The 53,664-nt window shown below is 61.8% G+C and carries 69 protein-coding genes and 4 pseudogenes; 3 read left to right on the top strand and 70 right to left on the bottom strand.

Annotated elements, in window-relative coordinates:
- Positions 1-160: 160 nt before the first annotated feature.
- From IPK20_05310 to IPK20_05250, 13 genes are all read right to left on the bottom strand, one after another.
- Positions 161-484 carry a DUF1330 domain-containing protein gene (locus IPK20_05310; protein MBK8016184.1) on the bottom strand — a complete coding sequence of 108 codons (324 nt, stop codon included), beginning with the start codon at positions 482-484 and terminating at the stop codon, positions 161-163.
- 184 nt (positions 485-668) lie between these two features.
- A complete protein-coding gene (locus IPK20_05305) occupies positions 669-1,136 on the bottom strand; it encodes a YcxB family protein (GenBank protein MBK8016183.1) in 468 nt (155 codons plus the stop codon).
- A gap of 94 nt (positions 1,137-1,230) precedes the next feature.
- A complete protein-coding gene (locus IPK20_05300) occupies positions 1,231-1,890 on the bottom strand; it encodes a hypothetical protein (protein MBK8016182.1) in 660 nt (219 codons plus the stop codon).
- A 174-nt stretch (positions 1,891-2,064) separates the two neighbouring features.
- Positions 2,065-2,460 (bottom strand): cytochrome c, encoded by a 396-nt coding sequence (locus IPK20_05295; protein ID MBK8016181.1) that lies wholly within the window; start codon positions 2,458-2,460, stop codon positions 2,065-2,067.
- A gap of 241 nt (positions 2,461-2,701) precedes the next feature.
- On the bottom strand, positions 2,702-3,052 hold the full coding sequence (locus IPK20_05290; GenBank protein ID MBK8016180.1) for a hypothetical protein: 351 nt from the start codon (positions 3,050-3,052) through the stop codon (positions 2,702-2,704).
- Entirely contained in the window at positions 3,052-3,621 is a 570-nt protein-coding gene (locus IPK20_05285; GenBank protein ID MBK8016179.1) for a DUF4124 domain-containing protein, read from the bottom strand. The genes IPK20_05290 and IPK20_05285 overlap by 1 nt, the downstream gene beginning before the upstream one ends.
- A gap of 282 nt (positions 3,622-3,903) precedes the next feature.
- Entirely contained in the window at positions 3,904-4,503 is a 600-nt protein-coding gene (locus IPK20_05280) for a hypothetical protein (protein ID MBK8016178.1), read from the bottom strand.
- A gap of 97 nt (positions 4,504-4,600) precedes the next feature.
- On the bottom strand, positions 4,601-5,035 hold the full coding sequence (locus IPK20_05275; protein ID MBK8016177.1) for a PH domain-containing protein: 435 nt from the start codon (positions 5,033-5,035) through the stop codon (positions 4,601-4,603).
- Between the two features lie 12 nt (positions 5,036-5,047).
- Entirely contained in the window at positions 5,048-5,473 is a 426-nt protein-coding gene (locus IPK20_05270; protein ID MBK8016176.1) for a GFA family protein, read from the bottom strand.
- Between the two features lie 115 nt (positions 5,474-5,588).
- Entirely contained in the window at positions 5,589-5,900 is a 312-nt protein-coding gene (locus IPK20_05265; protein ID MBK8016175.1) for a YdhR family protein, read from the bottom strand.
- Between the two features lie 97 nt (positions 5,901-5,997).
- The gene (locus tag IPK20_05260; protein MBK8016174.1) at positions 5,998-6,486 is read right to left on the bottom strand and encodes a DUF2059 domain-containing protein; all 489 of its coding nucleotides are present in this window, start codon (positions 6,484-6,486) and stop codon (positions 5,998-6,000) included.
- A gap of 147 nt (positions 6,487-6,633) precedes the next feature.
- Positions 6,634-7,242, bottom strand: coding sequence for a hypothetical protein (locus IPK20_05255; protein MBK8016173.1), 609 nt, complete (start codon positions 7,240-7,242; stop codon positions 6,634-6,636).
- Between the two features lie 170 nt (positions 7,243-7,412).
- A complete protein-coding gene (locus IPK20_05250; GenBank protein ID MBK8016172.1) occupies positions 7,413-8,033 on the bottom strand; it encodes a hypothetical protein in 621 nt (206 codons plus the stop codon).
- A gap of 202 nt (positions 8,034-8,235) precedes the next feature.
- Here IPK20_05250 and IPK20_05245 point away from each other — a divergent pair, with 202 nt between their 5' ends.
- Positions 8,236-8,568 carry a transcription initiation protein gene (locus IPK20_05245; GenBank protein MBK8016171.1) on the top strand — a complete coding sequence of 111 codons (333 nt, stop codon included), beginning with the start codon at positions 8,236-8,238 and terminating at the stop codon, positions 8,566-8,568.
- Between the two features lie 55 nt (positions 8,569-8,623).
- Here IPK20_05245 and IPK20_05240 read toward each other — a convergent pair whose 3' ends face one another.
- From IPK20_05240 to IPK20_05190, 11 genes are all read right to left on the bottom strand, one after another.
- The gene (locus IPK20_05240; protein ID MBK8016170.1) at positions 8,624-9,148 is read right to left on the bottom strand and encodes a c-type cytochrome; all 525 of its coding nucleotides are present in this window, start codon (positions 9,146-9,148) and stop codon (positions 8,624-8,626) included.
- Positions 9,123-10,319: a sel1 repeat family protein gene (locus IPK20_05235; GenBank protein MBK8016169.1), complete on the bottom strand. Its 1,197-nt coding sequence runs from the start codon at positions 10,317-10,319 to the stop codon at positions 9,123-9,125. The genes IPK20_05240 and IPK20_05235 overlap by 26 nt, the downstream gene beginning before the upstream one ends.
- Positions 10,320-10,361: 42 nt before the next feature.
- A complete protein-coding gene (locus IPK20_05230; protein ID MBK8016168.1) occupies positions 10,362-11,078 on the bottom strand; it encodes a VOC family protein in 717 nt (238 codons plus the stop codon).
- Between the two features lie 80 nt (positions 11,079-11,158).
- Entirely contained in the window at positions 11,159-11,614 is a 456-nt protein-coding gene (locus IPK20_05225) for an SRPBCC domain-containing protein (GenBank protein ID MBK8016167.1), read from the bottom strand.
- 91 nt (positions 11,615-11,705) lie between these two features.
- Positions 11,706-12,329, bottom strand: coding sequence for a hypothetical protein (locus IPK20_05220; GenBank protein ID MBK8016166.1), 624 nt, complete (start codon positions 12,327-12,329; stop codon positions 11,706-11,708).
- 9 nt (positions 12,330-12,338) lie between these two features.
- Positions 12,339-12,698: a hypothetical protein gene (locus IPK20_05215; GenBank protein MBK8016165.1), complete on the bottom strand. Its 360-nt coding sequence runs from the start codon at positions 12,696-12,698 to the stop codon at positions 12,339-12,341.
- A 94-nt stretch (positions 12,699-12,792) separates the two neighbouring features.
- Complete coding sequence (locus tag IPK20_05210; protein ID MBK8016164.1) at positions 12,793-13,539, bottom strand: SDR family oxidoreductase; 747 nt, start codon at positions 13,537-13,539, stop codon at positions 12,793-12,795.
- 123 nt (positions 13,540-13,662) lie between these two features.
- Complete coding sequence (locus tag IPK20_05205) at positions 13,663-14,301, bottom strand: DUF4124 domain-containing protein (GenBank protein MBK8016163.1); 639 nt, start codon at positions 14,299-14,301, stop codon at positions 13,663-13,665.
- A gap of 102 nt (positions 14,302-14,403) precedes the next feature.
- The gene (locus tag IPK20_05200) at positions 14,404-14,832 is read right to left on the bottom strand and encodes a VOC family protein (protein MBK8016162.1); all 429 of its coding nucleotides are present in this window, start codon (positions 14,830-14,832) and stop codon (positions 14,404-14,406) included.
- Positions 14,833-14,836: 4 nt separating this feature from the next.
- Positions 14,837-15,355 (bottom strand): VOC family protein, encoded by a 519-nt coding sequence (locus tag IPK20_05195; GenBank protein ID MBK8016161.1) that lies wholly within the window; start codon positions 15,353-15,355, stop codon positions 14,837-14,839.
- Entirely contained in the window at positions 15,240-15,935 is a 696-nt protein-coding gene (locus IPK20_05190; protein ID MBK8016160.1) for a DUF1697 domain-containing protein, read from the bottom strand. Before IPK20_05190 ends, IPK20_05195 begins: the two co-directional genes overlap by 116 nt.
- 145 nt (positions 15,936-16,080) lie before the next feature.
- Between IPK20_05190 and IPK20_05185 the strand changes: the two genes are divergently transcribed.
- Positions 16,081-16,479 carry a hypothetical protein gene (locus IPK20_05185; protein MBK8016159.1) on the top strand — a complete coding sequence of 133 codons (399 nt, stop codon included), beginning with the start codon at positions 16,081-16,083 and terminating at the stop codon, positions 16,477-16,479.
- A 92-nt stretch (positions 16,480-16,571) separates the two neighbouring features.
- On the opposite strand, the gene IPK20_05180 is transcribed toward IPK20_05185, so the two are convergent.
- From IPK20_05180 to rsgA, 5 genes are all read right to left on the bottom strand, one after another.
- Positions 16,572-16,850, bottom strand: a complete 279-nt coding sequence (locus IPK20_05180) for a hypothetical protein (protein MBK8016158.1) — start codon at positions 16,848-16,850, stop codon at positions 16,572-16,574.
- 128 nt (positions 16,851-16,978) lie between these two features.
- Entirely contained in the window at positions 16,979-17,320 is a 342-nt protein-coding gene (locus IPK20_05175; protein ID MBK8016157.1) for an MGMT family protein, read from the bottom strand.
- A 233-nt stretch (positions 17,321-17,553) separates the two neighbouring features.
- A complete protein-coding gene (locus IPK20_05170; GenBank protein MBK8016156.1) occupies positions 17,554-17,988 on the bottom strand; it encodes a hypothetical protein in 435 nt (144 codons plus the stop codon).
- Between the two features lie 179 nt (positions 17,989-18,167).
- Positions 18,168-18,920 carry a phytochelatin synthase family protein gene (locus IPK20_05165; protein MBK8016155.1) on the bottom strand — a complete coding sequence of 251 codons (753 nt, stop codon included), beginning with the start codon at positions 18,918-18,920 and terminating at the stop codon, positions 18,168-18,170.
- A gap of 258 nt (positions 18,921-19,178) precedes the next feature.
- The gene (gene rsgA, locus IPK20_05160) at positions 19,179-20,249 is read right to left on the bottom strand and encodes a ribosome small subunit-dependent GTPase A (GenBank protein ID MBK8016154.1); all 1,071 of its coding nucleotides are present in this window, start codon (positions 20,247-20,249) and stop codon (positions 19,179-19,181) included.
- Between the two features lie 264 nt (positions 20,250-20,513).
- Between rsgA and IPK20_05155 the strand changes: the two genes are divergently transcribed.
- Positions 20,514-20,855, top strand: a complete 342-nt coding sequence (locus IPK20_05155; protein MBK8016153.1) for a hypothetical protein — start codon at positions 20,514-20,516, stop codon at positions 20,853-20,855.
- 102 nt (positions 20,856-20,957) lie between these two features.
- On the opposite strand, the gene IPK20_05150 is transcribed toward IPK20_05155, so the two are convergent.
- The 41 genes and pseudogenes from IPK20_05150 to IPK20_04950 form a co-directional block, all read right to left on the bottom strand.
- Positions 20,958-21,395 carry a hypothetical protein gene (locus IPK20_05150; GenBank protein ID MBK8016152.1) on the bottom strand — a complete coding sequence of 146 codons (438 nt, stop codon included), beginning with the start codon at positions 21,393-21,395 and terminating at the stop codon, positions 20,958-20,960.
- 131 nt (positions 21,396-21,526) lie between these two features.
- A complete protein-coding gene (locus IPK20_05145) occupies positions 21,527-22,324 on the bottom strand; it encodes a dioxygenase (protein MBK8016151.1) in 798 nt (265 codons plus the stop codon).
- A gap of 66 nt (positions 22,325-22,390) precedes the next feature.
- The gene (locus IPK20_05140; protein ID MBK8016150.1) at positions 22,391-22,666 is read right to left on the bottom strand and encodes a DUF2277 domain-containing protein; all 276 of its coding nucleotides are present in this window, start codon (positions 22,664-22,666) and stop codon (positions 22,391-22,393) included.
- Between the two features lie 50 nt (positions 22,667-22,716).
- Positions 22,717-23,700: a zinc-dependent alcohol dehydrogenase family protein gene (locus IPK20_05135; protein ID MBK8016149.1), complete on the bottom strand. Its 984-nt coding sequence runs from the start codon at positions 23,698-23,700 to the stop codon at positions 22,717-22,719.
- Positions 23,701-23,857: 157 nt separating this feature from the next.
- Positions 23,858-24,280, bottom strand: a complete 423-nt coding sequence (locus IPK20_05130; protein ID MBK8016148.1) for a hypothetical protein — start codon at positions 24,278-24,280, stop codon at positions 23,858-23,860.
- 366 nt (positions 24,281-24,646) lie between these two features.
- The gene (locus IPK20_05125; protein ID MBK8016147.1) at positions 24,647-25,288 is read right to left on the bottom strand and encodes a hypothetical protein; all 642 of its coding nucleotides are present in this window, start codon (positions 25,286-25,288) and stop codon (positions 24,647-24,649) included.
- 319 nt (positions 25,289-25,607) lie between these two features.
- Positions 25,608-25,760 (bottom strand): annotated as a pseudogene (locus IPK20_05120) (SAM-dependent methyltransferase).
- A gap of 76 nt (positions 25,761-25,836) precedes the next feature.
- Positions 25,837-27,012 carry a hypothetical protein gene (locus tag IPK20_05115; GenBank protein MBK8016146.1) on the bottom strand — a complete coding sequence of 392 codons (1,176 nt, stop codon included), beginning with the start codon at positions 27,010-27,012 and terminating at the stop codon, positions 25,837-25,839.
- A 212-nt stretch (positions 27,013-27,224) separates the two neighbouring features.
- Positions 27,225-28,088 (bottom strand): alpha/beta hydrolase, encoded by an 864-nt coding sequence (locus IPK20_05110; protein ID MBK8016145.1) that lies wholly within the window; start codon positions 28,086-28,088, stop codon positions 27,225-27,227.
- A 1,422-nt stretch (positions 28,089-29,510) separates the two neighbouring features.
- Positions 29,511-29,813, bottom strand: coding sequence for a cupin domain-containing protein (locus tag IPK20_05105; protein MBK8016144.1), 303 nt, complete (start codon positions 29,811-29,813; stop codon positions 29,511-29,513).
- A gap of 320 nt (positions 29,814-30,133) precedes the next feature.
- Positions 30,134-30,679: an AhpC/TSA family protein gene (locus tag IPK20_05100; protein ID MBK8016143.1), complete on the bottom strand. Its 546-nt coding sequence runs from the start codon at positions 30,677-30,679 to the stop codon at positions 30,134-30,136.
- Positions 30,680-30,895: 216 nt separating this feature from the next.
- Positions 30,896-31,690 carry a phosphodiesterase gene (locus IPK20_05095; protein ID MBK8016142.1) on the bottom strand — a complete coding sequence of 265 codons (795 nt, stop codon included), beginning with the start codon at positions 31,688-31,690 and terminating at the stop codon, positions 30,896-30,898.
- Between the two features lie 224 nt (positions 31,691-31,914).
- On the bottom strand, positions 31,915-32,253 hold the full coding sequence (locus IPK20_05090; GenBank protein MBK8016141.1) for a hypothetical protein: 339 nt from the start codon (positions 32,251-32,253) through the stop codon (positions 31,915-31,917).
- Positions 32,254-32,376: 123 nt separating this feature from the next.
- The gene (locus tag IPK20_05085) at positions 32,377-32,826 is read right to left on the bottom strand and encodes an SRPBCC domain-containing protein (protein ID MBK8016140.1); all 450 of its coding nucleotides are present in this window, start codon (positions 32,824-32,826) and stop codon (positions 32,377-32,379) included.
- 162 nt (positions 32,827-32,988) lie between these two features.
- Positions 32,989-33,489 carry a hypothetical protein gene (locus IPK20_05080; protein ID MBK8016139.1) on the bottom strand — a complete coding sequence of 167 codons (501 nt, stop codon included), beginning with the start codon at positions 33,487-33,489 and terminating at the stop codon, positions 32,989-32,991.
- A 93-nt stretch (positions 33,490-33,582) separates the two neighbouring features.
- Positions 33,583-33,888, bottom strand: a complete 306-nt coding sequence (locus IPK20_05075; GenBank protein ID MBK8016138.1) for a putative addiction module antidote protein — start codon at positions 33,886-33,888, stop codon at positions 33,583-33,585.
- Positions 33,889-33,897: 9 nt separating this feature from the next.
- Positions 33,898-34,188, bottom strand: a complete 291-nt coding sequence (locus tag IPK20_05070; protein MBK8016137.1) for a type II toxin-antitoxin system RelE/ParE family toxin — start codon at positions 34,186-34,188, stop codon at positions 33,898-33,900.
- Positions 34,189-34,317: 129 nt separating this feature from the next.
- The gene (locus IPK20_05065) at positions 34,318-34,839 is read right to left on the bottom strand and encodes a cysteine hydrolase (GenBank protein ID MBK8016136.1); all 522 of its coding nucleotides are present in this window, start codon (positions 34,837-34,839) and stop codon (positions 34,318-34,320) included.
- A gap of 166 nt (positions 34,840-35,005) precedes the next feature.
- The gene (locus tag IPK20_05060; GenBank protein MBK8016135.1) at positions 35,006-36,538 is read right to left on the bottom strand and encodes an IS1182 family transposase; all 1,533 of its coding nucleotides are present in this window, start codon (positions 36,536-36,538) and stop codon (positions 35,006-35,008) included.
- Between the two features lie 127 nt (positions 36,539-36,665).
- Complete coding sequence (locus IPK20_05055) at positions 36,666-37,013, bottom strand: DNA-binding protein (protein ID MBK8016134.1); 348 nt, start codon at positions 37,011-37,013, stop codon at positions 36,666-36,668.
- Positions 36,994-37,290 (bottom strand): hypothetical protein, encoded by a 297-nt coding sequence (locus IPK20_05050; protein ID MBK8016133.1) that lies wholly within the window; start codon positions 37,288-37,290, stop codon positions 36,994-36,996. The genes IPK20_05055 and IPK20_05050 overlap by 20 nt, the downstream gene beginning before the upstream one ends.
- 838 nt (positions 37,291-38,128) lie before the next feature.
- A complete protein-coding gene (locus IPK20_05045; protein ID MBK8016132.1) occupies positions 38,129-38,431 on the bottom strand; it encodes a hypothetical protein in 303 nt (100 codons plus the stop codon).
- Between the two features lie 374 nt (positions 38,432-38,805).
- Entirely contained in the window at positions 38,806-39,432 is a 627-nt protein-coding gene (locus IPK20_05040; protein MBK8016131.1) for a LysE family translocator, read from the bottom strand.
- A gap of 164 nt (positions 39,433-39,596) precedes the next feature.
- A complete protein-coding gene (locus tag IPK20_05035) occupies positions 39,597-41,129 on the bottom strand; it encodes an IS1182 family transposase (protein ID MBK8016130.1) in 1,533 nt (510 codons plus the stop codon).
- Between the two features lie 573 nt (positions 41,130-41,702).
- Positions 41,703-42,275 carry a hypothetical protein gene (locus IPK20_05030; GenBank protein MBK8016129.1) on the bottom strand — a complete coding sequence of 191 codons (573 nt, stop codon included), beginning with the start codon at positions 42,273-42,275 and terminating at the stop codon, positions 41,703-41,705.
- Between the two features lie 100 nt (positions 42,276-42,375).
- Positions 42,376-42,705, bottom strand: a complete 330-nt coding sequence (locus IPK20_05025) for a hypothetical protein (protein MBK8016128.1) — start codon at positions 42,703-42,705, stop codon at positions 42,376-42,378.
- Positions 42,706-42,794: 89 nt separating this feature from the next.
- Complete coding sequence (locus tag IPK20_05020; GenBank protein ID MBK8016127.1) at positions 42,795-43,109, bottom strand: hypothetical protein; 315 nt, start codon at positions 43,107-43,109, stop codon at positions 42,795-42,797.
- A gap of 5 nt (positions 43,110-43,114) precedes the next feature.
- Positions 43,115-43,522, bottom strand: a complete 408-nt coding sequence (locus IPK20_05015; protein ID MBK8016126.1) for a hypothetical protein — start codon at positions 43,520-43,522, stop codon at positions 43,115-43,117.
- Positions 43,523-43,624: 102 nt separating this feature from the next.
- A pseudogene (locus IPK20_05010) lies at positions 43,625-44,237 on the bottom strand (cold shock and DUF1294 domain-containing protein).
- A 124-nt stretch (positions 44,238-44,361) separates the two neighbouring features.
- Positions 44,362-44,766, bottom strand: a complete 405-nt coding sequence (locus IPK20_05005) for an NYN domain-containing protein (protein ID MBK8016125.1) — start codon at positions 44,764-44,766, stop codon at positions 44,362-44,364.
- A 282-nt stretch (positions 44,767-45,048) separates the two neighbouring features.
- On the bottom strand, positions 45,049-45,486 hold the full coding sequence (locus IPK20_05000) for a DUF3465 domain-containing protein (GenBank protein MBK8016124.1): 438 nt from the start codon (positions 45,484-45,486) through the stop codon (positions 45,049-45,051).
- A gap of 569 nt (positions 45,487-46,055) precedes the next feature.
- Positions 46,056-46,721 (bottom strand): hypothetical protein, encoded by a 666-nt coding sequence (locus tag IPK20_04995; GenBank protein MBK8016123.1) that lies wholly within the window; start codon positions 46,719-46,721, stop codon positions 46,056-46,058.
- Between the two features lie 483 nt (positions 46,722-47,204).
- Positions 47,205-47,648, bottom strand: a complete 444-nt coding sequence (locus IPK20_04990; GenBank protein MBK8016122.1) for a tetratricopeptide repeat protein — start codon at positions 47,646-47,648, stop codon at positions 47,205-47,207.
- Between the two features lie 18 nt (positions 47,649-47,666).
- Positions 47,667-47,990: a hypothetical protein gene (locus IPK20_04985; protein MBK8016121.1), complete on the bottom strand. Its 324-nt coding sequence runs from the start codon at positions 47,988-47,990 to the stop codon at positions 47,667-47,669.
- 63 nt (positions 47,991-48,053) lie between these two features.
- Complete coding sequence (locus tag IPK20_04980; protein MBK8016120.1) at positions 48,054-48,590, bottom strand: hypothetical protein; 537 nt, start codon at positions 48,588-48,590, stop codon at positions 48,054-48,056.
- Positions 48,591-48,872: 282 nt separating this feature from the next.
- A complete protein-coding gene (locus IPK20_04975) occupies positions 48,873-49,808 on the bottom strand; it encodes a hypothetical protein (GenBank protein MBK8016119.1) in 936 nt (311 codons plus the stop codon).
- A 769-nt stretch (positions 49,809-50,577) separates the two neighbouring features.
- Positions 50,578-51,186, bottom strand: coding sequence for a hypothetical protein (locus IPK20_04970; GenBank protein ID MBK8016118.1), 609 nt, complete (start codon positions 51,184-51,186; stop codon positions 50,578-50,580).
- Between the two features lie 24 nt (positions 51,187-51,210).
- Positions 51,211-51,690, bottom strand: coding sequence for a hypothetical protein (locus IPK20_04965; GenBank protein ID MBK8016117.1), 480 nt, complete (start codon positions 51,688-51,690; stop codon positions 51,211-51,213).
- A gap of 91 nt (positions 51,691-51,781) precedes the next feature.
- Positions 51,782-52,054 (bottom strand): annotated as a pseudogene (locus IPK20_04960) (DUF1294 domain-containing protein).
- Positions 52,054-52,395 (bottom strand): cold shock domain-containing protein, encoded by a 342-nt coding sequence (locus IPK20_04955; GenBank protein MBK8016116.1) that lies wholly within the window; start codon positions 52,393-52,395, stop codon positions 52,054-52,056. Before IPK20_04955 ends, IPK20_04960 begins: the two are co-directional and overlap by 1 nt.
- Before the next feature lie 511 nt (positions 52,396-52,906).
- Positions 52,907-53,548, bottom strand: a pseudogene (locus IPK20_04950) (DUF4062 domain-containing protein).
- Positions 53,549-53,664 lie beyond the last annotated feature (116 nt).

The raw sequence follows: 53,664 nt of genomic DNA, 5'->3' as shown, positions 1-53,664 counted from the left end.
ATCCACGACCTCGTTCCCTCCGATAGTCCGTGGCGTGAGGCCACTGAGCGGAACGATAGCCGACCACCAGAGGTTTCATTTTCAGAGGGTCGACTTCAAGCGAGGCACTGCCGAACTATGGGCATCTGCAGACAGCTCGCCGTGGCGGCCTGCCCTCAGATCATCCGGGCGATGGGACCTGACCTGGCTGCGCGCCCTCGTAGCCCTCGATGATCAGTACGTCACCCTCAGAAGCTGGCAGACGCAGCTGGATGGCTGCCTGGTATTCCGGCGACTTGTAGCAGTCCAGTGCGGCCTGATACGAGGGGAACTCGATGACGACGTTGCGGGACCGGTTCATGCCTTCCGGAGCCTCGAAAGCGCCGCCCCGGACCAGAAACCTCGCGCCGAATCTGGCGAATGGCGCTGCATTTGCGGCAACGTACTTCTTGTACTGCTCGAGATCGGACACGTCGATGCGCGCGACCCAGTAACCCTTGGGCATGGCTTTCTTCCCCTGATTCGAAGGAAACAATCATACCGTGCTCGGTGTGATCAACCCACGGCGGGGTCAGGTCGTGCCTTTTGCCTCGTCACGCCAACGCGGACAAGATCCGCATCCACCGAAAGCGACTCAGTGATCCTCTCTCTTTGGGAGGCAAAAGGCAAGACCTGACCCCGCACTGGATTCATCGTGCAAGCTTCATGAATGCCTCGAGCTGTGATGCATCGGCGAACCACCGTTTCGGGATGGCCTCGAACAGCTGATCGTTGTGGTACAGGAGGATCGTGTCCGGCCCCTCGCTGACCTTCACGTAGTCCGCCCAGCGGCGCCGGCTCTGACCGCCGAATCCCTTTGCCTCCACGGCCTCGTCGTCCCACGAATAGAAAACGGGCTCGCGGAAGTCCGCCTGCTGGGCGTGCAGCTTGCGGGCCCGCGACGGGAGAAGAACGAAGGCAGTGAAGGCCTCGCTTGCCAGCGCCGCCGCTCCCGCGCACAGAATGGCGATTCCGTCCGGTTGGCCGGCCAGCACGAGGCGCGCGACGCCGGCGGCGATGATCAGGCCCGCCACTATCCGGATGCGCCGGACCGCCGGTTTACGGTGAACTCTCTGCGCGGCGATCAAGTCCTCCGCGGTGAACAGGCCTGAGATCATGGGCATTCGGTCCTGACGTTGTCCTGTGGGTGCGCATCGATGTGCACGAACATCGGGCGCCCGACTCGGCACCCACGCAAGGGAACCCGTTCCTTCACGGCGCGCAGACCAGCAATGGAAGCACCGGAACGGGTAAAGGCCTCGCCACGACGGGATCACCCGGGATGTTCGGGTACTTGCGCCGGAGAATGCCACGCGCTCGCTCCAGATCGACCCTCAGATCCACTTTCCGGTCGTCTGCGTAGACGAAATCGCCCACATAGATGACCTGACCCGCCGGGACTTCGAACGCCACCGGCGTGTCCCGATCCCGGAAGACTGCCCCACCGCCACCGCCTGCGTAGAAGCCCGGCGCGACATCGAAGAGGAAATACTCGATCTTGCGGTCCGTGGCTGCCTCCACCCGGTTCCATCGAAGGCAGTTGCCGGTGACGGTGTGGCGGCTCATGTCGTACTGCTGCAGCCTGACCGGAAACCTGGGGGCCTGCCACTCCCCTTCCTTTCCCACGCCGACCAGCAGCAAGCCGCGCCCGGGAGAGACGGCGTGTCCCGGCGCCGATACGCGCGACACGTCATTGAATGCCGGACACCCGCCCAGGATCGCGCACGTGACAAGAGTCGTGACGAGCCTCCAGATACGTAGCGGATGCCGAACCTTGCCGACTTCCGGATTCCCGTGCGGACGGACCTCGCCCCGGATCCGGGACGCGCGGTGCGCGCTCATGTCGCCCTTCGGCCTGGAACGTTCTGCCATCGGTGTCGCCTGTATCCGTCACGGGCAGGACCTGCCGTCGCAATCGGTTCACGCGGCATGCCCCGGTCCGGGTCAGCAGCCGACGATGCGTCCGGGACGACGAAGCCGTGGCCGCGGAACCGGTCTTCGAGCGAGATCACGATGAAGGGCGTGTCTCCACGAAGCGCGACACTGTCACTTGCGCAACGCACGAATGAAACCGACGAGATCCCAGATCTCCTTCTCGGACAGGACACGCTCCCATGCGGGCATCACCTCGCCGCCGTGGGCGATGCGGTACGCGAGCACACCGTCCGGAAAGACGGGTGGTGCGGCGATGCGCGAGAGGTCGTCCGGCCTTTCCGGCAGTCCGGCCGCCGCCGGGCCGTCTCCTCGGCCTTCCTTGCCATGGCATACCTCGCAGCGAGACGACCAGATCGCCGCCCCCCGGGCGAGGGACGATGCGTCACCGGCCATGGGGTTGGACGCGAACGCGGCCCCGAGAAGCGCCCGTTGTTGGAAGCAGAAGCCCGCGCCGGCCGCGAACGCAGTGGCAGCCAGTACTTTCACGAGGATTCTTCGCTGCATCACGGTGCGCGGTGTCCTTAGGACCAGCGGCCGGCCACCGGCGTGCCACCGCAGCGATGAGCCTGCGCCTGCCATCGACGGCTGATTCGAGCGGTCCGCACATGGCAAGACCGGGGCGCTCCTCCGGGACGATCGCAAGACTTCACGATGCACGCTCGTCCTCCGGTCCCGCCGGAGACATCGGTGCGTTTGCCCGAGCGCGCGCGCGTCCATGCCAAAGGCGCGGCATGTTCCAGAGGCGCGTTCATGACGATGTGCCGGCGCGGTACCACTCCAGAGCCGTGTACATCGCGCCCGCGACGTACAACGGTGTGAAGATCCGCTTGTTGTGCTTTGCGAGCCACCGTGGAAGGTAGATGTCGAAGTTCTCCCTCCGGTCCGGCGTGTATCGCGACGCGATTCCGGTGAGGGGGCATGACCAGCGGTTCAGAACCAGCACCAGCGCCTCGAAGGTCACGAGCGCCACCAGGAGTGTGGCGATGTGAAGATGTCCCAGCGCCACCGCAATCGGCGCTCCGACGATGCATGCGACGAAGAACACCCACACCACCGTGTGCAGGGCCTTGATTGCCACGAGGGCCGTCCCCTCGTTCATCACCCATGCCCAGGGAGGTGCAAGCGTGCGGTCACCGCTTCGCCAAGCTTGCCGGTCGGTGGGTGCGGCCGGCGGTCTTCGGGACCACGAAGCGGACGGTGGGTTCGGCGAGCCTGCGCCACGTCCGGTCCGGCTACTTCTTCACCCCTCGCAACTCGAGCGCGACATCGCGGCACATGCTTGCCTTGCCATTGCGCTTGGCATCGACCTGCTTCTGGAAGAGCGCCTTGAGCGCCGGCTCCTTCTCGATGCGAGTCACCATGGCCAGATTGCGGTTGCGCCACTGCGCATAGGGCTGGGCCATCTCCTGCCCCCAGATCTGGACACCATCGGCACAAGCCCGGTATGTCGACATGAAGTCCACCATCCGGTCCATCTGCCCCCCGCCGATCCCGAGGACGAGGGAGGGGAATCTGCGCCTTGAGCTTGTCCTGCTTCGCCGTGTCCGGACAGGGCTCTGCTTGATAGACGGTCCGCTCGCCTTGCACGCACTTGTACATCGTCTGTGCGGATGCGGCGGCGGGAATCAGGGCCGACAGGACGGCCACGAGAGGAATCGCTGTTCTCATTGCATGTTCTGGTGGATGAAGATGGGGTATTCCGTTCTCGGCACGAGGGTTGACCATCGAGACTTCCGGCGGCTCGATACGCACCATCGCGCAACATGTCCGCGGAGAAGGCACGCCCGCGAAGCGCTCTCGGCACCTCGTCAAGACGCTTTTCGGCTCGAAGGACATTTCCTGAACCGTACCGCAATGCCAGCCGGTGCAGGGCGGCGGATGCGCGGCGGGACAGCGGGGTTTCTCCGCGCTGCACACACATCCGGACACGACCGGCGCCTGTATCCGGCATCACATGCACTGTGTTCCGTAGGGAAGCCTTTCCCGCGGTGCCGTTCCGGAAGGAAGCATCTTGCGGATTCTCGCCGCCCGTTCGCTCTGAATGGCTGCATCGGGCGCCGCGCCGGTTCGGGCAAGCACGATCGCGTACTCGTCCAGAAAATCGGCGAATCGCAGCGGGTCTTTCGTTTCCACCTCCGCCGCCGCGAACAGTGGGAAGGCCTTGTCGTAATGCAGACGCGCCTCGACGAACTGCCGACGATCCAGATGCAGCCGTCCCAGTTCGTGAAGCGCGCCCATGGCGGTGCCGCCCTTGGCCTTGTCGAGGACCGAGGCCTCCGTCAGGGCCCGCTCCGCGCCGTCCCAGTCGCACAGCACGCCCGACACGCGGCCGTACTCGTACTTCAACACCGCCAGCTGTGGCGGCTTGGCCTTGCCAGCCTCCGCGTTGACGATGGCCTTGTCGAAGTTCTGGCGGGCCAGCCTCCAGTCGCCCGCCTGGATCGCCTGGTACCCCGCGTGGGCATACCCGTGGGCGGTGCGCACGTCGACCTGATTCGCACATCCGGCCAGCACGGCGGCGACGAAGGCCGCAGGCGCTCCCGCCTTCATCCCGCAGTTTCCGGCACGAAGGAAAGAACCGGCTTCGGGAGCGAAGCCGGCCCGGTACCCGCGTCCGCAACCGGTGCGCACGAGAAACGACGGCGCGTCACTCGAGCTCTCCGATTCTTACCCGCTTCTGATCCCGACGGTCTTCCACCAGCGTGCGCAGCTTCTCCCGGATCTGCTCCGCGTCCTTGATGCCGTGGATGGCCGAGATCGGCGTCGTGGCATCGGAGGACACCAGGATGACGTTGCCGAGCCCGAAGATGCGCAGGAAGAGCGGCTGATCGAACTTCGTATCCTTGACCCGGTACAGCTCCAGCTCGTCCATCTTCCTGTTGAGCACGCCGCTGTGAACCTTCAGCCGTTGTGACGTGAGTTCGTACCGCTGGCACTTCACCACGAGGTATTTCCAGAACGCGTAGGGGATCGCGAAGATCGCCCCGATGCCGGTCAGGGAAAGAAGCCCGCATACCACGTAAGTGCCAAGATTGGTGATCTGCGACGGACTTCCGGTCCAGACGTTTTCTTCTGTCGGCATGCGCCCTCCTCTTCAGGAACCGCTCGGTTTCGGCGGCACCGGCTGCCGCTCGACCCGCTCCATCGCCGGATCGAGACACGCCCAGCCAGGCGCGCTGGACGCCCAGATGTTGGTGCCGGGACGGATGGACGAAGGATCGTCCAGGTTTCCGGTGCGCACGACCCGGACGTCCGGCCGGCCCGACGACCGGGCGAACAGATGCGTGCCGCAACTCGGGCAGAACTCGCGTGTCACTTCGTTGCCGCTGGCCGCCTGCTTCGTGTGCGCGGCCAGGGTACCCGAGACCACGAGGGCGTCCACCGGCACGAGCATGTTCACCGTTCCGTTCGCCGCCAGATGCTGACAGTCCCGGCACCAGCATATCCGGGCGGAAAGGGGTTCGGCGGCAATCCTGAAGGTGATGGCGCCGCACAGGCAGCGCCCCGTTCTCTCAGTCATTCAGGGCACCTCAAAGTGACCACGTTTCATTCCCGATGCACCGGTTCATCTGCCTCGGCCCGCGGTCAGCGAATGCAGGCGGTCGCATGGGCAGACGCCTGGGCCGGGGCACCCATCACTCGACGAAGATCTCGTTCGAGACATTGTCGACGACAACGGGGCAATCGAGGAACGTCAGCGTGGGTTCGGTGCCGTACCTGCTGCGAACGAACGCCCTCCAGTCGTCCGTGTAGACCGCCAGGGCGTCCTGCTTCGTCTTCCAGAGGTAGATTCCCCCGACCTTGGTTCCGTCCTCCGATCTGAAGTAGACCTTCCGGACCAGCCCGGGCATGCGGAGGTACTTCGCGGCCGTGCCCTGGAAGGCGGCTTTCGCGTCTTCGAGCGACAAGGGCTGCGGAAGCGGAAATTCGACGATGGCAGTGATCATGGGCAAGACCATGTGGTTGACGCAGGGCATCGCGCAAGGCGCGGCAGGGTGGGCAGGCCGTGGCTTGGGCGTCTGGCGCTCAGGTGGTGATGGCCGTTCATAGCGAGTAGCCGTCCTTCTTGAGCCGCGCCCTGACCCGGCTCTCGATCGCAGGCCCCATCGACTGTCCCCACCGCTGCCCGGCCACCATGCTGTCGTTCACGAGAACCGGCAGCACCTGGATCGTCTTGGCGCCCAGCTCCGTCGTGTAGAACGCGATCAGGCCCTTGATCTCGGCCCCGCTGAAGTGCTTGTGATAGATGAGGATCAGCTGTTCCGTGAGCGCGGCGATGTTCGCATCGAGCACCGCCGCCACCTCGGCCGGCAGGACATCGATGGCCTCCTGGGGAATGTCGGGGCGCAGCGTCCTGATGGATTGCGCCAGCTGGCCAACGATCGCATTGGCCATCTGCAGGCCGATGGCCGTGGCTCTGGTCATCCGCAGCAGCTGCTCGATGTCCCCTCGCTTCTCGGCCGACAGGTCTTCGGCAGCCGCAAGACGGGAGAACGCGATCAGAAGAACGAAAAGGAGGGATCGGACAGTCATCGTGCTGATTCCTTCGGTCGGGAGCCTCGATTCTGGAGCGGCCGCGCCGCCCTCACCGCCGGGCGCGCGGGGAGAAGGATAACGCCGCGCGCCGTTCGTCCCAAGCCGATGGCACTGGGCACCGCAGGCGCAGCGCACGCAGCATGGCTACATGGACGTGTCGATGACATGCGAAACACACGTTTCGCCAAGCCTTCCGGGAAAGTAGTAGAGGTGTCCCAGCGACGGGTCTCTTCCCGCGAACCGCTCCCTTTCCTCCAGGTACAGGCTCGCGAGCAGGTGGGCGAACGACTTGTATCTCGACACCAGTCCGCCATGATGGAGAAACAAGGCCTCGCTTTCGCCGTCCCGGGTCGTGTTGCGTGGAATCAGCAGGTAGAAGGCACCTCCAGTCTCGGCGCCCGCCACGAGCATGGAGTCCAGATCACGTTCGCGGAATCCTTGCTGAGACCGGTCATACCGGAAGTAGGAAGCGTCCGGCTCGTTCATGCCGGCGAACGCGGACTTCCAGTTCGAGAAGTCCGCCTCACTGAACTGCTTGAACGGGACAAGCGCGCGAGGGTCAGCGTAACGCTCGGTACCAGGGTTCGACTGCTCGTACAAGGAACGGAACCGGATCTGTGCCTTGGCGACGTGGAAGTCCCGCAACGATCGCGGCAGCCTCGGGTCGGTCGCCGGAATCGTCACGCCGAAGTCCGTTGGCTGGACTGCCTCGGCGCCCACCTCCTTCTGCCAGCAACGCAGGAATCGCGTCATTCGTTCAGGGTCGCCAATGTAGCCCGAGTTCATTTGCGACAGAGGGACGACGGGAGACTGCCGTGAATCAGCGTCCGTTGCCGGCTTGCCACACGCAACCACTGCGAGCGCTGCAGCAAGCAGGACACCGAGCTCGAGCCTGTGCATGATTGGGGAGAATCGTACCGACACTAGCGGGTTCGACGCCCGAGTGTCTCGACGGACACGATCTCGCTGGCGTCTCGAACGGCTATGACGAAGCGGCTGTTGGGGATTCGGAGTGCAGGCGGAACCATCGCTACATCGATGCTTTCGACGAGGCGGCGCGCAAGGTGAGCGCCGGGGGGTACCTTACCCAGCTCGAGTTGAAGCAATCCATTGCCTCGCGGTCCGACCACGCGAACCTCGATGCGCAATTCGTTGGCGTCGGATTCAGGCACAGGCAGTTCCATGGACGACAGCCAGTCGGTCAATGCTGTCCCGCTGTAGCAGTGGCCATCCTCGTCTCGAGCGTGGCCGCCGCTCAGCACCGCCACCGAGGCAGCGACGTAGGCGGAGGCTACAAGACTTGCATACGAGGTGCGGGCCTCGAATTGGAGGACGGCCGAACCCGCACTCTCCCCTTCATCGCGCGTGAATTCGAACGCGGCCTGCTGACCGTCGAGCAGGCAGGGAACAAGCCCGGAGTCCCGCGCAATATCCAGTCCTTCGGGCAAGGAAAGTGCCGCACCCAGGCGGCCTGCCTGCTCGACGATCTGTGACGCGGGGGCATCGGCCGTACTTGGCACGACGGCAGAAACGAGTGTGGACATGTTCTTCAGCGGGAATCCGGGCAAATTCTCGGGTGCACGGTCGGGGAGAGCGAGCAGGGTTGATGCCAGCCATGCTGGAACACTCGCTCGTACCTGACTGAAAAGTCCAAGGGCGCTCGCCCGTCACGCCGGGCGCCGGGAATGTCAGCCGGGAATCTCGGTTGCTACCGCTGGACCCATCGCACTTCATGCGGAGCGGGTCATGCCCAAGTTCATCACAATCGGCTACGGCGACGAGAACGGTTACCGGAGGACGGCTCCGAACATTCGGGAAGCGGCCCATGCCCACGATGCGACGATGAAGTGGAGCGGCGCCGTGATCGGAATTGCCGGGCCGCCGATGCAGGTGCGCAATCCGGACAACAGCGGCGTGCGCACATTGCCCGGCCCCTTCATGCGCAGCGACCTTCCGATTGCCGGCTTCGCCCTGATCGAGGCGGCCGATCTTCGCGAGGCGATCGAAGCCGTGTCGAAGACACCACGTGCGGTCGCTCACGGCGTGGTCGAGATCTGGCCACTGGAGGAAATGCCCTGACGCCGGACTGATCCAGGCGCCCTTCCGGATGTGGTATTCCCCGGGCGAGGGCGACCTACTTCACGACAAGACCTGGCAGGCCTGCAAAGTACTCTGCCAGGGCATCGATCTCGGCGTCCTGGAGATCGCCCACCGCTTCGCGCATCACTGCGTGCGGGCGCGTCCCTTCCCGGTACTCTCTCAGGGCAGTCTTCAGATAGACGGGCTTCTGTCCGGCCAATACGGCGCTGTCCGGATTCACGGGTACCCGCCCGAATACGCCGTGGCAGGTTTCGCACGCTCGCGCGCCGGCCGGCGTCTCGCTGCCGGGAACCGGGGTTTCGGCTGACGCGGCGAACTGCGCATAGTAGGCGGCGAAGTTCTTGAGCTCCTTGTCCGAGTAGGCCTTCGCAACGTCCCGCATGGTCGCGTGGCCCCTCTTGGCGTCCTGATACGCGCGCATGGCGGCGATGAAGTACGTGGCGCTCTGACCGCCCAGGTTCGGCACGGCCTTCATGTTCGCCTGACCATGGCAACCGTTGCACGTCACGGTCTTGCGACGCCCTGCCTCGGCATCACCATCCGCCGCGTTGCTCGTCACCGCGGCAATCGCCAGGATCCAGCAAGCAAGAACCCGATGTGATGTGTTCAAGTGGTTCCTCCTGTGCCCCGCGTCCGGGCCGGTGAAACATGCGCAGCGATCGACCTTCCCTAGCTGCAGTCGGCCCTGAACTTCTCTTCGAGATTGCCGAGCGCGCGCTGCACGCCCTTGTCCTGGGGCCGGGTGGCCGCACGCTTCCGTTCCCGCTCCAGCCGCTCGGCCCGCCGGTCGCAGGCCGCCTGCCGCCCGGTCCGTCGTGGCCGCGCCTCGGGCGGATGGACGGTGCGGTGCCGTCCGCCCTGGATGGCGGCTGGGAAGGCGGAGGCGCCGAGTCGGTGCCGGCACGGGTGCCGTCGCGCATTCTCTGCCGCAAGCGCGCGGCGTCGGTTTCCGCCACCTTCAGTCCCTTCTCCGCCGCGCGGTCCCACCACCGCAACGCCTCGTTGTCGTCCACGGCAACGGGAGAAGGAGTGGCGGGATTTCGAGAGGACGCGAAGTACAGTCCGTAGGTGTACATGCAGTTTGCGTCGCCCTTCTCCGCACAGGTCCTGTTCAGCTCGAACGACTCGCCGGCGTCAGCGGTGCCGCAGCGACCGAGCCAGCTGACCGCAGGGGCGTGGCCCTTGCGGGCGGCGAGCAGGAAATAGGGGCACGCAAGATCGATGCGGTCTTCGAACTTGGCGTAATAGGAGGCGAGCGCGAAGATGTCCTCCGGCCGCCCCGACCTGGCCTTGGCCTGCCATTGGGCTCGAAGCTCGGCCTCGGTTTCGCTCTTCGCTTGCTGGTAGATCCGCCGGCCGACCTCCCGGCACAACGGCGCCACTCCGGTCAGCTCCGAGATCTCCTCCACGCCGTTCGGCACTCCGAACCCGATACCGCTGAACGCCATCATGGCCGAGCACATCGGGGCCAGCAGGTGCCGCAGATCCGCGTCCCGGCGCTCCAGTTCGGCGGCGAGCGATTCGCGTTCGCTGCAGGAGCCGCAGCGCTGCAATCGGGCCTCCAGGGCGTTCACCCGGTCGGCCTCTTCCCGCACCTGTGCCTTGAAATCGTCCAGTTCGGTGAGATCGAAACCGAATACGCGGCGCCAGTATTCCTCTTCCGAAAGAAACTGTGCGGCGGCCAGGCCGGAAAACGCCAGGAGCAGAGCACAGAGGCTCGTGCGAATCATCGAAATTCCCGGACCGGAGCGCTCGATCGACATGAGCGAAGGCTAGTTCCCGGCCCCCTGCGGGAGCGGTGACGAACTCCCCGGTTCATCGCAGTTTCCTGTCTCGGGTACGAGGCCCGGCGCCCCGAGCGCCCGCAGCCCGGCCGGCGTCCGGATGCAGGCCACGAGAGCAGGGGCAGAAGCTTCCGCGATGGACAGGACCGGGCCGGACCCGCCGAACCGAAGACTGGTCAGCAGCGATTGCAGCCGCTTCGGCTCGGGATGAAGGAGTTTCAGTTCGACCAGTCTGCATCCCTTGTCCTGCATGCGGCTGGCGGGATGAACGCCGGTCTTCCACTGAATCAGCGCGGGTGCGGCACCGCCCAGAGGCAGGCTGCCGTCGCCCGGGATGGAGATGAGCCATTCGAGATCTCCCCGGGTCATGGGCTCCGCAGGTCCGAGGTCTTCCGTGGACGCCCCCAGCGAAGAGCCGATGTCTTCCGTCCGTGCCACCCAGCAGCTCAGGAAAGGCTTGCTGGCGGAGGTCACTCGATCCAGCTCGAACCAGCGAGGCCGCTCCGGCGGGGGAGCATCCGGATTGATGGCAATGACCTCCAGAAAGATCGTCTCGCCCAGCGGCAGCAGAAGGTTGTGCGTCCCCATGCGAGGGTGTTCACCGCCTTGCTGCGGGACAACCCCCAGCAGCGTCTGCACTAGCTCCGCTCCTGCCGCGAGGGTCGGCGAGACGATCGTGATGTGGTCGATGTGACAGGTGGGCACGAGGTCACCGGGTGCGGCGAGAGGATGCCGATTATCACCTCGCCGCGCGAGCGGCGGGCGATATCGATTCGCGGGCGGACTCAGGTGTCCGGTTGCTCGCAAATGCGCTTCAGGACTTCCAGCGCTTTCGGCCAGGCGTCCTGCAGATAGTCCTCGAACTCCGGCGTCACGTCCTGATCCACGGTGAGCCGCGTGCCTTCCGGCGTGGCCGTGAACGTATAGTTCTCGTAGGCCGGCAACCAGGCGCGCACCGCTTCGCTGGAGAAGTCCTCGACACCCTGGGCGATGAAGCCGAGATGGCGAATGGAGATGAAGCGGTGCGGCTCGTTCGCTTCGATCTCGGACACCATGCCATCGCCGGACGGGGATAGAAACAGGATCTTGCTGCCCTGATCCCAGGACCCCTCGAAGTGGGATCCTTCGGCGAACGGCGCCGTCCAGACCCTGTAGCCCTGCGGGCTCAGCATCACCCGCCACACCGTCTCGACCGGCGCATGGATGAGTGTCTCGAACTGAATGCGTTTGACTGAAGGCATCGGGGCTCCTTTGCGGTGGGGGCGCGCGATTCGGGCAAGGCTACGCAGACACAGACAGGGTGAACGCTGCAACTCTCGGCTGCGGAAAGCCTCAGCGTCCCTCGAACATGGATGTGACCTCGGTCCCTGCGTCGAGTTTCTTGTCGGCGCAAAAGGCAACCAGCGATCCCGACAGCCGGCGCGCCAGCTCGACGTAGGGTTCCGCTTCCGCGATGGAGAGCTTTCCGTCCACTCGCAGCATCCAGACGTCCCGGAGGGCACGGTTCGCCTGATCCGGCCAGTAGTCGGGAGACAGAACGTTCCCCACGGACGATGTCAGGAACTCGAGACTTTCGAAACCCTGCAACTCATCGCAGAGCGCGCGCGTCAGGAACGCCCGGGCCCAGTCGGGCCGGTTGCTACGCACGAAGTACCGGCGATCGAAGCGCGAATGACCGGTCGAGATGTCGGCAACGCCGAGTTCTCCCACGGCGACCGCGACCGGATCGCGATTCGAGAAGTGCAGGTAGAACGGTACCGGCTCGGGATAGCGCCCCCATATCCAGGTGACTGGTCCCCTGTGGCGCTGGCGCGAGTGGGTGATGACATGCCCGTTCTCCTGCAGCTGCCTGAGGCTCGAGTCGAATGAGGCCTTGCCCCTGCCCCACAGGAGCACCGTGACGACGGCAACCGTCGCCACCAGGATTCCGGCGAAGATCAGATCGGCGTCCGGCATGGAGGTCGGTTACCTGCCGCGAGACGTTTCGCCGGGCCTCTCGACGAATCCGAGTTCCGCCCATACGACACGCCAATGCAGGAAGCTGAGGTCGCCGGCCTTGTTCCAGACGCTGGATGCATCGGGGTCCGGATTCCTGTGATCCCAACCGCCGGGCTCCAGTGCCGTGATCGCCACGTGCGCCTCAGCACTCCCGGGCGACAGGTGGTAACTGAACTCGACATGCTCCGGCAGTTTCCAGTACGGCGCAGGCGCCGCGTCGATCTGCGGATGCCACGTTTGCAGACGGGATCTCGCGTCGAGATCGACACTTTCTATCGCCGACGAATCCGGGCATTCAGCGATGAGACGGAGGAACAGGATGGACATGGAGATTGGGTTGTGCAAGCAGCCCCGCCCCCCCCGCCGGAGGCCACGACAATGCCTCTTCGGCACTCGGCTGCAGCACGCTGGGGGGAACATGTCAGTTGCCTCCGGTGACCTCGATGAAGCTGCCCGTCGTGAACGAGGCCTCGTTCGACAGGAACCACAATATGGCTCGGGCGACCTCGTCCGCGGTCCCGCCGCGCCGCATGGGCAGAAACTGCTTCACACGATCGACGCGCCCGGGTTCTCCCCCGCTTGCGTGCATGTCCGTGTAGATGTATCCGGCTCGCACGCCATTGACGCGAATCCCTTCCTCCGCAACCTCCTTCGCAAGTCCGACCGTCAGCGTGTCCACGGCACCCTTCGACGCGGCATAGTCGACATACTCTCCGGGCGCGCCAAGGCGAGAAGCGGCCGACGATACGTTGACTATCGCTCCTCCGGCACCACCGCGCCTGGTCGACATGCAACGCACCGCCTCCCGGGCGCAGAGAAAAGAGCCGATGACGTTGGTCGCGAAGATGCGCTGGATGCGCGCGGCGTCCATGGCTTCCACCCGCATCTGCTTCTCGAGAATTCCGGCATTGTTCACGAGAGCCGTGGGCGAACCGAGCTCCCTGTCGCAGGTCTCGAACAGGCGAACGACGTCGGGCTCGCTGGACACGTCCGCGGCAACGGAGATCGCTCGACCGCCTGCCGATTGGATCTGTCGAACCACACCGTCGGCCGCAAGCTGATGGGCCCGGTAGTTCACGCAGACGGAATATCCCCGCTGCGCGGCTAGGAGCGCAGTTGCGGCTCCGATTCCTCGGCTCGCGCCGGTGACAATGATGACGTCGTTCATTCACGCTGTCTCCGCGAATCACCCCACGACGGGCCGATCAATGTACGCGGGTTGAGGGGCAGCCGGAAACGGCCGAGGGAAGGGGGGGAGAAAGTCCAAATGGATCACGAGATCAGACGGCATTTATCGCCGGCCGCTCCGCGGGGACTGAAATCCCAGATGCAGCGATGACGTCGTGGCCGTCACGGGAATGACGGCCACGAACAGCTTGCCGCCTCCTACGACCCAGTCGCTACTGGCCGACAGCCCGGGAAAGCCCGTGTCCTTGTTCTTCAACGATCGATTCTTTTCCGCGCCGTACTTGCCGCGCAGGAAGGTCGCCACCTTCTCGTAGGTGGCCAAGTTCGCGTCGTTGCCGTTCATGTGCAGCGCGTCCGTGCTTCCTTGCTCGGGCTGGGCGAGCATCGACGTCCATCGCCCGTTGCCGTCGAAGGTGTATTCGACGATGAACGCCACACCGGAGATCATCACGCCCTTCTTGTGCAGTTTGCCCGTGGCGCCTTGACCCGGTGGATCCTGAATCGCCGTGATCCGCTTCACCTCGTCTCGCGACATGCCATCGCGAATGCCCTCCCAGGGCAGTCGAGTGGCAATGCCCGCCACTTTGGATTGGATGACGTTGGAGCCGTCGCAGGGACTTTCCTGGAACGTCGTCTTGCCGTCCTTGACGCACTTGTAGACGGGCTGCGAGAAGGCCGACGAGGCAAACGCGGCTAGGCTGGCTGCCGCGAGTGCTCCGGCAAGCGGGTGCAGGTTCTTCACTTCGTTCTCCCTTTTGCAAACGCTGGCGGCATTCAGACACATGGCGTCCCGAGCGGGAAGCAACCGCCGGACCAAAGGACATCGGCCTGTGCGAGCCCTCGGCTAGAACGTGATGCGCACCGAAGGAGACGTTCGGGTCGCCTTGCCATGGTAGACGGCTTCGATGTTGTTGCCGTCCGGGTCCAGCACGAAGGCAGCGTAGTAACCGGGGTGGTACGAACGCTCACCCGGCGCGCCGTTGTCCTTTCCACCTGCCGCCAATGCGGCCTTGTGAAAGGCGTCGACCATCGCCCGGTCCTGCGCCTGGAATGCCAGGTGATGGCGGCCGGTGAGGTGCCCCTGGGCTGCCTCGCTCGTCTTCGTCGAGACGAACAGTTCGTCGGCCCAGAAGTAATCTTCCGCGGTCCCTCCCATGGGAATGTTCAGGACACGAAAGACGGCTTCGTAGAACGCTCTGCTCGCGGGAAGATCTCGTACGACGAGCTGGAGGTGATCGATCAGACGGCCGCGGTGCAGTTCCTGCGCTTCCATGGGCTTACTCCTGTCGCGTGCAGCCATCGGCGTTCTCCGCGCGTCGGGGCGTCGGACCGCCGGACGACCGCGTGTTATCTGGCCTGCGTCCCAGTTCTTGAGCCAGACCGATCAGAATGCCTTCCGGACCCCGGATATAGCAGAGGCGATACGTATCCTGATACCGCGCCACCTCGTCGACGAGCGTGGCACCGCGTTTGCGGAGCCGGGCCAGCGTATCGTCGATATCCTCCACCGCAAACATGACGCGAAGGTAGCCGAGAGCGTTGACCGGTGCGGTTCTGTGATCGGCCGTTACGGACGGCGCCAGGAACCGGCATAGCTCCAGCCGGCTGTGCCCGTCCGGCGTGCGCATCATGGCGATCTCCACGCGCATGTTGCGCAACCCGGTGACGCGGTCCGCCCAATCACCTTCGACCGGGACGCGTCCTTCCAGGTCGAGGCCCAGTTCGGTGAAGAACTCGACAGCGGCATCGAGGTCTTCCACCACGATGCCAACGTTGTCCATGCGCTTGACTGTCATGATGCCTCCTGGAAGTTCTTGCCACGCCGGGGCTCAGGCTGCACTGGCCCCGGCGAGGGACGAAAGCTTGAGGACCGTGGCCCAGTTTCGCGTGGTGACGTTGCAACCCGCCCGGCCCAGAAGGGCCTTCCCCACCCTGCTTTTCAGAAGCCCGCCAGGGCAGTGAAGATACGCGGCACGTCTTGTGACGGCAAAGCGCTCGCCCGGTTCGACCAAGGACGCGAGGGGAGTCCAGCTCGCGAAGCGCTCGGGTGTCCATGGCGAAGGCCACCACGAAGCGCGCGCGATCCGATTCGGGCGGCGCGAAGGGAGCGTCTTCCACGATCGCCTCGAGGTCCCTGGCAGACTTGACGATGACCGGCGTTGCAACCCCGAAGCGCTCTTCCACCACGTCGGCAATGGCGCTCGCGAGTCTGGCAGCGCTTCGGCTCGTGGAAGAAAAGACGGCGTTGCCGCTGTTCAGAAGCGTTCGCACATCCTCATGGCCGAGATCTTCCAGTGCAGCCCGGAACTGGGCCATGGACACCTTGTTTCCCTTGCCGACGTTGACACCTCGGAGGAGTACGACAAAGCGGCTCATTGTGCGATGTGAGAAACGTTGAAGGAGAAACACTCCATCGTCACCTGCGCCGCCGATCATACTGCGGCGAGAATGCGAGCGTCGCTCTGCGAGGGCTTGCGCGTGAGTCTGATCGAAGGGCTGACGACAATAGTGGAGGGAGAACATGACCCGATTCGTGATCGAGCCGCAAGTTGCCATTGCCCTTGCTGCCGCGGACTCGAAAGTCGCACCGTGCCACACGCTGCTAGCACCGACTCTGCTGCGGTCTCAGGTTCTCGCCCTCCTGTACGCGGAAGCGCGGTCGGGACAGATCTCGCGCAAGGAGGCTAGCCGCCGGCTGGACTATCTTCGTGCGCTCAAGGTCAGGTTGCTCGGAGATCGGGTGCTGCAGCGAGTGGCCTGGGAGATCGCTCAGGAGCTAGGCTGGCAGGACACCTTCGTGGCTGAGTACCTGGCATTGACCAGGCTGCAGGGCGACGCGCTGGTGACGGATTCGCCGGAGCTGGCCGAATCAGCGGGCCGGGTGGTGACCGTGGCATCGATGAGCGCGTTGCTTGTCTGAAGCCACTGCGGCGCACCTATGCAGGCCGATTCGATGATTGACCAGTACCGCGCCACGATGCCATTCCCCCCGCGTACTCCGACACGCAAGCCTCATCGGCGAAGCCACCATACGGCCGCCGGTACCAGTGCAAGAGCCAACAAGCCAAGCGACAGATAGTTGCCACTGGCCGGGTTGAAATCTTGCCAGATGCGCTGCCACTTGAAGCGCATGACCCACCTTCCGAATGCGATGTCGAAGGAAGCCATGAAAGCGGCAAGGAGCCCGCCGAGCACCAGGTGTTGCTGGAAACCTCTGAGACCTATGCCGGGAACCATGGCATAGCAGACTGCGAATGCGAGCGCCGTTCCCGTGACGGCACTGATCTTGATCGCGTGCCCCTTGCCGATTCTGGGTGCGAGCCAAACCGAGCGAGCGATTCCATGCAGCGTTTCTGTCGCCGCAAGAGCGATGCACAACGACACGATGCGGAGGATGTCCGGGCCGATGTTCGTTGCTCCTAAGGCGAACCCTCGGTGGGCAGCGGCTGCCACTGATATCGCGCGAGGGACAACACGCCGTCGCGGGAGAACCGGACACCCTCGTCTTCGAGCATCAGCCGCTGCAGGTCTTCGCGGCCCATGAGGTCGGAACGGGGACTGATCCGGCCCTGGGCGTTGACCACCCGATGCCACGGGACGTCGTTGCCCTCGGGGAGTGCATGCAGCGCGTAGCCCACGAGACGCGCGTGCCGGGGAAAACCCGCGAGCCGCGCCACCTGGCCATAGGTCGCGACGTGTCCACGGGGGATGCGCCTCACGACGTCGAAGATGAGCGTGTGCGTGGAGGTGGCTGAAGACATCGGCGCTGTCTGACGTTGCTCAGCTGTCCACTCGGAACGATGCCGGTATCGGGCCACGCCGGTCATTGACAGCCCTTGGGGAGCACTCGCCTGGCGAATCAGAAGGCATAGGAGATGGAGTCGTTGGCTTCAGAGATCAGTTTCTTGGCAAAGAGCATGTCGATGATGCGATCGATGTCGGTCTGTGCCAGCTTCTTCTGAAACATGGCCGATATGTGCGACTAGAAATGGATTCAGGTGGTCCCCCTGTTCCGAAAGCGCTTCGCAATCTTCGGCCACCGCCAGGCGACAATCATCAGAGCGAAGAATACGACGAGAGGGGCGTTTCGTTGCGTCGCCCCGGCCTCGTAGCCGGCTTGCTGGGACTGCAGGGAAACGATGTCCGAGTCCCCCACGCGAGCCTGTATCAGCGACGTGCTCGAAAAGTAACCAAGCTCGTCCGTCCAGACCCGGAGCTGCTTCGTTCCCGCTGTCCTGACGTGCGCGCACAGACCTGCATAGTGCTCACAGTTGACCTTTACGCGCCGGCCGGAGGCATTGCTCAACAGCAGGAATACCCGGCCGGCCTTTTCGATGAACAGATGCGCGTCGGCATCCCATTCACGCGCGTTTTCGAGTGTCAGTTCTCCTGGCGCGACCAGCCAGTTCAGCAGGAAGACCATGGTCATGATGGTCGTGCCTGCGCGAAACGCAATCAGCAGCGGATTCTTCATGTGGTCTGACGACTGAGCGAAGAGAGGGGCGCCGGCGTGGCGTTCAACTCACGAGGCGGATGATGACAGCGGGCGTCTCTCCGGCCAAGTGCCTTCCCCATTTGCTACATCGATGGGTCGGGGCTCGCTGTCTGTCAGCGATGAGCGTCGTCCCGCGACTGGATTCCTGCACTCACCAGAAGGTAACCGCGCGCCTGGCGGGAGTCGGGGTCCACGGTGTTCATGGCGGTCCACAACGTGGAGAGCGGAACCCAGGTGTAGGGATACTTCTGGGTCGCCACATCGAGAATCAGAACGCGATCTGTCGTCCCGTCGAAGGCACCGACCGGCGATATGTGGCCGGCCCCCGATTGCTTGAGCACGCGTCGATCGTAGTTGACGACCAGGAACGTACCGGACTCCGCCAGAGCGCCGGCCGCGGCATTGCGGAATGAGGAGATGTCCGATCGGTCGGCGTGCACGACCCGAACGTTCAGACGATGCGCACGGAAGAACCCCGCCAGTTCCTCGAGCGTGAGTCCGGCAAGCGTCAGCGCGAACTCGCTCTTGACCGAGGTGGCTGCCTCGTTGAAGACGGACGTTTGAGTCACGGGAGGTCTCGGTCGCAGGGCCGCATTGATCACCGTGGCGACCGTGGCCGGTCCGCAGAAGGCCCTGCGTTCCTGGGCCACCAGATAGGGTGCGAGTTGCGCATGGTCGACCCTGCTTGCCGACGAGGCGAGCAGCCGCTGGCCTTCGGGCGAGGCGATGTCCACGAGTTCCTCCGCGAGAGGCAGGTTCTCCACGGGCGGTGAGGAAAGCGCGTACCAGGCCACACCGGACACGACTAACAGCAGTGTCGATCCGGCCGCCACGAGAAGTTGCCTGACCAGGGGCTGCATCCTCATGCGCGGCACACTCCTCTCGGGCTCCCGTCCGTCACGCTCGCGGTGCGCTCATCAGTGATGGGCTGGTCCGAATGCTTCGGATCGAGGTCGGCTTCGAACTTCACCGTCCCCAGTGACAGCTCCTCCGGTAAATTCTCAGCATTCGTGCTCCTCGAGGTGGGGATGCGTGGTGCTCACATCCCGCACTGCGTGCAAGTTCCGGCCTCCTCATGTCGCTTCGGATTACGTGGGATCTCCGTCAACGAACCGGGCGAGGCACTACTTGTCCCGGAGATGCTTCTTGACCGAGTGGACGAACCGTCCAAAATCCTTCTCCTTCTTCCGCTTCTCGACCTGCGACAGCTGGTGATACCCGGACTCCCGCCTCAGCTTGAGAAAGTTCTCGTAGTGCTCCGTGCCGATCTCCCCCGACTCCAATGCCTGCAAGACTGCGCAACCCGGCTCGTTGACATGCGTGCAATCCCGGAAGCGGCAGTGCCCGGCGCGCGAAATGATATCGGCGTAGCTCGCCTCGATTCCACCCTCGGCACCCAATACTCCGAATTCGCGCATGCCGGGGTTGTCGATGACCATCGCTCCGTTCTCCAGCACGACGAGCTCTCGGCGCACCGTCGTATGCCGCCCTTCACCCGTCCCGCTGACCCCTCCAGTTTGTTGTGCTTCTCGGCCGACCAGGCCATTGATGAGCGTGCTCTTGCCCACGCCGGAGGAGCCCACGAAGCAGTAGGTCTTTCCGGATTCGAGGGCATCCCGCAGTTCGGCCATCCCTTCCCGCGTGACGTTGCTGAGCGTCAGCACCGGCACATCGATTCCGGCAGTCCGTATCTGCGCGATGAGGGCGGCCACCTCCGCGGGCTCCACCAGATCGGTCTTGGTGAGGAGAACACAAGGTGTGGCGCCACCGTCCCTTGCCATCACCAGGTAGCGCTCGAGTCGCTTGAGGTTGAAATCGTAGTGGCAGGACTGCACGACGATCACGACATCGACGTTTGCCGCGATCATCTGGAATTCCACCGATTCGCCCGCAGCCTTGCGCCGCAGGCTGGTCTTGCGTGCCAGAACACCTTGCACCATTCCGAACTGGTCCGCCGTGGCCTTGTCGACACACACCCAATCGCCCACGCATGGCCATTCGGCCGATGACGCCGACTGGTACAGGTATTTTCCCGAGAGCTTGCCCCGGAACGCCCCGGATTCGTTGAGCAGCAGCAGTTGGTCCCGGTCCACGGCGGCAACACGCGCAACAACGCCTGCGGGACCGCAGTGCAGCCGCGCCTGCTCTTCGAACCAGGCATCCCAGCCCAACGCTTCGAGTTTCGGAACTTTCATGTGCGGCAGTCCATGGGTGGGCGCATAACGATGGAACCACGACGCTCCGCAGGGTGAGGCCGGCTGGCCCGGACGGCGGATGATGGAATTGGCGGGAGCACGGGCCCATCAGCTGTCCGCGGCAATGCAGATGTACGCGAGGTTGGGCTACGCTGCATGGGTGATCGCAGGACCGATGTCGACGCCATCGAGCCGGGGAGCGGCGTTTGCCGCAATGGCGGCGTTCCTGCGCCAACTGCGAAACCTGACCCAAGGAGATATGCGATGCGCCGGTTTCTGATCTCGTTCGACGACGGATCCATGGACCACATTTCCGAGGCCGAGTTGCCGGAGGTCAGCGAGGCCGCGCACGCGGTCGTCCGTGATGCAAAGGAAGCCGGAGTCTGGATCTTCGGCGGCGGCGTGGTTCGCCAGCAGGCCGCCATCGTCGCGCCCGACGGGACGGTCTCAGGAGGTCCCATCCCTGAGACGAAGGCCGTTGTAGGTGGATTCGCGGTGATAGAAGTGCCTTCGCGCGAAGAGGCTCTCCGGTGGGCTGCCCACTTCGCTGAAAGCTGCCGGTGCGCACAGGAGGTCCGCGAGATCATGTTCGACCCCGAGTCCTGAACGACGTCAGCGAAGGGGTAGCGCAAACGGCCTGACGGTCGAACGCATCTGCCCACGCGAAGGAACCCGGCCTGCGAAGGGCAGGCCGCCCTCTCCGCCCTCCTAGAGCGGCCTGCTTTCGTTCCATTCGTTCACTTCGCGCACCTCGGCGTTGGCGGCGTGCCTGGCCAGCGAACGGAAGAAGGCCCGCACGTGATCCGACTCGCGCATGGCGGCGGCGAGCGCGTGACTCGTGGAGAAGAAGCTGACATCCACCGAGTCTTCGTGCGCTCTTGCGCTGACGACAACATATCCAAGGGCAACGGAGGTGGGCGACGCTCGAAGCTCGGGATGCTCTTCCGCCAGGACAGACAGCGCCTGGTCTGTCGGGAAAACAAAGGTGAGAAGCAGTTCGGCACGGCCCGTGTCCTGTGACAGGGCAAGCAGGTCGAGCGCAGCGATGGGGCCCGGCTCAGGTGCCAGGTGCGCGTTGACGGACTGCGCGAGGCCAGGCAGGGCATCGACGTGAACGGTGATTTCGAACGCGTGTGAGTCAGCCATGGCCTTGGATGCCAAGTTCCAGCGATTGACGACTTGCGGCAGGTGGCCGAGCGCGGAGTCTCGGTTCAGTGACCACGCGGCGGGCGGAGTCGGCGGCAGCGGGTCCGACCGCAACGGCGGCGGCTGCGCAATTAGCCGAACTGAACGCCGCTGACGTGGACATCGAGTGCCTTCATCCGGATCGGGAGCGTGGCAGCGTCGTCCTGTGCAGCGCCCGCCATGACATGCAATGGAAGCAAGTGCTCCTCGCGAGGGTGACACTGACGCGCTGCCGGAGCTTGCTCCCACGCCTCCAGAAGCCGGTTGCGTTCACTCGGTTCGCGAGTCACGGCATGCGCGAGCCATTCGTCGAAGACGTGGCTGGGCTCCGTGGACGACCCATGACCGAAGCCCGGCATGTTGTGATAGCTGCTTCCGCTCCCCAACAGCAGGATGCCCTCGTCACGCAGTGGCGCCAGCGCCCGGCCGATCGCCAGGTGTTCAGCCGCATCCAGCGAACCCAACAGAGAGAGCTGAAGGATCGGCAAGTCTGCCTGGGGCAGCGCGACCATCAGGGGAATGAAGGTGCCGTGATCGAAGCCTCTGTCCGGGTCCTCGGCCGTCGGGAATCCTGCGCCAACCAGCAGTTCCTGGACTCGGCCGACCAGGAATGGGGCACCGGGGGCTGGCCATTGCAACGTGTAAGCCTCGGGCGCGAAGCCGGTGTAGTCGTACAGCATGGGCGGATGCGGATGCGTCATGATCGTCGCGACTGGCGCCTCCCAGTGAGCCGAGACGACGAGAGCGGCTCGGGGACGCAAGGGCAATGACGTGACCAGGCTCGCCAGGTACGAACGCAGTGGCTCCAAGGCGCCGCGCGGGATGAACGGAACCTCGACAAAGGGCCACGGACCACCACCGTGGGAGATGTAGATGGCTGGGAGGCGCATGAGTGGATACCTTTCTAAGAGAGCGGCTACACCGCCGGACTCGAGACGACTGCTGGGGACACGCGGCTACTTGGCTGCACCGAAGCGACTGGCAGAACGCTCTTTGGCACGCGCTGCCTCCGCCTCACGGTTCTTGGGCGGGGCATGGGTGACCAGGGCGGCGATGAGATCCCTGGCGGTCGCGGCCACTTGATCGACTGCGTGCTCGAACGCGGCCTGGTTCGCCTTGGATGGAACGTTGAAGCCGCTCAGCTTGCGCACGAACTGCAGAGAGGCGTCACGTATCTCGCGCTCTGTCGCAGGCGGCTCGAAATTGAAGAGAGTCTTGATGTTTCGGCACATCGCATTTGCTCCGAGGAATCGAGCGGGCTGAGGCCCCGGCCCAGAGTGGTCTAAGCGTTGGGTCGCAACTGCACCTTCCCCCCGCGCGACTCGCGTTTCGCGTGGGCCAGAGCTTCGGCCACTTGCGTCAGCGGATAGCTGGCCTCGACCGCCACATGGAGGGTACCGTCGACGAGCCGCTCCGCGAGCCTCGCGTACATGGCCTGGACCTCCTCGAATGCCATGGTCCGCATCACCTTGGCCAGCCAGAATCCGACCAGATGGAGGTCGCGGAACACGAACTGGAACGCGTCGACCTGGATGGGCTCGCCGGACATCAGACCGTAGTTGACGACCGTGCCGCCCTCGGCCAGGCATTGCGCGAGACGTCCCGCCGCGGCGCCGGCGACGGCATCGATGCCGAGCCTGATCTCCGCACCGCCCGTGGCCTCGGCGACACGCTGCGCGAGATCGGGGCCGTCGACGACCACCACGTCAGCGCCCATCTGCTTCAGTTCATCGATGAGCGCGGCTCTGCGCACGACGTTCACCGTGCGCACGCCGCTGACCTTTGCCAGCCGGATCAGATCCACTCCGACGCCGGAGTTGGCGGCGTTCTGGATCACCCAATCACCCGGCTTCAGGTCCACGTAGCTCGTCAGCATCATGTGCGCTGTGGCGACGTTCACCTTCAACATCGCGGCCTGTGCGAGATCCACCTCCGGTGGCAGCCGCACGAACGCCTGCGGCTTGTCGCGGATGCGCTGGACCCAGTTGGTGCGTACCAGGCTCATGACCTTGTCGCCGACCTTCAGGTGGGTCACGCCCTCCCCCACCGCCGCGACCGTGCCCGCGCCCTCGATGCCCAGCGGACACGGCGGTACCGGCTTGGACGCGTAGTTGCCTTCGATAGACAGGATGTCCGCCGGATTGATGGAGCAGGCGACGACGTCGACCAGCACTTCACCCGGGCCCGGCGCGCCGGGATCTGGCACGTCGATGCACTGGACGGACTTCTCCGCGGGACCGATGGCAATGAGTTGTGCGGCTTTCATTCGAGCCCTCCGGTTGTGTGGTGGCGTTGCACGGCGACCCTCGGGTCGGGCATGCCGTGCGGCAGATGCTGGTGTTCGCCAATCATAGCCGTGCACTGAGCCGGGAAACGCGCCGCGGCCCGCTTCTCGACCGGGCGGCCTGGAGTTGACCGAGGGACTAGGCGTCTTCGCGGCTGGGAACGCGCAGCACAGCGACCCCGACGAGCAAGAGCAGGGCCCCGCCAGCAAGGAACAGGACTTCGATGAAGTCGGCGCCGCGGGCGTTGCCGCCGCTGAAGAACGACAACCCTCTGAGCAGTATCAGCGCTCCAATACCACCCAGGATCCATCCAATCGCCTTGCGAAGACGACTCGCTGCCTTTGCGACGGGAGAGTGGTCCGGAACAGGGGCCGACTTGTCTCCGGTCGCGCCCCGCATCTGCATGTAGCTGCCGATGGCGAACAGAAAGAAGATCAGCCACATCCCGCGCTGCACCGACCGCTGCGTGGACGGCGTGAACAGGGACAGGAGGTGGATCAGAAGACCTCCAGCTGCGGTGGAGGCGAACCAAAGCAAGCCTTCGATCGAGCTATCTACCATGGGTCGAGGGCGCAGTGGAGGTTGTCGCGGTGAGACGGTCGTATCGCCTCGAGCGCTACTGCGTGCGATTGCTACGACGACCACCGCGCTAACGAGTAGCCAGCCACCGTATGCGAGAAGTGGCAGAGGGCTGCGCGCCGGACTGCGAAGCAGAAACAAGTGCAGGACGGCCCCGGCCGCCGATAGCACTGCAAACCATACTCTCGGACGCAAAGGCGGGCTCCCGATGACGGGTAACGTGGGGCTAAGGGGCAGCCGGAGGCAGGCAAAGCCCGCCGTAGGCTGTCCCCTTGAGCGCAGAGCTGGGCCGAGGACGCGAACGCCCGTACCCGCATACCATAGTACTCAGCTGGATTCCTCAACCTCTCACAAGAATCTCAGTGACCGCAGAAACCCGCTCTTTCTTTTCTCTGCGTCATTGGTGCTTCTTTTTTCGAACTCCGGATAGTTGACCCAGATATTCCCAACACAGTCGTCACCTTGCGCGGAATAGCTAGCGTGATGAGCAGTGAACGCTTTCAATTCCTGCCGTCCGGACTTCCGCTGCGGAATCGCCTGAACGTAGTTCAACTCTCCAGGCAGAGGATCTATAACTTGCTCAGGAACTAACGGTGTGCCGTACTCACTTGAAAACATCTCGAAGTATCGGGCTCGGACAACCGTACCGAGCTCTTCCGAAGTCTTGGGTCCTGGCCTTTGAGCGATTTCGCACAAGACATCAACTCGATAAACCTCTGCGGGACGCACCGAGGAGAGGAACATGATATGAGCTTCGCCTTCCAAGTAACTCTCCTTTATCTCCATGTATGTGTACTCGTTTGACCCCGGTTCGAAGGGTGAGGCAACCGCAAACTTCCGGTCCTTGGATGTATACACACCGGCGTCGAGACTACCCTTCGTAAACTTCGGAGCAGGAATGAGCCCTCCAATAATGCCTCCGGTGGACTCGCACCCTGACAGAACGATCGATCCAAAGACCATGCAAGTTACGACCGACAGCAGTTTCATTGTCCTACCTCCCTTTCCTGAAATGATGGATTCAACGTTTGAGCTGAGAAGCTAACGCCGGTGTGGCGCATGGCCCGCGAAGCGGTTGATGGACCATGCCGGTGGCAGTCCACTCGAGCGAAGGGCCAGGCGTCAGCTCTGCGGGGGGCAGAAGGCCCAAGCGGCACGCTTGCACTTGGCTCAGGGCTCAAATGCCGCAGGCGAAGCTGGCTTGCTGCGCCTTCGCCAGTGGAAGGCTCCCTGGCGGTGACCTCGGCAAGTGGCACAGGCACATGGACCATCACAGTCTCAAGGTGCTCCCAGAAGACTTCGGACTTCGCAGCATCTCACCCGAACCGCTGCCGAGGTCGAGCACTCGGGTTCCCGCTTCCAGACGAAGCGCCGCGCCGAGGGTGGCGAGCTTTTCTGGTGTGAACGGGTTATGGATGCGGTGAGCACTCTCGGTGATGTTGAAGATCCGTGGAATATCCAATGCAGAAGACCTCCGTAGGGATGCGAATGGATTCGTTCATTGCCCGACGATCACGTCGGGAGGCCGAGGCCATCTGCTATTTCGCGCACTCTCGCTCATGGTTGGCTCTGGCGGCTGCTACGCGGGGCTCGTAGCGGCGCGGATCGCGCGCGGCACCTTCAAGCGCGCGCTCGACGGCACGTTGGAGTGCTTCGCACCGGCGCGCGGTTCGATCGCGTCGCGATTGGCGAACCTGCTCATCGGGTTGTACGCGAGAGCCCTCTGGCTCGTGAGCCTTGGCTTGCGGCAATGCTGGTGCTGTCGCCGGCACGTCTTGCTGCGGCGCAGTCGTCGCTGGCGAGGCTGGCACGGAAAGCCTCGCACGGACAACGGCGGCGCGTTGTCGTGTGGCTTCGATCCTTTGCGCTGCGGCGCCGGTCTTTTCGTAGTGTTGCACCAGTTCTTCGTAAAGCCTGAGTGCTTCGCGATCATCAGCCTTGACTGGCCAAGGTGCATCGCTGCGGCGGGTGGTTTCGTAGTAGCTGGCCAGTGTCGATGTGCACATACCCTTCTCACGTGTCGAACAGGCGCGCAGTTCATCGAAAGCGTCCTGCATGTCCACTTCGGCCAATGTCGCGAACAGGCACTCTTCGGCAAACATCACGGTTGCTGCGGCGATCCCCTTGCGCGAGCCCGCGTAGAAGTAAGGGCACGCCAGATTGATCCGGTCGGCGATGGGCAAGCTGCGATCTGCCACCATGGTCCGGCGTCCCATCCAAACGTACGCATCGAGGTCGCCGGCCTTCACGCGACGAGCGAATTCCTCCTTGTTCTCACGGTTCTTCCGCTCCGCTTCGGCAATACCTGCCTCCTTGCTGAAGGCTTCACACAGTCTGGCGTGGCCGGTCAGCTTCATCGCCGCATCAACCGCTGCGTCGCCAAAGCCAAGGGAGTTGATGGCACCGCACAAGATGCGGTCCTCGCGCAGCAAGGCGGCCTGCCGCTCATTGACTTCTGTGGCCAGGCGATCACGATCGGCACAATTCCCGCAACTGGTCTGCTGCGCACGTAGAGCATCAAGCGCGGCGTAGCTGCCTTGTCTGTGGGCGGTGTATTGGCGTGCGCCAAGCACCTCACCCACCGCGGTCCCAGCCTGCTGTCCGAGAGCGAACGCCGTCAGTTCAGATCGCTTGAGATAGACGACCTCCGCCCGAGCCGGCTGGCCAAGTGCCGCCATTGTGCAAACGATCACCAACCAGCCCATTCGCTTCATTCTGGATCCTCCTTTCGCTGCGGCGCGCTCGATCGTGCCATTGGACCGCCGTCAGCTCCAGTCAGTCGAGCGCCGCGTCGGCAGCAGAGCGGTTGCGACATTATCGGGTGCACGGCAAAGACAAGCGGCCAACATCCACCTCCGATGGTTAACGAAGCTGTCGAAAAAGTCGATTCTGAAGCCAGCCGTAGCACTTCGGGCGCAGCGAAGGGCTACGCCTCATTCCTGAGATACCTGGCCAAGAACTTCAGGATTCTCGCTTCGTACGCGCTCGGTGCGTAGGAGTGGAGATCAACATGCGCTGCACCCTCCACCGCCCACAGCTCCTTCGGTTGGTTCGCCGCAGCAAAGATGCGCTGCGTCTCCTCCCAAGTTGTGTGCTGGTCGCTGGTTCCAGAGACAATGAGCAGCGGAGCCTGCAGCGCAGGCAGCGCAACGATCGGTCTTAGCTGCTGCTCGGTTACCCCCGCTCGCAGCGGAAGCTGCCACAGGAGAACTGGTGACAAGTACGCACCAAGTGGACCGAACTGGATGGCGAGCCGATCGGCAACCGCCTCGGCGATCGTGGGATACATTGACTCCAGTACCACGGCATTCGGTGCCTCATTCGGCCGCGACAGCACGAGCGAGGCGGCCCCAAGAGATACTCCTATGACGCCAATGCGCTCACCCGCAAGCTCACTGCGCAAGAACGCGAGAGCACTGCTGACCCCTTCGGCCTCGTTTGCGCCGAATGTGATGCGCTCGCCAGAATTCTCACCGTGCGCGGGTAGATCGACGAGCAGCACGGAATACCCCTGGGCCAACAGGAATCGAGCGCGGCCGAGCATCTGAGTGCGGTTGGACCGCACACCGTGCAGAAGCAGGACGGCACCATGACCGGGTGTGCCGCGGGCGAGCCAACCGGCAACGAACTGAGATGAGGAGACCGCGAGGCGGACTGACGAGGCGTGGAGCTCGACCGGAGGTTCCCCAATGGCGGCAGATGCAGGGCGACTGAGGATCTCGCCTGCAGCGGCGATTGCGAGCACGACGACGATAGCGCTTGCGACAACGCCCCACCAGAGCCCACGCATCGCAATGAGGGCTACCGTTTGACACGAGAGGCCCGGTCCGGCTTGCCGGGGCGGGTCCTCTCGATTGACGGGTTAGGAGGCTGTAGAAAAAATCGCCAAACCCTTCGGAGAGAAGAACACGGGGGTACGTTTACCCCTCCTGACGGTCGTAGCGTTCGATAGGGCGCGTCCTGCGAGGTCGATTCTGGGCTCATTTCCGACGCTCCGCGAAAGAGGGACTTCTTCTACAGCATCAACGTTCGAGGTGCGGCAGGGCCGACGGTGAGGTTCCCTGGCGCCGGAAGGATGATACGCATAACCTGGAGGCGGCCAGGGTGCCTTGCCGTTGGGCCTCGCCTCGACCGAAGTGTTAGGCCTCCGCGCAGAGCTTGTGCTTTGCAGCCCTAAGGCTCTCGAGCCGTTGCCGAACGCGAGGTACCGGATCTTGTGCTTCGTAGGCTCCAATCGTGCGCATGAACTCATCTGCAGTCGGCGGACTAAGCAGCGCCGGAGACATGGCCCGAAGCAGGGGAGTCTTTGGGTCAGCTATCGCGCGCAAGGCATCAATCGCAATCAGACTAAGTGGTCGGCCTCGGCCGAGCCAGGCCCGAGCGTCAGGCCAACTCATGCAGGAGGCTGCCGCCAAGTTGCCCCAGTCGTAGGTTGTTGGCTCGGCCGCGTGTCGTTCGATCCATTGCAGTGCTCGTGGCGACCGAAAGTAGCTGAGCGCGACCATAGCGTACCGGCGTTCACGTCCGTCAAGTGATTCGACCAATGCGGACGCAATGGGGAACCCCTGGTCGATCGGCATGCAGGCGGCAGTAGCCCGAAGCAGCGAACCGATGTCAACGCGGTCCCTGTGTCTCTGCCACACCTCAGCGACAAAGTCGCAAGCGGAAGTCTTGAGAGCAATAGCTAGAACGTCAAGGCAGGCGGACCGAACACCGGAGTTGGGTGCATTGGAGAATCGTCCGACCACTACCCGCCGAACGTCCGTTGCCGGAAGCCTGCACCACGCGGCTGCAAGCTCGTCCTCAATGCGCCAGCGCGTGGTTGTGAAATCAAGTAGACGATCACAGTCGTTCGAGACCTGGGGCAGAGTTGGACACGGATGGAGTTCGGCGGCCTCGACGTCAGCGTCAGGCTGAGATGCGGTGCCGTCATCGTCATAGAAGTCGTCATGCAGAAGGTACTGCGACCATCCAAACGAGCCCGCCAGGTTAAACCACTCGCCCGGTCTCAACGATCTTGAGAGCAGCCTCGCGTGACATCTGCGGCAGACACGGTACGGCGCATCTGCGTTGTCGCATGGCTCGACGACTTCAACGTGTTCTCTTCTGCAAGACTGGCAGAGTTCGGTCATTCGGAGGCCTAACGTGCTGCCAAGCCGTGAAGGATCGCCTCGAGCGAAGGGTTAGCCCGCATTCGTTGTGCACCGTCGTGTTACGGAAGGACAACCCCGACTGCCAACGCGGCGGCTCGCACTTGCGAAGGCCAGTTGATCATGCCTGGATCTTGGCCGCTCGCCATACCAAGCAGGTACGCGGGTTCGTGGCTCGCGTTTCGGAAGCCTCTGGACACACCTGGCGGGACGGCGATGGTGTCCCACTGACCCAGGGTGATGCTTCGTTCCCCGTAAGGGCCCCAGAAGACCTGCCACTGCCCGGTGAGGACGAGGAACACTTCCTGCGTGAGGTGGTTGTGCAGCGGGGCCGATTTGCCCGGCTCGCAACACACGATGCTCATGTGAAAACCTTCGGCTGCGAGCGGGGCTCCTGGTTGCTGGCCGAGCACTCGTAAGGTCGTACGTTCGCAGCCCGGAATGGCCGAGTCGACGTAGTCTGCTGTTGGTTGCAGATCACGAAATCGTGCCACTCTGGCCTCCATCTCTGCAATCGATGGATTGGCGTCAGTGATGGGGGCAGTGGCTGTCACAGGGCCTCCGGTTGTGCGGGCCAACGTTTGAGGTGAGGGGAACACAACGGCGCCACTGTCGTACCCGAAGCGCGCAAATGTGAATCGCCGTTGTGTGTCCCATCGACTGAAGGGTTAGGCATCAGCGTTGTTCACACTTCGCCCGTGAATTCGCCGCGTGCCGGGTAATCTTTGGCGAGCGCGAAATCGATTGCGCCTATGAGATCTTGGAACTGCGGACGGGCGAACGGCATGGTTTGAACAGCGCCGTAGTACAAGGTGCCATCCGGCCTCACAATGAAGACGCCGGGCTCGCTGAATAGCGCGGGCTCCTCTATTCCGATCGAGGTCTTGCCGCGAGACGTGCTGATGTACAGGCCCCATTGCCGCGCAGAGCGAAGGCTCAGGCCGTAGCCGAACTTGGTGCCAGCGGCCTTGACCTTTTCGGCCATTTCTCTGCCGCGAGATTCGTCGTCGCTGCTAACTGCCAGGACTTGTACCCCTCTCGAGGTGAACTCGGCACACAACCTTTCGAGTTCCATCAGGTACTTTGTACAAATTGGGCAGTGCAGACCACGGTAGAAGACGAGGAGATCAAACTTCTCCCCTGGACTGGCACCTAGGACAAATCGTCCACCACCGACGAGTGGCACGTTGAGGGCTGGTACCGGATAGCGCGGAAGCAGGGCATTGGGCATCGCGGAAGCATCCTTGGGGTTGGTGATCGTTTCGTACGGCGCGTGTTGTGAAACCCAACGCAGAGTTAGCCGGGCGCTGACGGACGGACGCCTTACCCGCTGGGCGCAGGATAGACAGCGAGTGCCTCGCGGGCAAGGTGGCCAGCCGTCGGCGCTCCGGTTGAACGATCTGTTAGGCGGCTCTGCGGTCCATGGTCCATGCCCGGCGCAATGCCGTCAGAAGAACGCATACGGACCAGGATATTTGCCGATGTAACTCGTATGACTGACTAAGCCATGCGCTGGATCCCAAAGATGCAGGAGGCAGGCGGGAGGGCCCACATACGACTTGGGACTGGCGTTGGGATGAAGCTGCAATGCGATCTGTGTCGCGGTGCTTGGGCAGGCCGCAACCACTGTGCCCGCCCAGCGCCGAAACATGGGGCGATGGACATGGCCGCAGAGAACGGCTTCGACATTGTTGAAAGCGCTTACGACGGCGGCCAAGGGCTCGTGGTCGAAGTAGCGGTAGTCGTCCACGTAAGGGATGCCACTGACAAACGGCGGGTGGTGCAGCAGCACCAGTGTGGGCTTGTGCCTGTTTGCAGCGAGCGTATTGCGCAACCAGCCTAGACCTCGTGCGTCGATTTCGCCGTGATGCTTGCCAGGTGGACAGGAGTCCAGCGCCACCACGCGGACTTCGTAATCATCGGAGCAGTAGTGGAGCGGTCCCAATGCGGGGAGGTACTTGTGCTCGGGGAACGCATCAAGAAGTGCTTGCCGCCCGTCGTGGTTCCCAGGAAGGATCAAAAGTGGTGCCTTCAGCGGCTGAAGAAGTTCTCTGAGCATCTCGTACTCATCCGGATGTCCTTCATCAACCAGGTCACCTGTGATCAAGACCAAGTCGGGTGACCGATCCAACCCTTGCAAGTGCTCGATGGCGTCCGAGAACATCCGATTGGAGTCGACGAGATCCTTGTACAGGCGTCCACGAGGGCGAACGTGAATGTCTGAGAGGTGAGCGATTAGCACGATGAGTGAGAGAGGTGCGTGTTTGCGACGCCTACGATTTAGCCAAGTGGCGCGCGACGGAACGCCACGTCGAGAGACAACGCCGTTCCGCGCGTCCGCTCGAGCGCCGGGTTGGGCATGGATAAGCTTGGCGGCAAGGCAATGGGAGGCAAGGCGGCGCGTTCTGCGAGAAAACTGCGAGAGAGGCGCGGCAGGAATACCAGATCGGCGCTTGGAAGCGAACATTAGCCTCCGCGCGCAACACGGAAGTAAAGGACAAGTGAGCCCAATAGCGCGCTTGTAAAGAATAGACCAACGTAAAAGATCAGACGGTCCTTTCCGCTGGTTCGCGAGCGCTCCATGGCCAAGAGCACGGTTCCGCCTGAGATGGAGAGAAGGGCGAGCACATGGGCTGCTGCGAAAGCGACGATGATCAGTATTCCGATGCCGTAGCTCTCCGAGTGAGCCGAAGGAAATAGATGTCGCGTCACGCGCAAGCCTGCGATCTCCGCAAGCGCATAGGTCCAAGGAATGGCCAAGATGATCAGACCAATGACAACTAGTCTTCGCGCGAAGACGATCATTCGGCCCAACGTTTGAGCTGAAAGGCCGCCGCCGGCCTGGCGCTTGGCCCGCCAGGCAGATGATTGACAGCACCGCTTGGCGGGCCAAGCGCCATTCCGGTGAAGGTCCGCTCGCGCGAAGGGTTACGTGGCACTCTCGCCCTGAACAACCTCGGCGGCCAGCCGTGCAAGGTTCTGTTCGTTGGCCGTGGCGACGAACTCCGCCAGACGGTTGTAGTGTTCCGTGGTGTCGAACGTTTGGCGCCAAGCTACGTTGGTTCCCTGAGCGTGCGGCCGAAGTTCGATAGTGAGCACGAAGTGATGGCCGTTGAGATGCTCGATCTCAAACAGGTGGTCGGGAACGATGCGCGTGAAACGGCTTTCGTTCGGGTATTCCTTGCCGTCGGGCCCGTGCATCGTTAGAAGCCAGCTGCCGCCTGGTACGAACTCGTACTTATGAATCGTGTTCGTAAAGCCGGCTGGGCCCCACCACCTGGCGACGCGTGCTGGATCGCGCATTGCGGCGAACACTTGAGCGGGCTTTGCTGCAATGAACTTGTTCCTGGTGTCCGATCGGCTCTCGATGGGTTCCATGGCTTCTCCGAGCCCGGCACAACGGTGGCCGGTGCCGCCTAATGTTGAGCTGACCCGCGAGCGCCGGCGTGGCACTTGGCTGGCTAAACGGATGATGAACCACTCCGGGAAGCGGGCCAAGTGCCACGCCGGTGGGAGTCGCCTCGACCGAGGGGTTAGGCGTTACTCGTTGCCCTGCCTCGGTGGTCGTTGATCAGACCGATGTGCTTGATAGTGGAGCATCTCAGCCTTGACCTTCGCCATGCCCTCTTCGTTCTGCATTGACCAGTAGCCGTGATACAGCCCGGCGTAGGCTTCCATCACGGCTGCCATATGTTTCGCTGACTCGCGCATGGCTCCGATGTGCGCCTCCTGCGCCTGCTTCCAGACCCTCGCAAATGCCCTCTTCCTGGACTTGAGAAGTCCCCCAAAGAGGGTTTCGATGCGAGGGAGATCGCCGGCTCGCTTCAAAGCGTCGCTGAGAATCGATGCGTCACCGAAGCCACCCTCCAGTTCGTAGTGGTCGAGCATGTACTGAATGAGTTCGTCGAACCTCGCCGCCTGTATCCAGGTGAGGAAGAGGCCCTCGCGAAGCTCGGCTTCCTCATCGGAGTTTGGCGGCCGTCCGAGCTTCGCCTCAAGTTCATCGAACGCGTCGTCAAGTGTGGATTCGAAACTCGTCATGGGGTGCGAGGATGGCGGTGTACAGGTGACGCCTCGCGTTGGAGTTGAGCGTCGGAGGGCGCCATGCCGTTGGCCGTCCGCTCGAGCGAAGGGTTAGACCGCTCTCTTTACGGCGGCTGTAGTGGCGTGGAGTTGAAGGCCCAGAACAGAGACAACCTTCATGATGGTGGCGAACTCTGGATTGCCGTTCGGCGACAGCGCCTTGTATAGGCTTTCTCGGCCGAGCCCAGCCTCACGAGCGACCTGAGTCATGCCCTTGGCGCGCGCGATGTCACCCAGCGCCGCTGCAACCAGCGCAGGATCGCCTTCCTCCAGCGCTGCTTCGAGGTAGGCGGCCATGTCTTCCTCAGTCTTGAGGTGGTCCGCCGGATCCCAGGGGGTAGTGACAGTCTTTCCCATGATGCGCTCCTATAGTTCGCGCGCCAGCGCCTTCGCCTGCTCTATGTCCCGGGTCTGCGACGATTTGTCGCCGCCTGCGAGCAACACCACCAACTCGCTGCCTCGTTGGACGAAGTACACGCGATAACCCGGACCGTAATCGACGCGTAGCTCCGAGACACCTTCGCCGACGGGCTTGACGTCGCCCGGGTTTCCCAGAGAAAGGCGGCGGATGCGAATGTCGATGCGGGTCTTTGCCTGCCGGTCGCGGAGTCCGGCAAACCACTCCGAGTAGACGGCTGTTTGTCGAACTTCGGCCACGGCGGGACTGTATCACATAGGATACGTCGCGTCGTGCGCGGGTGTTGGGGTGCGGTCTAACGTTGGAGTTCAGCGGACCGCGAAAGTCGGAGCGAAGCGAAGCCTTTCGCAGTCCGCTGGAACGACTTGTTAGCCACCCGCCACCTCGATATGACCAACCAACTTTACGGACGGATGTTTTGACAACAGGAAGTTGTGGTGCTCCCGAATTTGCGCGGCCGTAAGGTGTGGCTTGTCATGCGTCGTATGTGCGTCAGAGACCAAAATAACGTGGTAGCCGGAATTTGCAGCCTTATAAGTTGTTCGGTCGATGCAAAAATCAGACGAGTACCCACAAATTACGAGATTTTCCACCCCAGCATTTTTGAGCGTTTCATCGAGATCGGTGTTCAGAAATGCATCAGGCGTCCTTTTCCGAATCCGCGTGTCATTGCTATTTGGTTTTAATCCATCAAATAGTTTCCAGGCTTCAGTTCCGAACTCAACGACTCCAGGCGCTTCGTGTTGGATATAGATAACCATATCCCCATTTAGTCTGGCGCGCTCGGTGATCTTCCGAATTCTCTCGACAACGATATCTGACTCAAATGGTTTCCGGTCATCACCAAAAATTCCATTTTGGACATCAATTACAAGTATTGCTGATTTCATGTTGCACCTTTAGAGCTTGGCTAACGAGGCTGTAGAAAAAGTCGCCGATGCAGCCGGACGTTATCGATCATACGTCGACCGCATTTCCGGCGACTTCGGCGCCGGTAGCGGTCGATTTCGGCGACCGTCCGCGTGCATGTCGCGATAGCCGCCTCCATACCGCCCCTCATCTCGCCTGCCTCGCCTTCATCAGCTTCTCGATGTTGTGCACCAGGCAGTACAACCGCCACTGCCCCTCCACCTTCTTCCTGCTTCGCAGCGTGAACCGGTCGGGCCCCTTGTTGTGCCGCAGGTTGGCGAATACCGGCTCCACCGTCGCGAAGCGCCGTGTGATCATTCGTCTGCCTCGCTCCGTGTCGATCTTCCGGCGCATCCGGTCAATGGGACGCTCGGGTGCGAGGGTGCGCTGGCCGATGAACACCGCGATCGATCTCGGGGAATGCTGAGTCGGCTCTCGCAGGCAGCGCTGTCTCATCGGGCAGTTCCCACAGCTGTCCTGCGCAGCCTTGAACTTGATCGCCCGCCGGCCGCCGATGTTGCAGTTGCCGCCGCTGCGGTAGAGCTTCTTTCCGGCAGGACACACAGCGTGGGAGTAGTCCTTGGCCACCGTGAAGGCGCTCACGGGAAATCGGCCCTTCTTGGGCGCCTTCGGACTCTTGTCCCAGAGCGCATCGTCCTTGGCCTTGTGCCTCCCCTGCCCGGCGTAGCGCTCGTCGCGCTCCCGGTAGCCACGGTCGGCGATGTAGGCCTCCACCTTCTCGGCCTCCAGGTGCGCGAGGTTGGCTTCGCTGTGGTAGCCCGCATCGGCCACGATCACGCTCTCGGGCATCAGAACAGGCTTCAGGTCTTCCACCATTCCCGGCAGCAGTGCCTGCTCCGAGCCTGTCCCGTGTGCCTGGGCGGCGACGATGATCTGGTGCTTCTCGTCCACCGCCGCCACGCCGCAGTAGCCCTGCACGACGCCCTTGTCCGTGGACATCTTCGCCGACTCGTTGTCGGTGCGGTTGCTCAGCACCGGCTTGCCGCTCGCGCCGAGGCGGTCCCTGGGATGCTTCTCCAGCCATGTCCGGATCTGCTTCGCATGCGTGCGAAGCCGCTCGATCTTCTGCCTCTCACGCGTCCGCTGTTCCTGCTCCGGTGGGATCTTCGCAGCGTCCTGCCTCCGATGCTCCGCGAGCATCTTCTCCACGGACTGTTCGACCTTCTGCGCTTCCCGTTCGAAGTCCTCGCGCAGCCCGCTGCGGGACCTGGCTGCATTGCTCGGGAGTTTGACCCCGTCGATGGCGAACATCTGGTGGCCGATCAAGCCCTCGCGGTTGCAGATCACCAGCACCTGGGTGAACAGCGACTGGATCGCCTCAGTGTGACGGCTGACGAAGCCGGCGAGGGTGGAGAAGTCCGGCTGGCTGTCTGCGCTCAGGGCGATGAACTGCACGTGCTGGCGGCAGGCCGCGGCGATGGCGCGGGAGCTGATCAGGCCGCGGCTGTAGCCGAACAGGATGACTTTGAGGAGAACCGAGGGGTGATAGGCGGGCGCGCCGGTGGCGTCGTTGCGGTAGGTCTCGATGAACGGCGTGAGGTCGAGTTCCTGGTCCACCAGCACACTGACGGCGTGCTCGAAGGTGCCGGGGAGGATCTGCGCATCGAGGTCGACGGCGATGAACTTGAGGTTCCTGTCGACGGATCGGAAGTTCGGCATCGGCGACTTCTCCGCAGCAACGCTGTTGCGACGATGATGCCGAGGCCCAGATCGGCGATCAAGGGGAGAAAAGGGGGGTTTTCTACAGCCTCATCGTTTGAGCTGAGGGTCGCGCTCCCCGCTTGCACTACGCGGCTTGAAGCAAGAACTCGACTTTGACGGCCTCGTAGGGGAAGACGACTCCTCCACCTTCCGCACGGTCGAGAACCCCAGCGCTAAGCAAAGCGGTGATATCGCTGTGCACGGCCTTGACATCTCGGTTGACCCGGCGCGCAGCCTCGCGGATAGACACCGGGCCTGCCCCACACAAGACCTTCAGCAGTTCCCACCGCTTGGCGGTAAGGACCTTCCACAGAAGCTCGGGCGAAGCAAAGCTAATGCGAGCGGCCTTCTCAGCCTTGCCAGACCGCCAGGCGCTGGCGAAGGCGGCCATGGACTCTTTGGGTTCACGGACCTCAAGGGTGACTGTTTTCACGATTCCACCTCGCAATGTCTCGCTCGAATGCGGCAAGGAGCGCTTCGGGCGTGGTGAAGGAGTACTTGGAATCGGCGTCGCCGAAGTGACGACGGTCGCCCTTGCCAACCTCGTTGTCGTAGCGCACCACACAGACGCCATTGACGACGTATGCCGAGCGGTACTTGAACCCGTGCGCCGACCCTGACACGGGAGCGGGCACCTTCCACAGAACCAACTCGGCGAAGGCGTTCTCGGCGTAGACGATTCGGTTTCGGGCGACGAGACTCGCTTTCATGTTGGACACCGTGACAACAACTGCGCATGTTGTCAACTAGGACAACACAACCGATCCCCTTGCGATGCCTAACGTTTGAGCTAACCGGCCAGGAGCGGTGGGCTGGCTTGGCCGCGAGGGGCAGCATAGACAGAGAGCGCCTCGCGGGCAAGGCAGCCCGCCGCGGAGGGTCCGGTGTTGAGCGAAGGGTTAGGCGGCACTGGGTACTACTCTCGATCACTTGGCAAGAACATCCGGAGCACTGGAGGCAAGCAAACCCAGAGTAGCCCGACGCCCAAGCCAGAGAAGAAGATGAAGTTGGCAGCAAACCAGCCAGGGCTCTCCGAGAGACGCGTTGGAGCCGTTGACCCCCGACCTCCCGCGAACTCCCCCGTGCAGACGGCTCCGATTGCATACCAGATGGATAGGATCCCGAAGACGACCCCCACCAGCATTCCAGCGTGAAACCGCGATCGATTGAACGGCGTATCGCGGTGTATAGACCTCAGCCTACTCTTTGGTGACCCAATTGACAGAAGCGCGAGTCCTAAGAGCCCGAACGCACCAGCGCCGATCGACATTATTAGGAGCCCAATCAGCCGCGCAAATGCACCCTTGGGACTCTGGAAGTACATCGCTCCGCCGATCACCGCTGACACCACGGCCGCGATCAAGCACAGGAAGCCGAGCAATCTAGTGATTTTCATAGCAGAGGAAGCTTCGCGGGCGTTGTGCCGCCTAACGTCAACGTTCACCGTCCGGCAAGCAGCAAGCGAAGCGCCGCTGCTTGCCGGTCCGGCGCAACGCAATGTTCGGCGTCGTTCCGATCATAGGCTGGCGAATCCAAAGGAGCGAGGCTTTACTCCTCGATCCAGTACTCACCATTCGACTGCTGCGTAAGAGACTTTGCCACCACATCGCGCTCCCCACTGATAAGGACCTGACCGCGAATACCCTTGAAGCGGCCGGTCCCCCCAAGATAATTCTCCACGGCAGAGAACTTGACAACCGAGTTGCCACTAGCACCCGTCGTCATCATTGAAGTGCCTGTGCCACGGCTGAATACTTTATTGCCATCTTCAAGCGTGTACACGGTATAGGTGGTGAAAGGACCACTGAGGCCGACGTAGTCGCTTATCCCGCGGGTTAACGCCTGAAGCACCTGAACTCCGGCGAGCGCGAAGTCCTTCTTTGGGTACTCGTACCTGATCTCGTAAACGCGGATTTGATGCCCGGCGGCGTCATCAACGTCTATAGCGTGCTGTTGAACATACTGAGCGCTGCTCGACGGGGGGCCTAGTGATCTGATATTTCTGCTGCGACCAGGCTTGCGCGCTCATCAAACCTACAAGAACTCCGAAGGTGATTGCTATACACCCGGTGCTTCGCCGTGCGTTCATCACTTCCTCCCGTTATTGAACAGTGGCTAGACGACTACACCTCTCCTACACTCGTGCGACGACGCCGAACCTTCAAGGTAACCGGCGCTCTGCCGGCTTTTCGGCGGAGCGTCCGTGTTGACCGCAGGGTTAGCCGTCACGCGCGACGCTCCAACGCCAGCCTGACGCCGAGGCCAATGAGTACGGCCCCGCTCGTGCGATAGATCCACGCGAGGAAGCCGGGGCGAGAGCGCAGCCAACCGGACAACAGGCCGGCACTGAAACCAACTGGCCCCTTAACCAAGAAAGTGAGAGCAGCAAACGCGAGGCCGAGGACGAACACACACAGCGTAGGGTGGACAGCACCAGGCGACACAAACTGCGGCAAGAACGCGAAGTAAAAGACCGCGACCTTTGGATTGGAGACATTCGATAGCGCACCATTCAGGAACAACCGCGGCAGCGAGCGCGGAGCACCAGACGAAACGGCCAGTACCTGCTCTTTGGAGCGAAGCAACTGGATGCCCAAGTAAACGAGATATGCCGCGCCAACAAGCTTTAGGACCAGAAATAGCCACTCGGAAGTGCGCAAGACTGCACCTAGCCCCAGCGTGGCGAGGACGGTGTGGCCCACGAGGCCGACCCTCACACCGGCAGCGGTAGCAACGCCAGCGGCAGCGCCTTGTGCAATTGAGCGTGACATGACGAGAACCATATCTTGCCCAGGTGTCACGATCAGCACGAGCGAAGCGACAGTAAATAGCAACCAAGAAATTTCAAGCATTGGCGATTCCTTGTGACGGCTAACGAGGCTGTAGAAAAGGCCGTCTGCGCGGCCAGATGGTATCGATCATACGTGGACACCGTTTTCCATGATGCTTGCGACTGTCGCACGCGGCAATCGCGACTATTGCAAACACGTCTCGATTCTCGTCCTCGCAATGTCCCTCATCTCGCTTGCCTCGCCCTCATCAGCTTCTCGATGTTGTGAACCAGGCAGTACAACCGCCACTGCCCCTCCACCTTCTTCCTGCTTCGCAGCGTGAATCGGTCAAGCCCCTTGTTGTGCCGCAGATTCGCGAACACGGGCTCCACCGTCGCGAAGCGGCGGGTGATCATCCGGCGGCCTTGCTCGGTGTCGATCTTCCGGCGCATGCGCTCGATGGGTCGCTCCGGCGCGGACTCATGCTTGCCGAGGAATAGCGCTACCTGACGGACCGGTGTCTTGTCCGGTTTGCGCAGACACTGTGCTCTGAGCTTGCAGTTGCTGCACGCCGTCTGTGTCCCCTTGAATCCGATCGATCGCAGCCCACTGCGGTTGCAGTTGTTCCCGCTCCGGTAGAGGCGCTTCCCAGCGGGACAGATGCAGTAACTCAGGTCATCGGCAAACCTGAAGGCAGAGGGCGGGAACTGCTTCGGCTTCCGGTCCTTCGGACTCTTGTCCCAGAGCGCGTCGTCCTTGGCCTTGTGCTTGTCCTGTCCGGCGTAGCGCTCGTCGCGCTCCCGGTAGCCACGGTCGGCAATGTAGGCCTCGACCTTCTCGGCCTCGAGATGCGCGAGGTTCGCTTCGCTGTGGTAGCCCGCGTCCGCGACGATCACGCTCTCCTCGGTCAGCACGGGCTTGAGGTCCTCCACGATCCCCGGCAGCAGCGCCTGTTCCGAGCCCGTCCCGTGTGCTTGGGCGGCGACGATGATCTGGTGCTTCTCGTCCACCGCCGCCACGCCGCAGTAGCCCTGCACGACGCCCTTGTCCGTGGACATCTTCGCCGACTCGTTGTCGGTGCGGTTGCTCAGCACCGGCTTGCCGCTCGCACCGAGGCGGTCCCTGGGATTCTTCTCCAGCCATGTCCGGATCTGCTTCGCATGCGTTCGAAGCCGCTCGATCTTGTCGACCTCCCGCTTCCTCTGCTCCTGCTCCGGCTCCACCTTCGCGGCGTCCTGTCGGTGGTGCTCGGCCAACATCTTCTCCACCGCGTGTTCCACCTTCTGCGCCTCGCGGGCGAAGTCCTCGCGCAGCCCGCTGCGGGACTTGGCCGCATTGCTCGGGAGCTTCACCCCGTCGATGGCGAACATCTCGTGGCCGATCAAGCCCTCGCGGTTGCAGATCACCAGCACCTGGGTGAAGAGCGACTGGATCGCCTCAGCGCGGCGGCTCACGAAGCCGGCGAGGGTGGAGAAGTCCGGCTGGCTGTCCGCGCTCAGCGCGATGAACAGCACGTGCTGCCGGCAGGCTGCGGCGATAGCGCGGGGGCTGATCAGTCCGCGGCTGTAGCCGAACAGGATGACCTCGAGAAGAACCGAGGGGTGGTGCGCGGGCATGCCGGTGGCGTCGTTACGGTAGGTCTCGATGAACGGCGTGAGGTCGAGTTCCTGGTCCACCAGAACACTGACGGCGTGCTCGAAGGTGCCGGGCAGGATCTGCGCGTCGAAGTCGACGGCGATGAACTTGAGGTTCCTGTCGACGGATCGGAAGTTCGGCATCGGCGACTTCTCCGCAGCAACGCTGTTGCGACGATGATGCCGAGGCCCAGATCGGCGATCAAGGGGAGAACGGGGGTTTTTCTACAGCCTCAACGTTTGAGTTCACCCGCCCGCGGAAGCGGGCGAAGCCCGCTGTAGCAGGTCGGGTGCAACGAAGGGTTAGACCGCACCATGCGACTCAACCCACGCAAGCAGAGGTGCTTCAAGGGACTGCACTCCGCTGAAGCTGCGCCAGAGACCCGCAGGCTCAAGAACGGCACGCTCTGCGCCACCGACGTGGAACTGACCCCGATCGCGAACCACTGAGAGTGACAGCGACTTGCGGGCGAAGTGAACCTCGAAGTTGCCGAACGAAGCTGCCTCCGCGAAGCGCACTGGCAGCAGACCGCGTGCCGCCAGCGCCGGAACCAGCGGGCCAAGTGTCTGGGAGATGGCGGGAGGCAGAGCGATGCTGGACACAGTGCGGTCTAACGACCTAGCTCAGGGGAGCGACGCCCTCGGGCGGAGCGTCCCTTGGAGCGCCGGGTTGGGCACAAACGTCTCAACGCGATACGAGGTGAAACCATTGAGCACCTATCGTCCGACGACAATGGTCTCGACCACTGTTGCCGACGACGCTTCGGAGAAGTAGGACAGCTCCACGGTCACGGTATTTGTCTGTGGATCCACTGCCTTGATCTCCACGCTAGTGCTATAGCGATCACCGATGCTCTTGCGCTTCTCGGCGGTCGGGAACAACTTCTCCGAAGACTTCTCGACAAGGTTCAATCTGTACAGAGCCCCCGTTCCGTAGACCTCTCCCGTTGCCACGTAGAGCGATTTAAGATCGCTTGTCCACGCGAACGAGGTTACGTCAGTAGCCCATTCCGGGTCTTGCCAGAATCGTGCATTGACGTCCCATCTGTCCCAGACCTTCAATTTGCCGAGGTCGATCTTTCCGGGGCCGGCCCCTGGGTCCGTCGCTATTACACCGATATTCGATCCGCCGCCGTCGTCGCAAAACAGAAAAACGGAGAAAGGTCCCCCAGGAGGTTGAGCATGGAGACCATGGACGCACGCTTCCCCGGACGCCTCCACCAGGTACTCGCCGCCCCATGCGGCGCAAGTGTTGGCTATGACAGCACCCAGGATGACGAGCGCCCGCATCGTAGGTGCCCAACGTTTGAGCTCATCTGCGGGCGACAGACGGCGCAGCCGGCTGGCGAACGTCAGGTGCAGCGAAGGGTTAGACGGCACCCTGCTGGCCCTATGTGTGCTGCAAACCATGCCGGCGCTCGATGATGCGCTTGCCAACAATAACGATGCCAAAACCGGCGAAATACAAGCCTGCCCAAGATGAGAATGGAATCTTGAACGCAATGACGGCAATGAAGACCAAGAGAAACCAAAGGCCGAAGATCGCGAGAACGGTCGCGTGTTGCTTTGCGAGCGACGGCAGTTGCTCGGCCCGTGCATCCTTGCAGTTCGTCGCTACCGCCGAATAGCCACCATCGCGCACGAGCTTGTACGCGCCCCAGAACGCCCAAAGGGCGATGACGAGGGAGAGAAGATGGAGGGCCAGGACGACGAAGACCATGAGTGCCGTCTAACGCTCGACATGAGCGGCGACCGCAGGCATGCGAAGCATGCCGTAGAGAGTCCGCTCGATGGAGGAGTTAGAACTCATTAGCGCCCGCCGAGAAAGATGGAGACAACAAACACTGCGAGCCCTCCCAACTGCAACCACTGAGCAACGTGCAGCCAACTGGCCCACGCACGAGAACGCGGGCAACCGGCTAGCGCGGTTCGGTACTGCCGCGACAGCACCATGCCGGAGAAGGGCCACCACGCGCGCTTTCGCAAGATAAGGCCCAGTGCGCTCGGATTGCCCCACGCTGAGTAGGTAGCCGGCGACTCCTCCTTCACCGCTTCCAGGAACGGGACACACACTGCGACAAAGATGACTTGCGTGATGACGACAAACGAGAACGCGCCGAACATGAGTTCTAACGTGAAAGCTGTGCGGCTGGGCGGCTTCTTGCGCAGGTCCGCTCGACTGTAGGGTTGGGCGTCTGCGATGACATTGTTTCTGCCTTTGTGAAACTATCGACCCTTAAGGTAAACGCTTTCACTGAATATTTCCCGATAACCAGCGTTGGTTTCAAACGAAGCTGTGACCATCTGTCATTTTTCGCCACAACGTTTGCGGACAAGATGGTCGGAGAGCCCACAAATGGCCCCTCAAATTCTTTGTATCCGTACGCGTTCTCGAAAACAACGGTGCGTTCGGCATAGGAATCGGACTGCCAGTCCTCTGGATAAAGGAGGCGCATTTCGACCCGATCTTTTTCGGGCGTAATGCGAACGCTCAGGATGCGTGAGTCCTGCCACTGGATGTCTTCGTCGATGCTCATATGGAAGTGTGAGACGCCTCGCGTAGGGCTAAACGAGCTGCGCGGCCTTTCCGCGCAGCGTCCAGCGACCGAAGGGAGCGCGGTTGAGCGCCATGTTAGCCCTCACGCGGCACCCAGAATCGATTTGAGTGTTCTCGCCCCAGCCGGCGACAACAACCAGCCAAGCCCTCCGCAGTTAAGCACCACGGTGACCCAGAACATGGCTTGAAAAGAAACCTTCGCCGACTTGTGCCGAAGCAGCCGTTGCGCAGCCAGGGCGCCCGGCCACCCACCAAGAAGGGCAAATAAGTGCAACGTACTTTCTTGGACTCGCCACTTCCCCCTCAAGGCGGCTGACTTGTCGAAGGCATAGGCAACAAAAGCGACGAGGCTCATTACAAGGTAGAGCGCAAGTACAGCGACAGGTAGGCGGCCGGCGACAACCACGACAACGACAAATACGAGAAAGCAAACAGACAGTATGGGAGGGATGCTACTGCGGCCGCGGGGAGCGGACGGCATGTCCCAATCACCGACATACGCAACAGCATTGGCTTGGGCACGGCCCTTGGCATCTCGCGTGAGTTCGTAGCTTACGAACTCTTCTCCATTCGGTCGACGCCGCCGATTGGAAAAGGAACTGATATGTACGAAGACCTGCTCGCCGCCATCCATGGGCGTAATGAATCCAAACCCTTTTCATCCTTCCATGGGTGATGCGACCCTGATAACGCATGGCGACTGAACAAGAGGGCTAACGTGAAGGTGACCGACACGTTGCGACAAGGGGCCGCTCGGTGCAGGCTTTCCAACGGCACAGTGCGGCCCCTTGCCGCAACGTGTCCGAGTCGACCGACCTGTTAGGCAGCATCGGGCGCGTCCTTCGGCAATTCAGTAGCCCACCGCTCCTTTATCATCCAAGCGACGTCTAGGATGTGGTAATCGTCGCAGGCATTCTGCAACCGCTCCGCTGCCGGAACTCCGATCGCAATCACACCCGTATTGCAGCCGAAGTCCTCGACGCGCCGCAGCGCGTGCGCAAAATCCGAGTCGTTCGACACCACGACCGCGTACGAACAGTTCTTCTGGGCAGCGTGGTACACCAGGTCCGCCACGAGTAGCGCGTCGACGCCCTTCTCTCGAAACTTTCCGTTCCCCAAAGGCACTGAGTCTCCAAGGACGATCCGACAGCCTTCAAGAAACTGAGACCCATGAATCTCGGTCGCCTTTTCGAGCTTCTCCTTCGTCGTGTAGAAGTAACTCAGGGAGCTCTCGCCCGAGCACTGCTGCGTCCGAGAGGCGTTTCAGTGAGCCGAACCGCAAATTCGACTCTCTTAGGCGGTTCAGAAAATTCGTCCCGTCCACGAAAACCATAGCCTTCTCGAACGCGCGAGGCGGATACGGCTGTGGAAAGGCGGGACCACCGTCGTCGCGAAGAGGTCTGGCCATACATGCTGCCTAACGATGAGCTTCAACGGACGACAGCGGCGGGCGAAGCACGCTGTTGGCGGTCCGTTGCAAGCGTGGGTTGGACATCAATCTCCCCCTCATTGAAACACTCTGTTTCTGTGCCGCAACCACCCTCCCGGATGCCTGCGATCCGGATCATGATGTGTCCAGTGGATCACGCCGCCCTTTGAGTTCCATTCATACACACCATTGAACTCCACGATATCACCTGGTAGCAGGGGATCGACTCTTGGCGCGAGGTCAACGTTATGCGCAATGAGAAGCGTCTGCCCTGACGACAATCTCAGTATGAAGCGCTGATGCCGACTTCCATCGTCGTCGTCGCTGAGCAGCCTTGTCACGACACCTACTCCTGAAACTTGGAACCCGCTTCGCCTTTCAGAGAATGCACGGCCGATTGGGTCGGACTGCGCGAACGCTTGTCCAATTGGAACGCCTTCGAGTGGCAAGAGGCTTCCACCCAGGCAGACCGCCACGAAAAACAATAGCGCGCCTAGAACTCGCCCCACTTGCACTGCTGTGCGCACGCTCAAGGCAATGGCTCCTTCATCTTCAGTTGCTCCGATGTCCAACGTCCGAGGTGAGGGGCGGCCGACCGAAGGGAGGGAACCCAGAAGCGCAGCTTCTGGGCCGTCCCCTCGACCGAAGTGTTAGGGCTCGGAGCCATGAAGTTCAGCCATGGTAGATGCGCCGGACGCAAGAGCGACAAGCTCAGAATGAAATGAGTCGACCGACGACGGTTCAATGCGAAGACAGAGGGAAGCCTCTTGGTGTTGAGAGGTTGGGCGAACGGGATACTCGGACTCGACAGATACCCAAACTGCGGAATGGCCAGAGCCGTCAAGGCAAACGAACGAAAGACTACATTGCCCGACACCAGCAGAACCCAACTGAAACTCGACAGAAGCGGATGGCGATGTGGGAAAGCCTTTGATTGCGCCGGCCAACTCAGCAAATGTGTCAGCGTAGCCCCAGACCAAAGTAGAACACGCAAACCGCCCATTCTCGGCTTCGATCTTGAAGCGCGCGAGACCATCACCGTCATCCGGTTGGTGGAGCGAAATGGTGAGAGTGCGCGGAGTCATCAGAGCCCTAACGCAGAGGTAACCGGCCCGTGTAGGTGGCCGATGGCCGCCGTAGCGGGTCCGGTTGACCGCAGTGTTAAAACACCTACCAAATTGTCTAGCAAACCGTCGTAGACAAAAGCCACATACCGATCAGTTACCTCGAATTCGCTAAACCCTGCGGCAACCAATCGTCTACGGAAATCGTGGTACTTGGCTGGTTCTATGCCGCTATTGCGAATGACTTCATCAAGCTTTGGAAAAGTGCCTTCACCTACTTTTGTGCTGCTAGCATCAAACGCCTGTCCGTTTAGGCTCTTGTGATAGCGAAGGCCATCACTCATTTGCTGGATCTTCCCGTAGGCGATAACGTCTTTTGCCAATGCCTCCAAACTCGCTCGTCGTGCAAAGAGAAATAAGTTCCATTGAGCCGCGTTCGCAAAAGGCAGCAATGCAACAGTGCCGAGCAATACGACGATCGGCAATGCATCCTTTCGAAACTTGGTAAGACTTGGTCGCCATAGACATCTTGCCAGTATCCAGCAGGCGAACACCGCCACAATGAACCCCAGAAGGACCGAAATTCCAAACCATTCGAAGAGCCCTATGTAAAGGCCCAGACCTACAACAATTAGAAGTAAGGCACAGCCGACGTAGATACCACCTCTTGGCAACCAATCACTCATTGGCTATGACCCACCCGCCCAACGCTCGACATGAGCGGCGACCGCAGGCATGCGAGGCATGCCGTAGAGAGTCCGCTCGATGGAGGAGTTAGAACTCATTAGCGTCCGCCGAGAAAGATGGAGACAACAAACACTGCGAGCCCTCCCAACTGCAACCACTGAGCAACGTGCAGCCAACTGGCCCACGCACGAGAACGCGGGCAACCGGCTAGCGCAGTTCGGTACTGTCGCGACAGCACCATGCCGGAGAAGGGCCACCACGCGCGCTTTCGCAAGATAAGACCCAGTGCGCTCGGATTGCCCCACGCTGAGTACGTAGCCGGCGACTCCTCCTTCACCGCTTCCAGGAACGGGACACACACTGCGACAAAGATGACTTGCGTGATGACGACAAACGAGAACGCGCCGAACATGAGTTCTAACGTGAAAGCTGTGCGGCTGGGCGCCGCAGGCGGCCAGTCCGAACGAGCGCCGGGTTAGGCCTCACCATTTTCCCGACACCGGAGGTTTGATTCGAGTTTTCAGAAACTCGAAGTACTTGGGGTTCTCGGCCTCAAGGATTGCCTTGCCCTCCAGGGAGTACGCGCGAGTCAGGTGCTCCGCGGACATGTCCAGATTCTCGCACTCGAACTCACATTGACCCAACCGCAGATGGACAAACGGGTTCCCGAACCCTCCCGGGCAATGGAGCGCATACGAGAAGGCTTCCGAGCCTGATGTGAAGAAGCCGCCGAAAAAGCATGCGTCACCGATGGCGGTAAGGAGCCAGGTGCTTGCCTCCCAGTCGTTCTTGGGCTCCGGGACAAGGCCCCAAGCGATGTTGTAGATCTCGATCGCTTGCTCAAACTGCTTCTTTGCAGCGAGTGCATCGCCTTCGGCGGACAGCTCCCGAATCTTCTGGTGAAGGGCCATCGGCAGTTCGTGCATGTGAGGCTTAACGTGCCGTTAACCCGAAGCCGCGTCTTCGCGGCGATCGGGTTGAACGGATTGTTGGGCACTACCCTGTAGAGCCCGAAGCATGCTTGCAGCTTCCTGAAGTGATGCTCGTGAATTTCGCAGGCCGAGCAACTGTTCCTCTAGTGGAGATACGTCCTCCTCAATCACTTGAACGGACAGACGGTTGAGACGATCGAGCCACGCTCGAGGTAACCCTTCAAAGGCAGAACCGTGAACATCAACTGCATCAGCGAAGGCGGAACTGGGCTGCGTCCCTCTTAGCACGCCTTCTGCCACCTCAAGCAGTCGCTTCGCAATCGCTTCGTTGCTCATGATGCCCAATGCTGGAATTCAGCCGCGCCGCGAAGCGGCGTCGGCTGTAATGCCTGGTTGGGCCTACCGTGAGAGAGACTTGATAAGTGGTGCGCGATACTCAGGGTCCTTCTCATTCCAGTCCATCCTCCCGCCCTTAAGGTCGGTGTTAACGAAGACTTCGCTGTAAAGATTCTCGCCCGCTTCAGCATTCAAAAAGAACTTCATTTTCACAACAGATTCCAGTATCTGCCGAGGGTCTGACGCCAGCCCCACGACCTGAAAATCGAGGCTCTCACGCGCGGCAAACGGAATGGGAGCGACACCGTAGAGCGCAGCTAGCTTTGAGATGAATCTATCTGTTTCAACCCCCATGCGGATGAATGCGCCTGATCCAAAATAGAAGAACTGGTCCGTTCCCTCAATCTGACGTTCCTTCCAATCCGGCGCCAACTCAATTCTGAAAGCTATGACTTCTCCACCCAGATTTCCACAAGCATCAATTCGGAGGCGTCCGTTGTCGAGAGTCTCGTGCTTGACACCAATAGTCAGGTCTACAAAACCTTCTTCTTCGGTTACAGAAACTTTTTGACACCCAAACAAAGGAAAGCTCGATGCCATAAGCGCGATCCCAACGAAGAGTCGAAGCCTCATTTTCAGTAGGCCCAACGTTTGAGCTGAGGGGCTGACACCGGGAAGGTGCTTGGCCTGCGAGGCGGATGATGACAGCGAGCGACTCGCGGGCCAAGCACCTTGCCGGTGGCAGTCCACTCGAGCGAAGGGTTAGGCGTCACTGGCCGTCGCTACTGCTGCAAGACTTTGACGGTCAGAGCCTGAAGCGCTACCACTTCCGCGCTGGGTGGCGTGTCAATGGAACCATGGGCGATTGCGTCCCGAATGTCTTTAAGCCGTTTGAACTCGGCTATATCGTCGTCGGTGATTGACTTCCGCAAGCAGGGAACACCAGACGAATCGATCACGAAGATTCTTCATGTTGTCGGTGTGGCGCTGAAGTAGAGCCGTGACCGATTGACCCGCCAGTGATGCCTTCGGGACTAACAAGGCGAGGCTCTCGGAATGATCTACTGCAGCAAACGTTGCATGCGTCTTCACTTCGAGTGCGAGGAAGAAGTACAGAAATCTCTTGAGGTCATCTTCTTCAAACATTGCCAGCTTGAAGAAGCGAGCTACCTTCACGTTGAGCTTGGGCACTTGCGAGACCACGCCGACTAGACCTGTTTGCACTGTCTGAGAGGTTGCGGCGATCGAGGCGAAGGCAAGGGCCGACATAGTGATCCGAAGATCATGAACTGTGCGTCCTTGGGGGGTCGTCCCGCACGTCGCTACATCCACTGAACGGGCACGGAAATGGCGCCCCGGAGTGAAGAAGTTGCATGTGAGGGCGGTGACCAACTCGGGGAGCACTTCGCTCGCCACTTCACGGAGGGCAGCTTTTGCGGTGGGGAAGCAATCGTAGGTCGTGACACTTCCGTCTGCTTCCTCCTTGAGCCGGCCGGCGTTGGCTTCAAACTCTTCCGTGGGCCCGACCGCGATCAAGGCATAGGGGCCGCTGCACTTGTGCTCCTTCTCCCACTCCGACTCGTCCGCTGCGTAGTCGTCGGACAGTAGGGCTCGGCAGGCGGCGTTCACCTTGGGCGCGATCGCAAGCTTGCATACATGTCCCTTGACAGGCACTGTTGCCGTCTCGGTAGATGCAACGGTGATGCCCTCAATAGCGAAGACTGTTAGGTGGGTGAAGCGCGCCCGCACCGTTTCGCCAGCTGCGAATAGGCGGAAGCCCATTGCCTTCATCACTTCGTCGGAGAACGTTACGGCCATATGCGATTGGAACGAGCGCGCCGGTGTTTGTGACGCCTAACGTTTGAGCTGAGGCGACCCCGGCGGTGGAGCGCTTGGGCCGCGAGGTGCAGGATACGCTTGAGCGCCTCGAGCGAAGGGTTAGGCCTCACTGCGGTACAGGTCCTGGTCGCAGTGGTAGCGATTACTCGGATTTCGCTCGCGCAAGCGGAGAACTTGTTCCCACGTAGAGTCCCAGTCAGCCTCAGCCGTTAGGGGATGACCTGGGTAGTCTTCGTGTGTGTGCTGATACACGCGCCAGATTGGCAACTCGGCCGCAGCCTTGGATTGGAAATACGCATCCAAGAAGTGAGGGAACCAGCCGGAATCCATGCCGATCGACATGTGCTCCGATCCAGCGAGGAAGACCAAGCCCCATGGATTTGTAGGGCCGAAGCCTTGCTCGCAGTAAGCGATGCCAGTGTTCGACTTCGGGTGTTCAAGCACTGACCAACACGGGTAAGCCTCATCAGGAGCACCATAGTCCCAAGCGCGCACGACGCTGGTTGGCTGAACGAGAAGGCCGCGAACGTGCTTGACGACTCGCGAATCATTCAACGAGTCGAGCTCTCGCTCTACGAGTTCCAGAAGCTTCTGAGGCGAGGCGACGGTCACTGTGAGGCCTAACGTTTGAGCTGAGCGGACGCCAGCGGCAAGGCGCCTGGGCCGCGCGGTGCATGATAAACGCAGTGGGCTCCGCGCGGCCCAGGTGCCTTGCCGGTGGAGGTCCGCTCGAGCGAAGGGTTAGGCGTCAACGCGCCGCGAGGCAGGCAGCCGCTTCGGCTAGCACGGGGCGGCTGCCGTCTTTGGCAACTGCGAGCGTGTGGATGACGCGATTCAGCTTACGCGAGGAAGCTTGAACAAGCTTCCAGTCCCAGGCGGACGGTGGCGAAAGTTCGGGGTACGTTGATGCCCACTTGAGCGCGCGTTCTGGCGAGTTGTGATTGGTGTGGGACGAAACAAGCCCCTTCGGGCCGATGCCCCCAAGGTGGAGTTGAATCAGCCCCCAGCCGCTTGAGCGGTAGCGAAAGGTCTTGCCATTGCAGCTACTCGGATCAAGAGCGTACCGTTCAATGGTTGCGGCGCCTGAGCCTCGGGCGAGAAGTTGCAGTAGTACGGAGGGTGCGGTTCCCTTGCAGCGGCCAAGAGGGTGGGCGTCGGCCACTTCGGCTGTGCTGCCAAATGTGCGGAGTTCAGCTTCTGGCTCGGAGTAGGCCTCGTAGACGGTGAACTCGTGTGACGTGAAAACGTAGTCTAGGACGGCTTCGAGGTCAGACTTGGCAGCTAAGAAGTCGCAATTGGGCACGGGGTTGCCTTTGACGCCTAACGTGCCGTTGAGCGGCGCCGGAGTGCGCAGCACGGAGGCGTCCGCTCCAACGGCTGGTTAGGCCGCAAAAACGCGACGTTCAACGCTGATCCCCCCTCGCTCCTCAAGTGAAAAGCACTGCGACTGCATGAGCCGCGGCTCCGCGCGTACGTACAGACGGTACCCTGTGGCCCGCAGGGAGATCTCGCCCTCTTGGCATTCGAATCGGAACAGGTGGTCCATCAGGGCGCCATTTGGCGTGGGTCTTGAGTCCTCACGATGGAGATCGGCGATCTCAATCCCGCCTTGCCGGGATTCTATGTTGAGCGTGACATCGAACGCGTTCTCGAAAACCATGGTCACCGGCGCTACCCAGAATTTGAAGTACGTCTCGTCCGGTCCCGGGTGCACCCATTTGAAGATGTAGTCCAGGTCCATTGCGAACTCGAACTTCTCTTCGTCGGCCACCATCGCCCATAGTCTGGAGTCATGCCAACCCATGAGTTCGAAGTCATCCGCAGTCCACAGCGGCTTGTCGACGCGATAAGGTTCGGTCATTGCGGCCTAACGTAGGGCTAACCGACGCTGCGCGGCCTTCCGCGCAGCGTCCAGCGACCGAAGGGAGCGAGGTTGAGCGCCATGTTAGCCCTCACGCGGCACCCAGAATCGATTTGAGTGTTCTCGCCCCAGCCGGCGACAACAACCAGCCAAGCCCTCCGCAGTTAAGCACCACGGTGACCCAGAACATGGCTTTGAAAAGAAACCTTCGCCGACTTGTGCCGAAGCAGCCGTTGCGCAGCCAGGGCGCCCGGCCACCCACCAAGAAGGGCAAATAAGTGCAACGTACTTTCTTGACTCGCCACTTCCCCCTCAAGGCGGCTGACTTGTCGAAGGCATAGGCAACAAAAGCGACGAGGCTCATTACAAGGTAGAGCGCAAGTACAGCGACGGGTAGCGGCCGGCGACAACCACGACAACGACAAATACGAGAAAGCAAACAGACAGTATGGGAGGGATGCTACTGCGGCCGCGGGGAGCGGACGGCATGTCCCAATCACCGACATACGCAACAGCATTGGCTTGGGCACGGCCCTTGGCATCTCGCGTGAGTTCGTAGCTTACGAACTCTTCTCCATTCGGTCGACGCCGCCGATTGGAAAAGGAACTGATATGTACGAAGACCTGCTCGCCGCCATCCATGGGCGTAATGAATCCAAACCCTTTTTCATCCTTCCATGTGGTGATGCGACCCTGATAACGCATGGCGACTGAACAAGAGGGCTAACGTTTGACATGAGGGGTGGCCGACCGGCGTAGCCGGTTGGACATCCCCTCGATGGAATGGTTAGGGTGCGCTTGTTGCATCGCTCCTCTTGCGACGCACAGCTCTCCCTCCAGGCTGAGAGGAGGCTTCTTCTGCCGAAATGGTCTTCGCTGCCTCCACCTCTGGGCGCGTGGCTCTGTGCAACTTAAGAACATCGATTCCCTCCTGCGTGAGAGACCAATACGACTCTGCGTCTGCAACTGGGCTTCTTCTTGCTCGGCTCAACCAAGTCGAGACTCGCGAGATCCGCAAACAGAAGTTTCATGTGATTGGTCGGAATCGGCGCGGACGGCGATAGCACTAGGCTCGATTCCGGCTTGTTCATGAGTGCCAGGTACTTTGACGCCTCAGAGGTAGATATCTCGACCATCATCTCTGGAGCGAGCTGCGCGAAGATCGTGAACAGATCAACTTGAACCTTTATCTCCCACTCCGGCTTTCCGCGCTCTCTCAGGTGCAGCGTCTTGGATACAGCCTTGAGCGTCTCGACACGAGAAACAAGATGAGCCCGTCGATCAACTGCCTCTGGTTCTGCACGGCACTCAGCTGTGAACGCAATTCCGCGTTTTCACGCGAGAGTCGCGAAAGCTCGTGCATCACCTCCGGACCGGCCGAAGCCGTAGCTCGGGTCCAACCCGTGCGAGGTGTCGTATTGAAGGCCTTCATGAGGGCAATCGAGACTTTGCCGTGCAAGTCATCCGCCGTCCTCCAGAATCCAACCGGCCTTTGCTTGACTTTTGACTTGAATTTCGCAAGAGCGGCGATCTTGTCCTCGTCTCTGTCCGTGTGCTTAGCGAGTGCGTCTACTGAGGGATCAATGACAAAGCCAAGAACCGGAATGCCCTTTGCGGCCGCGTAGTCGTACTCTTTCTCTGTGTAGCTTATGCCGCCAGTGACCGATCCATAACGATGCCCAACCACAACTACGTAGTAGTCGGTTTCGTCGATCTGGCGAGCGATGATCTTCCACTGCTCTTCATCGGCCGCACTGAACATCTCCATTCCGACGGGGAATGCGCCCCATCTCCAGAATCGCCTGATGACCTGCGCGCGCTCCTCCTTTAGATCGTCGTAGGTTGAGCTCCTAAATACGGTACTTAATCATCTTTCACGCCGACAGATGTGGATGAGCGGAGCTGGCGCGCCCAACGTTGTTCGACGTAAGGGGCGGCCCGCTTGCGGGACGTCCCCTTGACGGAGGGGTTAGG

The sequence above is a fragment of the Betaproteobacteria bacterium genome, from assembly GCA_016713305.1.
GTDB lineage: Bacteria > Pseudomonadota > Gammaproteobacteria > Burkholderiales.
This window is presented reverse-complemented; position numbering and strand designations above follow the sequence as displayed.

Excerpts from the sequence above, each read along its gene's own strand:
- IPK20_05310 (MBK8016184.1), bottom strand. The coding sequence starts at position 484 with ATGCCCAAGGGTTACTGGGTCGCGCGCATCGACGTGTCCGATCTCGAG.
- IPK20_05305 (MBK8016183.1), bottom strand. The coding sequence starts at position 1,136 with ATGATCTCAGGCCTGTTCACCGCGGAGGACTTGATCGCCGCGCAGAGA.
- IPK20_05300 (MBK8016182.1), bottom strand. The coding sequence starts at position 1,890 with ATGGCAGAACGTTCCAGGCCGAAGGGCGACATGAGCGCGCACCGCGCG.
- IPK20_05290 (MBK8016180.1), bottom strand. The coding sequence starts at position 3,052 with ATGAACGAGGGGACGGCCCTCGTGGCAATCAAGGCCCTGCACACGGTG.
- IPK20_05285 (MBK8016179.1), bottom strand. The coding sequence starts at position 3,621 with ATGAGAACAGCGATTCCTCTCGTGGCCGTCCTGTCGGCCCTGATTCCC.
- IPK20_05280 (MBK8016178.1), bottom strand. The coding sequence starts at position 4,503 with ATGAAGGCGGGAGCGCCTGCGGCCTTCGTCGCCGCCGTGCTGGCCGGA.
- IPK20_05275 (MBK8016177.1), bottom strand. The coding sequence starts at position 5,035 with ATGCCGACAGAAGAAAACGTCTGGACCGGAAGTCCGTCGCAGATCACC.
- IPK20_05270 (MBK8016176.1), bottom strand. The coding sequence starts at position 5,473 with ATGACTGAGAGAACGGGGCGCTGCCTGTGCGGCGCCATCACCTTCAGG.
- IPK20_05265 (MBK8016175.1), bottom strand. The coding sequence starts at position 5,900 with ATGATCACTGCCATCGTCGAATTTCCGCTTCCGCAGCCCTTGTCGCTC.
- IPK20_05260 (MBK8016174.1), bottom strand. The coding sequence starts at position 6,486 with ATGACTGTCCGATCCCTCCTTTTCGTTCTTCTGATCGCGTTCTCCCGT.
- IPK20_05255 (MBK8016173.1), bottom strand. The coding sequence starts at position 7,242 with ATGACGCGATTCCTGCGTTGCTGGCAGAAGGAGGTGGGCGCCGAGGCA.
- IPK20_05250 (MBK8016172.1), bottom strand. The coding sequence starts at position 8,033 with ATGTCCACACTCGTTTCTGCCGTCGTGCCAAGTACGGCCGATGCCCCC.
- IPK20_05245 (MBK8016171.1), top strand. The coding sequence starts at position 8,236 with ATGCCCAAGTTCATCACAATCGGCTACGGCGACGAGAACGGTTACCGG.
- IPK20_05235 (MBK8016169.1), bottom strand. The coding sequence starts at position 10,319 with ATGATTCGCACGAGCCTCTGTGCTCTGCTCCTGGCGTTTTCCGGCCTG.
- IPK20_05225 (MBK8016167.1), bottom strand. The coding sequence starts at position 11,614 with ATGCCTTCAGTCAAACGCATTCAGTTCGAGACACTCATCCATGCGCCG.
- IPK20_05220 (MBK8016166.1), bottom strand. The coding sequence starts at position 12,329 with ATGCCGGACGCCGATCTGATCTTCGCCGGAATCCTGGTGGCGACGGTT.
- IPK20_05215 (MBK8016165.1), bottom strand. The coding sequence starts at position 12,698 with ATGTCCATCCTGTTCCTCCGTCTCATCGCTGAATGCCCGGATTCGTCG.
- IPK20_05210 (MBK8016164.1), bottom strand. The coding sequence starts at position 13,539 with ATGAACGACGTCATCATTGTCACCGGCGCGAGCCGAGGAATCGGAGCC.
- IPK20_05200 (MBK8016162.1), bottom strand. The coding sequence starts at position 14,832 with ATGGAAGCGCAGGAACTGCACCGCGGCCGTCTGATCGATCACCTCCAG.
- IPK20_05195 (MBK8016161.1), bottom strand. The coding sequence starts at position 15,355 with ATGACAGTCAAGCGCATGGACAACGTTGGCATCGTGGTGGAAGACCTC.
- IPK20_05190 (MBK8016160.1), bottom strand. The coding sequence starts at position 15,935 with ATGAGCCGCTTTGTCGTACTCCTCCGAGGTGTCAACGTCGGCAAGGGA.
- IPK20_05185 (MBK8016159.1), top strand. The coding sequence starts at position 16,081 with ATGACCCGATTCGTGATCGAGCCGCAAGTTGCCATTGCCCTTGCTGCC.
- IPK20_05175 (MBK8016157.1), bottom strand. The coding sequence starts at position 17,320 with ATGTCTTCAGCCACCTCCACGCACACGCTCATCTTCGACGTCGTGAGG.
- IPK20_05170 (MBK8016156.1), bottom strand. The coding sequence starts at position 17,988 with ATGACCATGGTCTTCCTGCTGAACTGGCTGGTCGCGCCAGGAGAACTG.
- IPK20_05165 (MBK8016155.1), bottom strand. The coding sequence starts at position 18,920 with ATGAGGATGCAGCCCCTGGTCAGGCAACTTCTCGTGGCGGCCGGATCG.
- rsgA (MBK8016154.1), bottom strand. The coding sequence starts at position 20,249 with ATGAAAGTTCCGAAACTCGAAGCGTTGGGCTGGGATGCCTGGTTCGAA.
- IPK20_05155 (MBK8016153.1), top strand. The coding sequence starts at position 20,514 with ATGCGCCGGTTTCTGATCTCGTTCGACGACGGATCCATGGACCACATT.
- IPK20_05150 (MBK8016152.1), bottom strand. The coding sequence starts at position 21,395 with ATGGCTGACTCACACGCGTTCGAAATCACCGTTCACGTCGATGCCCTG.
- IPK20_05145 (MBK8016151.1), bottom strand. The coding sequence starts at position 22,324 with ATGCGCCTCCCAGCCATCTACATCTCCCACGGTGGTGGTCCGTGGCCC.
- IPK20_05140 (MBK8016150.1), bottom strand. The coding sequence starts at position 22,666 with ATGTGCCGAAACATCAAGACTCTCTTCAATTTCGAGCCGCCTGCGACA.
- IPK20_05135 (MBK8016149.1), bottom strand. The coding sequence starts at position 23,700 with ATGAAAGCCGCACAACTCATTGCCATCGGTCCCGCGGAGAAGTCCGTC.
- IPK20_05130 (MBK8016148.1), bottom strand. The coding sequence starts at position 24,280 with ATGGTAGATAGCTCGATCGAAGGCTTGCTTTGGTTCGCCTCCACCGCA.
- IPK20_05125 (MBK8016147.1), bottom strand. The coding sequence starts at position 25,288 with ATGAAACTGCTGTCGGTCGTAACTTGCATGGTCTTTGGATCGATCGTT.
- IPK20_05115 (MBK8016146.1), bottom strand. The coding sequence starts at position 27,012 with ATGAAGCGAATGGGCTGGTTGGTGATCGTTTGCACAATGGCGGCACTT.
- IPK20_05110 (MBK8016145.1), bottom strand. The coding sequence starts at position 28,088 with ATGCGTGGGCTCTGGTGGGGCGTTGTCGCAAGCGCTATCGTCGTCGTG.
- IPK20_05105 (MBK8016144.1), bottom strand. The coding sequence starts at position 29,813 with ATGAGCATCGTGTGTTGCGAGCCGGGCAAATCGGCCCCGCTGCACAAC.
- IPK20_05100 (MBK8016143.1), bottom strand. The coding sequence starts at position 30,679 with ATGCCCAATGCCCTGCTTCCGCGCTATCCGGTACCAGCCCTCAACGTG.
- IPK20_05090 (MBK8016141.1), bottom strand. The coding sequence starts at position 32,253 with ATGATCGTCTTCGCGCGAAGACTAGTTGTCATTGGTCTGATCATCTTG.
- IPK20_05085 (MBK8016140.1), bottom strand. The coding sequence starts at position 32,826 with ATGGAACCCATCGAGAGCCGATCGGACACCAGGAACAAGTTCATTGCA.
- IPK20_05080 (MBK8016139.1), bottom strand. The coding sequence starts at position 33,489 with ATGACGAGTTTCGAATCCACACTTGACGACGCGTTCGATGAACTTGAG.
- IPK20_05075 (MBK8016138.1), bottom strand. The coding sequence starts at position 33,888 with ATGGGAAAGACTGTCACTACCCCCTGGGATCCGGCGGACCACCTCAAG.
- IPK20_05065 (MBK8016136.1), bottom strand. The coding sequence starts at position 34,839 with ATGAAATCAGCAATACTTGTAATTGATGTCCAAAATGGAATTTTTGGT.
- IPK20_05060 (MBK8016135.1), bottom strand. The coding sequence starts at position 36,538 with ATGCCGAACTTCCGATCCGTCGACAGGAACCTCAAGTTCATCGCCGTC.
- IPK20_05050 (MBK8016133.1), bottom strand. The coding sequence starts at position 37,290 with ATGAAAGCGAGTCTCGTCGCCCGAAACCGAATCGTCTACGCCGAGAAC.
- IPK20_05040 (MBK8016131.1), bottom strand. The coding sequence starts at position 39,432 with ATGCTTGAAATTTCTTGGTTGCTATTTACTGTCGCTTCGCTCGTGCTG.
- IPK20_05035 (MBK8016130.1), bottom strand. The coding sequence starts at position 41,129 with ATGCCGAACTTCCGATCCGTCGACAGGAACCTCAAGTTCATCGCCGTC.
- IPK20_05030 (MBK8016129.1), bottom strand. The coding sequence starts at position 42,275 with ATGCGGGCGCTCGTCATCCTGGGTGCTGTCATAGCCAACACTTGCGCC.
- IPK20_05025 (MBK8016128.1), bottom strand. The coding sequence starts at position 42,705 with ATGGTCTTCGTCGTCCTGGCCCTCCATCTTCTCTCCCTCGTCATCGCC.
- IPK20_05020 (MBK8016127.1), bottom strand. The coding sequence starts at position 43,109 with ATGTTCGGCGCGTTCTCGTTTGTCGTCATCACGCAAGTCATCTTTGTC.
- IPK20_05015 (MBK8016126.1), bottom strand. The coding sequence starts at position 43,522 with ATGAGCATCGACGAAGACATCCAGTGGCAGGACTCACGCATCCTGAGC.
- IPK20_04995 (MBK8016123.1), bottom strand. The coding sequence starts at position 46,721 with ATGAGTGATTGGTTGCCAAGAGGTGGTATCTACGTCGGCTGTGCCTTA.
- IPK20_04990 (MBK8016122.1), bottom strand. The coding sequence starts at position 47,648 with ATGCACGAACTGCCGATGGCCCTTCACCAGAAGATTCGGGAGCTGTCC.
- IPK20_04985 (MBK8016121.1), bottom strand. The coding sequence starts at position 47,990 with ATGAGCAACGAAGCGATTGCGAAGCGACTGCTTGAGGTGGCAGAAGGC.
- IPK20_04980 (MBK8016120.1), bottom strand. The coding sequence starts at position 48,590 with ATGGCATCGAGCTTTCCTTTGTTTGGGTGTCAAAAAGTTTCTGTAACC.
- IPK20_04975 (MBK8016119.1), bottom strand. The coding sequence starts at position 49,808 with ATGGCCGTAACGTTCTCCGACGAAGTGATGAAGGCAATGGGCTTCCGC.
- IPK20_04965 (MBK8016117.1), bottom strand. The coding sequence starts at position 51,690 with ATGACCGAACCTTATCGCGTCGACAAGCCGCTGTGGACTGCGGATGAC.
- IPK20_04955 (MBK8016116.1), bottom strand. The coding sequence starts at position 52,395 with ATGCGTTATCAGGGTCGCATCACCACATGGAAGGATGAAAAAGGGTTT.